We start from the raw sequence: 54,329 nt of genomic DNA on the forward strand, positions 1-54,329 counted from the left end.
TTTGGCCTGTTCTCAGGACTGGGGTGGTGTACCGCGCAGATTGTTTCGTTGCTGCCCAACGAACTTGGTTCGCTGGGAGGGGCTTTGGCGTTGCCGCTGTGGTTCGTCCACTGGCGGTTGGTGAGGCGGGTAAACAGGGTGATGGCGCTATCAGCCTCGACGCGATGAAAAATAAATCTGTCCCCTCTTCATTACTAATCCGCTCAAGTACTTGCTGGCTTGCGATGCGGTATCCTAGCCAACTCGTTAAACAAGGAAGAATAATGCGCTCGTCGTCATTTCTGTCGTATCTCAAACTCCCGGCCGTTCTGCTGATTGCCGGTCTCACAACTGCTTGTTCCAACTACCACTACAAGGATTACCAAGGCGATTGGGCGCCGGACTTGATGACGCCATATGACCTGTCCAATAACGAGGCCGATGCACCGGTGGTGTATTTCGCCACCACCCGCTTTCGTGGGTTGGGAGTGCAATTCCATCGACTGTTGCTGGCCACGCATGTGGACGACCAACTGCTAGAGGGTGCCGGGCGGCACTCGATCCTCGACGTTTCCGGCAAGCAGGCACTGCGCTTGACACCGGGCAAGCACTCGCTGAGCTGGTGCTGGGCATCGATGAATGCCTTGGGTACCGGTGGCGCCAAGTGCGGCTTCGGTGCTCGCGATGTGGAGTTCCGCACAGGCCAGCGCTATGTCGTGGATTTCTCCACTCGCGACGACATCAGTGGACCTCCGGGGCGTGAAGTCTCGACCATTACTATCGAGTCCGAGATTCGAAATCTGGATACCCATGAAGTGATCTATCCGCTGAGAGATGTTGCGAAGGTGGAGAAGGAATAACGATTGCGACGATCACCGTCACGAACTGAGTTGGGCGGTGATCGAAAGCTGCGTGACGAAGGACAGCTTCCGATTGCTGCCTTCCACAAATGCCCGCAATTGACCGAGGCTGTGTAAAAACATTTTTGAGAGCGGCCATTCAGGCGAGCACTGGCGCCGCCGCTGCACTCGGGGCCTTACCTAGAGGCGCATGATGCATCGCCTTCATCGGCCCTTGCGCCGGAAGGAGAACACGGTACCGCTGCAGCCGTTGTCGTCCCGCAGGTGGACGTCGAAGGTCTTGCCGACGACGGCGTAGCTGACCGTCACGACGCCCACGTCGTTGGACAGATAATTGCCCGACATCGCCGGCGCGAAATCGATCGCGTCGCGGGCGAGCAGGTAGAGATGCTCGTTATAGACGGTGGTGGCGGGCGACAGCGTCTTCAGGTGATCCTCCATTACACTGTTGAGGGGCTGGCTGATCTCGTACTCTATGCCAGCGTTGTGGGGCTGGCTGATCTCGTACTGCATGCCAGCGTCGCGGTACGGGATCGACAGCAGCACCTTGCCATCGACGCTCAGGCGCGTGGCGAGCGAGGTGTCCAAAGTGACCGTCATGCTGTTGAGCCGGTGCAGGTCCCCGCGTGTCAGGCTCACGTCTGAGACCTCGCCGTGCCCATCCTCGACGACCGAGAAGTTCGATTTCCATCGGCCTTTGTCTCGCCACGACTCCCACACGCCGCTGGGGCAGCCAACGCCGCTGACGCTATCGAGCGCATAAGTGCCGATCGCCTGCGTGAGAATCTCGCGCTTCGAGCCAATGATGATTTCCGAGATCTGATGCGCGTCAACGGGCAAGCGCCGGTCGCCACGGGCCGATGCCCAGTTGCCGTCGAGCGTGTCGCTGGCCACCTTGCCGGTGAAGGTGCCGGTGCGTTGGCCCGCACTCCCGAACTCGTTCATCGTAAAGGTCCCTGATGGGTCGATCTCGCCGCTCAGGTAGATATCATTGCGCTTGCCGGCATGGCGATAGCTTCCCGTCAGCCTGCCGTCGACATTCTTGAGATTCATCGTAAACGCATAGCGATCGCCGATGCGGCCCGCGAAGGTCTTGTGGAAGTACTGAGGGGCGGCCAGCGCCGTGGTGGCGGTCATCCAGGACAGAAGCACGGCGACGATCTGCAGGGCTGGGCGAAACATGGAGAGCGCTCGGGATTGAAGGTGGCGCAATTGTGACATTCCGTGCCGATCGGTGACACGCGACCACGCGCGGAAATCGCTTGGCTGGAAGAGTTCTCAGCCTAGTGATCGTCAGCAATTTCGAACCAGGCTTCGACGGACCGCTCCTGGCGGTTAACTGCCTGCCAGGAACTGCCATAAGCGCCCCATTCATGGCTTGAAGGTCGCCTATTGCTCACGTCCCCAGGGCCTGATCCGCGCTTTTTCGCCCCACCTGCCACTTTCGCCACAATCGGCGTGGATCTAAAGTCAGGGGCGCACCTTCAGGGGACTTCCAGTCATGTACAGCTCGCTTGCCATACCGAGCACCGCTCGCCAATTGCATGACCGGATCTATGCGGGCGAGATCATTCGCTTCACTGACCTGCAGCCCATGACGGCGCTGGTGGAATATACGCGTGCGTTCCTCGAAGACGCGCTGCATCCCTGGTCGCCGCAACAGATCCATCGCCATTTGAGCCACCCTGAGCAGACTGAGCGTTTTGCGAAAATTCAGAACGACTTCGCAGGCTCGGCTGAGGTCCAGCAGCGCTGGCAGGACGTCGTGCAAAGCCTTGGCATCGCCCCCGAGACTTTGGCGTGCGATCGCCTGCATTTGCGTTTTCAGCCGCATCGCGAGCCAGGGCAGTCGACGCCGCGTGCCCGCACGACGGCCACCATCGCGTTTCACCGCGATACCTGGGGGTCGAATATCTATGCACAAACCAACTGGTGGGCGCCCATCTATCCCATCGCGGCAGGGCGTACCGTCGCCTTGTATCCAGGCCTCTGGCAGCGACCGCTGGGTAATTCGAGCGCAGATTTCGATATGCGCGACATTTTGCAGCGATCCCATCGAGACGGCCGCAATGCTGTGGATGCCGACGAAGCCATTCCGCATCTGCTGGAAGCGATCGACCCGCAGGAGGGGATTGCCGTCGATATCGCTCCGGGGAGCCTGATCGCCTTTTCCGGGGCTCATGCCCATGCCGGCGTCGGCAATAGCACTGGGCTGACACGCATCTCTTTCGAGACCCGATCAATACTGATCGCCGACCTGCTGGCCGGATTGGGAGCGCCCAATGTCGATGGTCACGCGCCGTGGAAGACGATTGGACTGTTTCGCCGAATGAACGATGCGCAACGCCTGAACGAGATCCTTGGCTGCGGCTTTATCGAGCCCTATCTGCGGCCAGCAGAGCGCTGACGCTGGCGTCGGTGTCTCTTCGAAAAGGGGACACCCATTTTTCCTTTAAATGTCCCGTCCTGAATAAGGTTTACACCTGTTTCAGGACTAGACAAAAACTGATCCTGGCTTGGTCACTTTGTGGGCGATGCGTTTCAACGTAGGGGCTGGCGAAGCTTGCGATCTTTTGGTCCTAACCATGAGCAATCGGCAATGTTTTCAAACCAGTGGGGGTTTGAATGTGCGCCACCAAATAGGGCTTTGAATTTGCTCCCAACCCATGAAGACGAACCGGCCCGGAAAAGTTGATTGCGCTGAGCAGCGCCTGGACTTTCTCAGGGTCAGGATCAAACACATCCAGCGCCACCAGCGAACACCCCTGATCCAGCATCGCGCTGGCGGGATGTTGCGCTTGTTCCCATTGAATCAATGTCGGCGCTGATCCATTCAGCGGCAGGTGGCCATCGGCAGGAATGGTGATCTGCCAGGACAACGTACCTCGGGTCATGGGTTCGGGCTCCCCGATAATGGCGCGGCAGGCTTCGTTCATTGCGTGGATGTCGTCGGTGCGTGCGACCCAGGTTGCCAGGCATTGCGGCGTATCAGCGGCCAATTGGTCCATGCCGAACCAGCGTGGCCGGTCCGGGCGATTGGCGGACGGGTCCACGGCAATCACTTCCAGATACGTCTCCGGGCCAAGGCGCAGCAACCGATTATGAGTGCCCATGCGCGGATGCACCCCGCCCGGTTGAAGCTCCACGCCGAGTGCGTTGGTGACGAAGGCACAGCCGGTGTCGAGGTCGGGGGCGACGATGGCGAGGTGGTCAAGGGTGGTTTGCATGCGCCGAACCTCCGGATACCTTTTATTAACGAGGTGGAAATAGTAACAACAGATTCACCATGACGTTACGTTGACTGGTTGAGCGCGCCGTCCCCTTTTTCTCAAAATCATCGAGTTTTTGAAATCACACCACTCATGTATTGATTCAAATCGCGAAAATCCTTAACGCTCCAAGCGTGTGGCGGAATCTTTACACCATTCTCTTGCAACGTTTTTGGAATCAAGTCTCCATTTGGACGAAGTATTATCGATGACACAATAACGCCTGGATAATCGTTTAGTCGTTTTTTGAAAGCGGATGTTGTAAGGTCAGGTGTAGGAGGATTGCTTTTATTAGCCAATGGTCCTGTTGCTTTGATATCTACTCCGTGACACATGACGCATCTCTGTAAATAGAGATTTTCCCCATTGATATTGTCCGCGAAGGATAGTGGTGTTTGAATCAGCGATAAAATTACTAGCGAAGCGATGAATGATACTTTCATTAACATGTGGGTTTTGTCTCGTCCGTGAATGCTAGAGCGCGTCTCTACTGAGCTAGCTTTAGTTTATCCGAAACTGCTTTGCCATAGGCAAGTAGTTCTGGGCTCGGTAGCTCCTGGCCGATTCTTGCCCGTCACAACTGACCGAAATCCACCCCTCCAAAGCAGCCTCAGTGAAAAGGGGATGGGTTTATTTTTCATTGCAACAAGGCAGGTGACAGAGAAACAAGTCTGTCCCATTTTCATTGCTACGATGCGTGAATGCTCACGTTCAACCCTTTGCCGCCTCCTCTTGTGGGCCGCCTTTGTTTGAAGCATAGGCGCTAAGCCGTGTATTTAACGCCCGCACGAGCAGTGGTCCTCCAATTCCGCCCTGGCGAATTGGGACTTCCCAAACGTTCATGTTTTTCTTATAAAGAAAGAGTCCGTACCGGTCCCACTCAAATTTTTCTATTTGATCCCAAGAAACTCTCCAGCTTGAATTAAGGACTCCTCCACGGCCAGATATTCCGTCGGTGTCGACTATAAGGATTGGTCCTGCATAAATAGGCGACCACTTGACATTGCGCAAAATGGAAAACAAAACCGCAAAAGCCCAGCCTGCCGACAGCCATGGCCAGTGGAAAATTATTATTCAATTACTTGGGTAAAAGATAAAATAAAATGGCACGAAAAGAAAAGCGATACTGAGCAAAAGACCTCGACCATGAACGTAGAATTCAATATTTTCATGAGGGTCGGCTACTCGATCTAGAAATTTCATTGACTAATGTTCACTTGGTTTCCGGCAGGCGACACAGTGAGCGTTTGCGGTGTGGGATGCGATGCTCCGCAAGGGTAAGCCTGTTTAAATGCCATTGTTGCGCTCGGATCATTGATCTGGTCTTGTAGTTCCGGGTGCGCGTGGCTGTATTGTACAAGTAAGTTTGCCGCTTCCTGGACCGTCATTGTTGGGGGCAAGCAAAATGCTCGTCCATTGTTTATCTTCAAGAAATTGGCGAACCAAACAGCTTGATCGCTTGCTGGCGAAGCCATCGCGTTGGAGGATAAAAACAGAGCCGAAAGAAACAAAGAAAACATCGTGGCGCGAGTAAATCTGCTCCCAACCATCCGGGTGAGTCCCTGTTTCTGCAAATGCATTCTAGATCCTTTTTTCGGGGTAAAAGCATTCATGGCGGTGCAGACGTTCATAGGTGTCTACAAAGCGGTGTAAATTCATACTGGAAATTACACCTGGATCGGTATCAAACAGAGTTTTTTCTTTCAGCCTCGACGATTTTTCGACCGACTCTTGAATCCCATAGAAGCACTAAGGCTATAGGTAACGTAATTATTTCGAACAAGATTACCAATGACAGGTTATGCACGAAGGGTCGCGATGAAATGATAAAAGTGACAAGTGGACCGAACATCAGCGCATAGGCCAACCGCTTCTCAATTTTTGATTTTTTGAGCAGTTTGTCTGCACCTCCCGACCGCCTCAGTATTATTTCAGATCGTGACTCGCCTTTTTTTCTGGCTGATCGATATTGGGTATAGGACCTCGCGGCTCCAAGCAATCCAGTAAGAGCGAAAGCTACCTTAATGTAATCTTGTCCCTGCATTGATCGAGCTCCTGAGCCCTAGGCTTAAGCATAGGCCGATTTGACTAGGCTGCCACAGGCGATGGTAGCTAAGAGCCATTAAGTGGTCCAGCGAGTATTGCTCATTTGACGCAACCGGTGATTGAGTCGGACTTAGGTTTGTAAGCAAACCCGACCGACTGCATTTGGCCTATTCTTGCCCGTCACAACAGACGAAAATCCACACCCCAAAGCAGCCTCCCATGCATCCGCAAATCAAAGTGCACTAAACCAAGGAGGCGGGGCACCCTCAAGCCCTGACCCAAACCCCTTACATCCCCTGTCTCCCCACTGCCAGCTCGCTCAGCAACCACCCACTAAAACTCCGCGCCATCGGATTATTCTCACTATCACGATGAGTCAACAAGGCCCAGTTAGGGCCGCGAATCGTCTCCTCAACCAACGGTTGCAACAGCCCATTGGCGCGCGCTGGCTGACTCAATAACTGGCTGACCAAGGCGATGCCGAGCCCTGCGCACGCGGCGTCCAGTAGCAGGCCGGGGTCGGAGAAGTTCAGGCCTTGATCCTTCTGGCCAACATCGATGCCGGCCTCCACTGCCCAGTGACTCCAGTCCATTTCCCGTTCGCCATGGAGGGTGGTGCGCTGTGCGCTGGGCACTGCCAACAGGCTTGGGTGGCACGCCGGGTAAAGGCGGTCGGCGTGCAGCACCTTGAAGCTGCATTCGGCCTGGGAGCTGATGTCGTCTCGCACCGCGAGGTCGATGGTCTGGGTCGTCATGTCTGGGACTTCGTCGGTACTGAAGATCCACAGATCAACTTCCGGGTGCTGGCGGCGGAAATCTTCCAGGCGTGGCAGTAGCCAGTGACGGGCGAACGCCGGGGTGGTGTTGAGTACCAGTTGGTTGGGTTTTTGGTACTGCCCAAGGCGCCGAATTCCGACGGCCAGTTGCTGCAGCAGCGCCTGGGTGGTGCTGAGCAAGTCGTGGCCGGCATCGGTCAGGCTGACGCTGCGTCCACTGCGAAAGAACAAGGGTTGTTCAAGGTACGCCTCGAGGCTGCGAATCTGCTGGCTGATCGCCGATTGGGTGAGGTGCAGCTCTTCGGCGGCCTTGTGGAAACTGCCCAGCCGGGCAGCGGCTTCAAAGCCGCGAAGGGTGCCGAGCGGCGGCCAGTGTTTGAGCATGCTGATAAGTTCCTCTAATCATTTATCTACAAAATCCATCGTTTGTTTGCCCGTTTTTGCAGCCGTAGCATGCATGCCAAGACCGCATAGGCAGTTTTCATTGAACACAATGACTTAACTTAAAGGTGCTTGTCATGCAGCAGAATGAAATTCAAAACAGTGGTTGGTGGATGCCGGCGGAGTGGGTCAGGCATGCAGCGACGTGGATGGTTTGGCCGCATAACCAGGCGCTGTGGGAGTCGGGTTGGGGTGTCACGTTGGCGCGGGTGCAAGAGGATTTCGCTCGCGTGGCCAACGCCATTGCCCGTTTTGAACCGGTGAAGATGGTCGTCGACCCTTCTGCTGTCGCGAGTGCCAAAGCGTTGTGTGGGCCAAACATCGAACTGATAGAGCTGGCAGTGAACGACAGCTGGTGCCGGGACTCCGGCCCGAGCTTCGTCTGCCACCCGCAACAGGGTCTGGCCGGTGTGAGCTGGCGCTTCAACGCGTGGGGAGGGAAGTCGGCCCATGACCTGGACGAAAGCCTGGCTCGCCGCGCACTCAATCATCTCGGCGTGCAGTGCTTCGGTACTCCGTTGAGTAACGAAGGCGGGGCCATTCATGTGGACGGCGAGGGCACGCTGATCACCACTGAGTCGGTATTGCTCAACCCCAATCGTAATCCCGGCATGAGCAAGGCCGAGATGGAGGAGATCTTCACGCGTCTGCTCGGCGTGAAGAAGACCGTCTGGCTGCCGGGCGATCCAGACTACGTGACCGGCGACATGACCGACGGCCATGTCGATGGCGTGTGCGCTTTCGCCCGGCCTGGCGTGTTGTTGGTGGATGCCACTCACGACAAGCACTCGGTGTATGCCGAGGTGGTACGAGAAAACCGTCGCGCGTTGGAGCTGGCAACCGATGTCCACGGTCGACCGTTTGAGCTGATCGAACTGTATGAAGCCACCGATACCGTGGACACCGAGGCCGAAGTGTTTTGTGCCTCCTACACCAACTTCTACATCGCCAACAACGCCATCATCATGCCGGCCTATGGCATCGATGCCGACAACGCGGCTGCCGAAGTGTTGGCTCAGGCGTTCCCCGGGCGCGAGGTGGTGCCGGTGCGGATCAATCATCTGGCGCATGGCGGCGGCGGTGTGCATTGCATCACCCAGCAACAGCCAGCCTGGCCAGTGGAGGGTTAATGCCATGACCATTTTGACTGTTGCTACCACCCAAATGCCCTGCACCTGGGATCTGAAACACAACCTCGATCAGGCCGAGCAATTGGTGCGTGATGCGGCCGCGAAGGGCGCCCAGGTCATCCTGTTGCAGGAGCTGTTTGCCACACCGTATTTCTGCATCGAGCAACATCACAAACACCTGGCGCTGGCTGAGGAATATCAGCACAGCGCCGTGCTAAAACGCTTTGCCGCGCTGGCCAAGGAGTTGGGTGTGGTGCTGCCGCTGAGCTGGTTCGAGAAGGCCGGCAATGCCTACTTCAACTCGTTGAGCGTGGCCGATGCCGATGGGCAGTTGCTGGGGGTGTATCGCAAGACGCACATACCCAACGCCATCGGTTATCAGGAGAAGGAATACTTCAGCCCCGGCGATACCGGTTTCCGTGTCTGGGACACTGCGTTCGGGCGCATCGGTGTGGGAATCTGTTGGGATCAGTGGTTTCCCGAGACCGCTCGCTGCCTGGCGTTGATGGGCGCCGAAGTCTTGCTGTTTCCCACCGCCATTGGTTCTGAGCCCGGCTGCGCAGCACTGGATTCACGTGACCACTGGCAGATGACCATGCGCGGCCATGCCGCCGCCAACCTGCTGCCGGTGGTGGCCGCCAACCGCATCGGCCGAGAAGTGGCGACCACCGATCCGATTCTGCAGATGAACTTCTACGGCTCGTCCTTTATCTGCAACCACAAGGGCAAGCTCCTCGCCGAAGCGGACCGCGACAGCACTGGCGTGTTGGTACACAGCCTGGACTTGTCGGCCATGCGCGAAGAGCGCCTGACCTGGGGCATCTACCGCGACCGCCGTCCCGACATGTACGGGGCGCTGTTAAGTCTGGATGGTCGTCACATCAATGCTCGCTGGAACACTCAAGGGGTTTGACATGAACGTGACCAAAAAGCTGTTGCTCTGCTCCTTGGGATTGGCGCTCAGCGGCGCCTTGTCGTCGGTGCAGGCGGAGGAAAAGACCCTGAAGTTGTACAACTGGGCCGATTACTTCGCCGAGGACACCCTGTCCAAATTCACCGCCGAAACCGGGATCAAGGTGATCTACGACGTGATGGATGGCAGTGAGACGCTGGAAGCCAAGCTGATGGCCGGCGGCAGTGGTTATGACCTGATCTTTCCGGGCGACACCGTTGGCGAACGTCTGATGCGCGCCGGCACCCTGCAGCCGCTGGACAAGTCAAAGCTCACCGCCCTGGATGACATCGAGCCGGGTTTGCAGAAACTACGGACGCATTATCTCTACTCGAGCAAGGCCACCGTACCCTACACCTGGGGCACCATCGGCCTGACCTACAACGCCGAGCAAATCAAAAAGCGCATGCCGGATGCGCCGGTGAATAGCCTCGACATGCTGTTCAAGCCGGAGCTGGCTGCCAGGTTCGCGGACTGCGGCATCTCCCTGATCGATTCGCCGGACGAAGTGCTGGCGGTCGCACTCAATTACCTCGGCCGTGAGCCGCGCAGCGCCAAGCCGGAGGACTTGGCAGCGGCCAGTGAACTCTTACTGAAACTGCGGCCGTACATCCGCAAGTTCCAGTCGCAACCGGTGACCGATCTGGTGAACGGCAACTTGTGCCTGTCGCTCGGTTACAGCGGCGATATGACCCAGGCGCAACGGGCTGCAGATGCCGCCGGCAAGAAAACCACGTTCCAGTATCACATCCCGCGTGAAGGAACCACGATATGGATGGACACCATGGCGATCCCCGTCGACGCAAAACATCCAGAGTACGCCTATGCGTTCATCAACTTCGTCATGCGCCCGGAGAACATGGCCGCCATCAGCAACTTCACCGGTTACCCCACCTCCAATGCCAAGGCACGGCCGAGCGTCGATGCGATGATGCGTAACAACCCGGATATCTACCTCGATGACGCCACTTACCAACGACTGATCCCGGGCAAGGATATTCCCCAGGCGGATATGCGTGCACGCATGCGGGCGTGGACCAAGTTCAAGACAGCCTCCGTTAAATGAACAGAGAGATACGCATGTCGACACGTCGAGAGTTCATCAAGCAGGTATCGGTGGTTGCCGGTCTGGGCGCAGCCGCGTCCTTGGGGCTGGGCCTGAATGCTGCCCAGGTGCAAGCAGCCATCAAGGGCAGTTGGCATATGCCGGACGAGGGTGACAAACATCGGCGGGCCTTTATCGCCTTTGGTGCACAGGAGGCCATCCACGAGGACTTCACGCCTGACGTGCAAGATGCCTTGGGGCGGATCGCCCGCACCATCGCCAACCATGAGCCGGTGACCGTGTTCTGCCGTGAGAGCGAGCGCGATCTGGCTGAAGAAAAGTGTGGTACGAGCAACATCACCTTTGTTGTCACGGAGCTGGACGATATCTGGATGCGCGATATCGCGGCCAACTTCGTCATCGACGGCGAAGGTGGGCTCGGTGCGGTGGATTTCAACTTCAACGGCTGGGGCAACAAACAGCAGCATGCTGAGGATGCGCAGCTGGCCGCTTCGGTCGCCCGAACCGCTGACGCCAGCTACATCCGCAGCCGGCTGGTGGGCGAGGGCGGCGCCATCGAAGTGGATGGCCACGGCACGGGGATCATGACCGAAAGTAGCTGGATCAATACCAACCGCAATCCCGGCTGGAGCAAGGCCGACGTAGAGGAAGAGCTGAAAGCCAGACTGGGCTTGCGCAAAATCATCTGGCTGCCGGGAATCAAAGGCAAGGACATCACCGACGCCCATGTCGATTTCTACGCCCGCTTCGTCAAGCCGGGAGTGGTGATCGCCAACCTCGACAACGACCCTGAGTCCTATGACCACGCAGTGACGCTTGCCCATCTGGACATTCTCAGGAAGGCCACCGATGCCGATGGCCGCAAACTGCAAGTGCACACCGTGTCGCCTCCGCTCAATCCGCGAAAGAGTCGGTTCAGCAAAAACAATCCGGACTTCGCGCCAGGCTATATCAACTACTTCGTGATCAACGGTGCGGTCATTGCACCCGAGTTCGGTGACAAGGCGGCAGATACCAAAGCCTTTGACCTGTTGTCCACGCTCTACCCGGACCGAAAGGTGGTGCAGCTCAATATCGACGCCATCGCCGCCGGTGGTGGGGGTATTCACTGTGTGACCAGTCACCAGCCTTATGGATAGTTGCTGATATTTCTAAGCAGACCCCGTCTAAGTTGTCTGCTTTCTTTCTTAAGGTGTCTGCCCTGTTCAGGCTGCCCAGCGTAGCCCCGCGACACTCAGCAGGATCAAGCCGATCCAGACGAGCCGCCAGAAGGAAACCCCGTCACCTAACCAATACATGCCGACGATGGCTGTGCCGGCAGCGCCGATGCCGGTCCAGATCGCATAGGCGGTTCCTACGGGCAGGACACGCAACGCCATCGTCAACAAACACAAACTGCCGGCCAATACGACGACGGTGCCGGCCAGTAGCCAGGGCCGTTCAAGACCGTTTGCAGATTTCAACCCCACCGCAAAGGCGATCTCCAGAAGACCGGCAACGATCAGCAGTAACCACGAAGTGTTGTAAGTCATTCGATGAAACCTGTATGGGAAAAAAAGCGAGCCGATGAAGGCTCGCCAAAGGGAGGTAAACGGTCAGTTGGCCAACAGTTTGCCGCTGAACAGGCTAATCAGGGTTTTCACCATCAGCACGCTCAGTGCCACAGTAAGGAACAGCAGAATCACAGCAGCAATGAGCATCAGCAGGGTGTTGTCCTGAACATGTGCATATTTCAGCGCCGCATTGCTCAAGGCCGCGATGGGAAAGCTGATTGCCCACCACGAAGGCGCAAAGGGCACATCGCGACGGAACACTTTGAAGCTCAACACCACGAACAGGAACAGGCCGAAGTAGAACAACACACTGGCAAACCGGTCGATCTCGCCGAACACATTGGTGTATGCCAGGAAACCTACTTCAAACGGTGCAATCAGGACCATCAGCGAAGGCACCATACCTTTGGCCATAGCTGCCTGATGCACCAGCCGCGAAAAGATCCGGGTGAAGAAAACCAGCGCCAGCACCGCACCCACGGCGAGGGCAAAAAGGTTGAATTCCGCGGCCCAAGCCATGGGCATGTGCGCACCGGTTACCGCTACATCGAGGGTGGCGACACCTGGTATCAGCCAGGCAGGTACGGCATTCAATGAATCCTGATTGCCCGACAACAGACGGGAAACCACGAGGCCAGCAAGCAACACGGTCAATACGCTGCCCAGTATCCAGAGAGCCAGTCCAAGCAACTGGCTGTGTGGCGCCGCGACTGCCGAAAGCAGCAACAGTGCGATGGTGACGGTGCCAAAAAAGTTGCTGGCGATTGGATGGTTGAACTCGGCCCTTACCGCTTCAGGGTGTTTCACCCATTTGGTCAAGTAACTCAGGGTCAGCAACACGAATACCAGGCCGGCCAGCGCGCCAATCGCTTCACCCAACACGCCGCCGATGCCGTAATACTGACCGCTCAAGCGCCATGCCAGTCCCAGGCCGGCCAAGCCCATGACTGAACCGAACAGATTGATGGGCAGGTTTTTGATGGACGTCGTGCCGCTTGGTATCGATTGCTCAACTGCGATGGAGGGGGTGTATGCAGTGTTCATGGCAGTCTCCCGTTTGACTGAATTTGCCGTTGGAGATATTTTCAGCCAAACGACCTTTGGCTGAAATGCTCTTGAAGCGACGTATTCAGCCAATGATTCGACGAGGACAGACATCATGCGCATAACCCTTCTGGCATTCCCCCGCGTGCAACTGCTGGACGTCATCGGCCCGGCAGACGTCTTTGCCGAAGCGGCCAGGCAGCTCGGCAATCCGCGCGCCTACCGGGTCGAAGTCATCGGTACTGACAAGGGGATGATCAAAGGCTCAAGCGGTTTGAAACTCGGTATCGACGAAACCTTCGAAACCTACAAAGGCAAGATTGACACGTTGCTTGTGGCCGGCAGTCCACACATCGACGAAATTGCCCTTGACCCCGCGCTGCAAGATTGGCTGCGCAGGCAGGCGAAATCCGTGCGCCGTATCGGTTCGGTCTGTAGCGGCGCTTTCTTGCTCGCCGCCGCTGGCCTGCTCGATGGGCGCCGTGTCACCACTCACTGGAATTCCAGCGCAAAACTCGCCAGGGAACATCCGCAAACTCACGTCGAGCCCGATAGCATCTTTATCAAGGACGGAAATATCTACACCTCGGCAGGGGTCACGGCGGGTATGGACCTGGCTTTGGCGCTGGTCGAAGAGGATCACGGCAGGGAACTGGCGCTCAGTGTCGCTCGCGAAATGGTGATGTTCTTCAAGCGACCTGGCGGGCAATCGCAGTTCAGCGCCCAATTGGCAGCGCAAACGGCCGAACGCAGCGTGATCAGAGACGTGCAGGACTATGTGGTGGAACATTTGAAGGCAGACTTGAGTGTACCCACTCTGGCCGCCCGGGCCGGCATGAGCGAGCGCAACTTCGCTCGTACCTTCAAGGCGGAGGCCGGCTCTACCCCGGCAGAGTTTGTCGAACTTGCCCGCATAGATGCAGCAAGGCGGCTAATCGAAGACTCGGACGTATCACTCAAGCGCTTGGCCGATACAGTCGGTTATGCCAATACGGACGGATTCAGAAGGGCGTTCATGCGGCGTCTCGGGGTTGCTCCGAGTGATTATCGAAAGCGGTTTTCATCCGTGTGAGGTCGTAGGGGCCCTGAATCGCCAAGGGCAGCAATCGACCCAATACAGTGTCTAGTCCTGAAATAGGTTTACACCTGTTTCACTTCAACGCCCGATGCACCGCATCAGCCCTTTGGCCAACGGGATAACCAAACCGCTGACGTTAGTCGTCTTCGTATCATCACATGCACAGACGACGGGTCAGATCATTCAGAAGCCATCGGCCTGCTTTCCCTAAAGAGCGATTTTGCATGTGCGCTGCGTAGATCGTAAGTGTGTCTGGTGTGCGCTGAAGTTCGGCGGTTAACTCAAGCGGCAGGAGGCGTCCTGAAGCCAGATGATCGGCAATCAGATGCTCTGGCATTCGGCACCAACCGAACCCGGCGAGCAAAAAATCCAGCCGCCGTGCCAAATCTACAAACCGCCACTGGTGACTGCCCGTCACCCCATAGCTAGGGCCGTCGGGAGAAACCGGATCGGAAAGTACCAGTTGCACGTAAGGCTTGAGGTCTGCACTTGTTGCCCGACGGCCTAACATAGCCAGGGGATGCCCGCTGGCTACTACTGGCCTCAAGTCGACGCTGAGTAGCGGCAGTGCGACGACATCGTCGGGCACTGTCGGAATCAATGTGCAAAGCGCCAGTGCCGCATCGCCGTTGCGCAATCGGCGCTCTGCGCCGCCTAAGCCTTCTGTAGAAAAACTCACTGCCAGATGCGGAAAAGCCTCACGGATAGCGCGCAGGCTTTCGATGAGCGGTGCGCTAGGGACTAAAGGGTCTATGGCGAGAGTCAACTCCGGCTCAACCCCTGCTGCCGTACTTGAGGCCATGGCTTCAAACTGGGCAGCGCTTGCCAGCACTGCGCGGGCTTGAACCACCAGCACTCTACCGACCTCAGTGAGCGTTGGACGATGGCCGCTCCGATCAAACAGCGTCACGCCTTGAACTGACTCAAGTGTGGCAATCGACTGGCTAATGGCAGATTGAGCACGCCGCAGGTGACGTCCCGTTGCCGAGAAACTGCCTGTATCAGCAATGGTTACAAGGATTCGCAACTGATCCAGGCTAAGACTTCCGATCATGACCCATCACTTAAGCAGATGGACTCAATCATATTTACATCACTCCTGCGTATAGATCGCATTCGGTAGAGTGTGTCGCACATCGCCTAAAGCGACAACGCAAAACATACCGCCGCGTCACCGCGCAGGAGTTACTTACATGTCCAGGCTTCTCAGCATTGAAACCAGCCCACGTGGGGATGCTTCAATCTCCCGGCAGCTCACTCGCCGATTTGTGGCCGCGTGGGAAGCTGCACACCCAAGGGGCGCCATCAAAATACGGGATCTAACGGACACTTCGCTTACGTTCGTGACGGCCCCCTGGTTACAGGCTTACTTCACCCCGCAAACCCAACATTCGCCTGAAATGAAAGCCGTGCTGCAGCTATCCGATGAGCTTGCGGCCGAGTTGCTGGAAACCGATCATCTGGTTATTTCAACGCCGGTCTACAACTACAACGTCCCTGCGGCGCTCAAGGCGTGGGTGGATCACGTAGTACGTAAAGGCCTGACCTTGGGCTTTGATGGTAAAGGACTGGTGACCGGTAAAAAGGCAACCGTGCTGCTCGCCTCGGGAGGTGTATACACCAGCGATTCCCCGATTAGAGACCGTGACATTGCGACCCAATATTTGAAACTGATCCTGAACGTCCTGGGTATCACCGATATCACCTTTATTGCGGCTGGCGGCGCTAAAGCTGTAGATCTCGGAGGCATCAGCATGCGCGATTTTCTGGATACATTTGACCATCAAATTCAAAAGTCGCTGGTTTAGACAGCATCTTTCCTAGCCTATACGATTCTGCTCTATCGACTTCGCGTGGTTAAACGGGCATCCAGTTATGCGGTGTCTAATGTCTAGGTTTACACCTGTTTCAGGACTAGACATGCGTCGAGGCTGGTGACAGAGAAATAAATCTGTTCCCTTTTCATTCATCAATCAACCAAAGCAGTCATTTGACAAGGTGACGGCCATTTACTAGCGTTACTTTGGCTGGTGCTGAACTGGTTTGAGCATGCCGAGGTTTGCTGTCCATAGCTTGAGCAGACGAGTAGCTCTCTATGAAGGCTTGGTATAAAAATCACCAGCACCTGGTTCAGTCGCTTGCTCCTCAGGAGCCGAGAATGATTTTTGTAGTGCTCACTCTATGAACTGTCCAATAAGTGAAAATGTGAACTCTCGTTTTACGTGGGCGATAAATTAATGGACGGGGAAAGCGAGTTTAAATTTCGTGGGCAGGTATGGGTGGTTATTTGGCTTTTATTTATGTTGGGCTTGCATGTTGTCGTGGGCGGAATATGGATAGCTAGATCACCTCATACTGGAGGGGTGATTTATTTGCTGATATCAATACCTTTGACGATATTCTGCGCGGGATTGGTGTTGCGCGGACGCTCAGATATTGTGATTAATGAGCATTTTATCTCTCGACGTATTTTTGGCAGGGTCTGGCAAAGATTCGAATGGAGTAATATAGAGCTTGTTACAGCATTTCCGATACCCAATCAGTACGGCAAGGCTGCTATAAGAGGGGTTAATATATTCCCTAAGGTGAAGCCAAAATGCCGAATGACCCCGTCAGGGAAAATGGACTTTACGGATCAGCTTGAAAATAATTCGGAGCTAATAAGGCTGATTAATATGTACGCTCATAAAAATAATATACTAATCAAGACGCGCAATTCCATGTTCGATAAGTTGATGTCTGCGAGCAATATATAAAATACTATCTTGTGTAGTGAAGTTTCTTTTGTAAGCGCCAGAACGAATTTAATCTGACATTTTCCCCAATGCAGCCCTTGAGGTACGGAGCTTTCCCGGTTGGAATAGTGTGTGGTTTTTATCCAGGTACTTAATCTATCCACCGACTGCTTACGGCTGTCGATAAATACCTGGCAGATAGCGACCAGAAAGTACCAGTGGGTGGCCTTTCTAACCTGCCAAGATCCCAAGATAAAATCGATAGGCACCATCACGTTGAGTACTTCTGCGCGCTTTCTCGTGCGTCACTGGTTTAGATCACCGAAGCCAACCTGGACGAACAAACTATGCTCGCTTTTTTCCAGCAAAATCGAAAACAACGCTGAGCAGAAATAGCACCACGCCAGCGAGCATCAAACCGTACAAAAAGCAGTGCTCATGGTATGTTAGATATACAATCGATCCGTGTGTATCCAGCGGGTATACTTTTCCACTTTGAGGATCCGGTGTTCTCAGTCCGTGAGCATCAAAGTACTTCCAGACAAAAAATGAAGAAAACCAAAAGCCTAAGGCCAGTACTCCCGCGATGATTTTAAGTGAATTCATTTTTTAGACTCTCTGATTTTTGGTCGTCCATTGTGAGCAATGGTTTTATCAAAGTGCATGTTGCGCCGGCAGTTTCTGCGGATCTGTATTGCTTACTGGATTTTCAGTGGCATAACATTCGTGAGTGCCTCTCTACTGGCTTTGGTTTTTAATTGTAATATAGAAGATAAGAAAGATAGATATAATATGTTCGATGGAGAATACAATAAAGAAAAAGTTGTCAGCCACTGGGTGTGGTATGGAAGTGATTGTTGTGTAAATTTCCATTTGTCCAAATATCACTACGAAAACGGTCGCGATAGATACTGCACCTCCTATAAGTCTTTTCGGAAAATTGTCACGAAATCGCCGTAATGAACTCAGGTACCAAAGCACAACGCCCCACTCAACAAAGGTAAGTGGTAGGATTGCCAGCCTTCCGATAAATAAGTGTTCGCTTCCATTGGTCATTTTTAACACCCATCACTTTGATGACTCACCTTCGCCAGCTAGCACTGCACCAATTGCAGGCAAACCCAAACAATTACCTAGTGACCACGACTCAGAAACGCCTCCCCGCAAGACCAATCGTACCTCCCTCCGTTCTGCACCACCTGTACGACCAGGCTTGTGGTTGCTTCGACTATTGCACCGATTTCAGTTCCTACAAGACCAGCCAGAAACGTACCCTGCGGATCTGTATTACGTACTGGAGTTCCAGTGATGTACGAATATACTTTTATAGGCCACAATAAATTTGGTCGGATGCTTTGGCAAACACCTTTAATGTTTCTACCAAACTGGCGAACCCTTCGGTTTTTGCATTTATTCGCAGCATTCTGCCATTGTGAAGCTCAATATTGATACCGGGCTTGTTTCGGTCAAATAGGTTGACTTGTCGAATTTTCCACGTCATCGGATAATAAGATATTGACTTAATGTCAGGCGCCTTAATCTCTACGTATCTACCGAAATACAACCTCCCTAAAATACGATCGTCATCCAGCGAGATTTCTTGCAGTGCTGTTCGGACTTGGTAAGTGTAGAATATTCCCCAAGCAGCAGGCAGGCCTAATAAAACCCCACCTCCTATAAGATCCTGTAGGTAAAAGTATGGAGAAGCAAGAAAAATAAAAACTCCCAAAAGAACAATAGGGCTTATTCCAGGAAGCCAAATCCATATGCCGGTCCTGCCAAACGTTTTATCATGCCAAGTATTCATGGTGAAATTATTTTCCAAGCTGATTACCGAGCCGGCACCTGCAGCGCCACCCATAAAGCCTAGTTGAAAAAGGGAAAAGGGGACTGTGAATTCAACCGGTCGATGCAACACAACTAAATTCTGTGTAAGCAGAAGGAGTGTTGCAGATGAAGCAGAGACCTCGGATCTATTACACCGAAAGCCAGAAAAAACTGATGTGGGATCACTGGGACTGTGGCCAATGATCCTGAATTTCATACCATGGCGCCTTGGATGCCACCTCTATATGTTTCTGCTTGTCGGAAGTGAACGTGGAGTCCAGAGTGCCCATCGCTATCGAGATCCACTCGGCGTACTCACCTTGGCTTCTTGACCAGAACAGCGACGAACCGCACTCGGCGCAGAACTGGCGAAGTACTGATTCAGAGGATTGATACGACTTGATGCCGTTGGTGCCTTGTACGAGATGCAGGTCGCTACGCAACACGCTGCCATAGCTGGCAAACGCTGCGCCATGGCTTTTGCGGCATTGGCTGCAATGGCAGTGAGAAAGGGCTTTTGGTCGTGACCGAATTTCGTATTTTACGGCGCCGCAAAGGCAGCGGCCCTGAAAGATCTCGGTCATATTGGACGTCGTTTGATAATGAAGACGGCAATTTAACCTGTGAGCAGTTTCGGTGTCGACCGACTGCTCTTGGCCCGATTGCTACCTATCGAGAAAGGCCGCAATCAGCCTGGAGGCTAATCACGACCTCGCCATCAGCGCTTGCTAAAGGCCAGCCCAGCTGCAAACAGAACAAAGACCATGCCTGTGGTGTGATCCATCCACTTGATCACTTTCTCACGTCGCAGAACGCCGGCAAGGGATTGAGTCGCGCCAATCAACGTCGAAGACCACATCAAACCCAGCACCACGTGAATGCTGACCAAACCAAATGTCCAGGCAACCAGGCTGTGCCCTTGGGGGATAAATTGGGGGAGAAAAGAGACGTAGAAAATGCCGATCTTGGGATTGAGGACGTTCCCCATCATGCCCTTCAGGAACCAGTTTGCATTTGGCTTGCCGTCATCTTCGACGGGCGACAGTGAGCTACGCGGGCGCAGCAACATGTTCAGTCCGAGCCATGCCAGATAAACGGCGCCGCAGTATTTCAACAGGCTGTACGCCAGCTCCGATACCGCAATTAGAGCACCCAGGCCAAAGGCGACAGCGGCGCCCCACAGTAAGCAGCCAGCATTGATACCCAGCGCAGCGCGAAACGCCTGTTGCTTGCCTTCCACCGTTGCGGTTCTCAAAACCAGAGCGGTATCGAGGCCGGGCGTCAGCGTTAGCAGAGTGGCCGCGAAGGTAAAGGCGAGGAGATTATCTGCAATAGACATCGACGTATGACTTCAAAGTGATGACGCGCGAACGTTAGCACATGGCGGGTTGGCTTCTGCGACTACACGATCTTCCAGTCTTTTTACGAACGCTTCGTCTTCTGCCAGACAGCTTGGTCTGGTGCCTGTTCATTGAAAATAGAAAGTGGGTGTCATCTTGGCGTCATCGAACCGATGGCAAAATCCTCGCAAACCGTCTTGAGCGCTCAGCAGTGCTCCGCCTGATGGCTGATGAATGTGCGAGGAATACCCGTATGAAAGGAGACGCCTCCCTGTTTGCGGCCATTGACCTGGGTTCCAATGCGTTTCGCATGATGATTGGTCAGTCGGTCAAACGGAACCAGCAGTTCGTTATCCAGGAAGTGAAGACCCTGCGTGAGCCTGTCCGCCTGGCGGAGGGATTTCAGGGCGGGTCGCTGAACGAATTGGCGCTGGATCGGGGATGGCAGGCACTTGCGCGATTTGGCAAAAAGTTACGCGGCTTTGAGGCCGGTCGTGTACGTGCGGTGGCAACCAGTGCCGTGCGCGAAGCTGATAATGCTCAATTGTTTCTGGGCAGTGCGGAGCGGCATTTAGGTTTTCGTATTGATGTCATCTCCGGGCATGAAGAGGCCCAACTGGTGTACGCCGGTGTTGCCCACACGATACCGGGTGCAGAGAGTATGCGACTGGTCGTGGACATCGGCGGTGGCTCCACTGAATTGATTCTGGGGCAGGGTGCTCACCCCCTGTTGACCGAGAGCATTGCCATCGGCAGCGGCACCTTTGGTGCACGTTACTTTCAGGGCGGCGGTATCACGGCTCAGGCGCTCCTCGAGGCTGAGCGGGTGGCCACTCTACAGTTTGAGAAAGTTGCACGTCGTTATCGCGCACTCGGTTGGCAGCAGACTATCGGCTCTTCAGGTACCGCAAGGATGCTGGCCAAAGTGCTCAAGGCCAACGGATTGAACGACTATGGCCAAAGCGGTATCACCTACGGCGGTCTGTTGCGTCTGTCATTGCGTCTGCTGGAAGTGGGGCATGTGAAACGACTCAAATTAGCGGGCTTGCCAACCCATCGCCTGAGCGCCTTGCCCGGCGGCCTGGTGCTGATGCTGGCGGCGTTCAAGGTATTTGGTATCCCGCATATGACTCCGTCCGAGCCAGGTTTAAGGTTCGGCGTTCTTCATGGCCTGATGTGTAAGTACTAATCCCCCCGAAGCGATTACACACCTATGAATAGCCAATGCCTTACACCCTGCATGGTTAAACGCGGACATACTTTCCACTTAGGTTTGATAGCTTAAAGCCATCCAGCGGTATGCCCAATAAGCAAAGCCGCGCAGACAAGACTCGGAGGTCTGGCAGTTGTCATTCATTGATGACCGTTTCTGTCAGGGACAAGGATCTGAAGCTGGCGACCACTATCCATGCCCTCCATGACCATACGTTCGAGCCCGCCTGCCACTTGACGGCCCRCATTGCTCGACGCGTGCGGCGCCTACCGGTGTTTTTCCAGATGCCCAGTTTCACGACACACAGGGCGGCGCGGAAAACCACTCAGCACAATGGATTCCGGAAACCATTAAATAAACGGGGCGAACTCCGAAAAGCCAGACGAGTAGGAACTTATATATGGAGATATATCGTATGTCGGCTCAAGAAAATCTCGTTGGCGGATGGACTCCTTATCACGAACTGACTCCAAAGGATCAGGAAGTATTCGATGTAGCTCTGGCCGGGCTCGTGGGTGTGCACTACACCGCTGAGCTGGTTTCGACCCAGGTCGTTAACGGTACCAACTATCGTTATCAGGCGAAAGCAACGCAGCCTGGTTCACCAAACAGCTGGCAAGCGGTCGTGGAAATTTACGCGCCTATCAACGGCAAGCCGTATGTCACCCAGATCATCCGGATCTAAGTAAGTATCAACCCCGTCGGGTCGCGCACGGATTGCGCGACCCGACGTCTACCGGGAGGATTACGGCCTCCTCAGCAAAAGTCCAAGTTTGCATCTTGAAATTTGCGCCACCACAGCAATCCGTCAGGAAGTCGAATGCTCTGCGAAGTCGGCCGGACATCAGGATCAGGTTTCGGATGGGTGAGCTGCCCAGTGTTTCATCTCTTCGGCAATGAAGTGGTTCACCAAGTCGCTGTACATCTTCTCGATTGCATCCGGGCTCAGGCCCTCGGCCTCAGCCCACTCACGACGTGTCGCCAGCATGGCATTGAATCGCTCCGGCGCACGCACCGAGGTCGCCGAGGTTTTGAACTTTGAGGCCGCCAGCACGTAGTGAAAACGCTTGCCCAACAGCTTGATAACGGCCTGATCAAGGAGATCAATCTCGCGCCGGATGTCCTCCATGCCGGCACATTCTACGGGTTGCAACTGATTGATGACTTCCATGCAGGTAACTCTCCGTTTGCTGAAAAAGATCGTGAGCCTGCGGATGAGGTCTCGACGCCCTACCTTCCGTGAGAGGGAGGCAGGGGTACAGTCTGATTACCATACCAAGCGCACCTTGAGCAAACACGGCTAGGCGCGTCCGCGCCGGTATAGTCGATCCTATGCCTACCGTACTTCCCGGAGCCTTTACCCAGTGTCCGACATGCCGACCAACGCCGCCTACGCGAAACGCTTCAACGTCGTACTCGCCTATATCGACGCCAACCTCGAAGGCGTCCTTTCGGTGAAGGCGTTGAGCCGTGTGGCGAACTTTTCGGAGTTTCACTTCCATCGACAATTCACCGCGTTCGTCGGCGTGCCGGTCTCACGTTATGTGCAACTGATGCGGCTACGACGTGCGGCGCATCGCCTGGCGTCCCTTGCGGATCATTCGGTGCTGGAGGCCGCACTCGGTGCCGGCTTCGAAAGTCCCGAAGCATTTTCCAGGGCGTTCAGGCGGGCGTTCGGTATGACGCCGAGTGCGTTCAGGAAGCAACCGAATTGGCAGGTTTGGGGTGCGGTGTTCTCAATCCCTCATTTTTCCAGGAGCATCATCATGCAGGTACGAATCGTGGAGTTTCCCGAAGTCAGGGTTGCAGCGCTTGAGCACTGCGGGTCACCCGGGCTCATCGATGGGAGTGTGCGCAAGTTCATCGAGTGGCGTACGCAGAGCGGACAGTCGCCGGTGGCATCGAGTCGCACCTTTGGCATTCCCTACAGCAACCCCGATACGACACCGCCGGAAGAATTCCGCTTCGCCATCTGCGGCGAGATTCACGAGGCAGTAGCGCCGAATGAGTTCGGCGTGCGCGAGCTCGTCATTCCTGGCGGCCGCTGCGTGGTGGTGCGGCACGTGGGCTCGACGGATCATATCGGCGAAACGATCTATCCGATCTACCGCGACTGGCTTCCTGCCAGCGGTGAGGAGCTTCGTGACCATCCGCTGTACTTCGATTACCTGAGTGTCTATCCCGAGACACCGCACGATCAATGGCAGACGGATATTTATATTCCGTTGCAATAGCGGTCCTGTTCTCGGGCGAGGGGATGATTTACCGCCACTGCTACTCGACGCCGGACATCGAGAAGGCCTATGACGAATTGATAGCCGCCGGTGTTCAGCCAGAAGACGAAAACGCAAATCCCTTACTGTTCCCGTATCGGGAAAAACAGATCGAAACAGGTCACGCCATTCTCGCTGGTGACGCTGTAGCGGCCACTGTGCAGCTGCATGATCGTGGCGACGATCGAAAGCCCAAGGCCATTGGACTGGGCCGAGCGCTCGCGTGATGGATCAACACGGTAGAAACGCTCGAATAATCTTGGAAGGTGTTCCGCCGGGATGGTGGTTCCGTAGTTGCGCACGCGCAGATTGATGCCGTCCTGGGACGGTGTTGCCTGGATCAACAGTTCGGAATGCGGGGCGCCATATTTGATCGCATTGGCGCACAGGTTTGCCAAGGCGCGGCGTAGCAGCATGGGCTCGGCCCAGATAAGGCCGTCGCCCTCCGCGCGGATGGTCATATCGACGTCTGCGGCCAGGCCTTCAAAGTAATCGGCTACGCGTTCCAGCTCGTCGGCGGCGCCCAGCTCCTGGCGCTGATCACGAGCGCTTCCGGGATCCGTACGCGCGAGGAACAGGATGTTGTCGAGCATGCGTGCCAGGCGTTCGAGTTCTTCGACGTTGGAGGCGAGCAACTGCTGGTAATGTTCCACGCTGCGGTTCTGCTGCATGGCGACCTGGGTTTCACCCAGCAAGTTGTTGATGGGCGTGCGCAGTTCGTGGGCCATGTCGGTCGAGACCTGGCTCAGTTGCGCAAAACCCTTGGAGAGTCGCTCAAGCATGGTGTTGAACGAGTCGATCATCGGCAGCAACTCTTTCGGGGCGCCTTCGCTGTCGAGTCGCTCTGTCAGGTTGCCAATGCCGATACCGTGGGCTTGCTGCGCCAGGCGTCTGACGGGCAACAACCCGCGGTGAACCAGGGCATATCCCGCCAGCGCCAGGACAATCGCCGCGAGGCTGGCGAGGATGTAAACGCTGAGACGATAGCTGGCGAGTACGGCGGTTCGTTCGGTCATCAGGCAGCCAACGGTCAGTTTCAGCGTGCCCGAGTCGATACTCGCGGAGATGGCTGCGAAGGGGGTTCCGTTCACTGCGGGCAGATGCTGTACATCGGTCAGTGACAGGGATTGCTCCATGGCCACGGGCGTGAGGTCGGGAATATCGATATGACGGGGATTGACCTGCAGTAACGGGGCTTCCCCCGGAACACCAATCGTGAGGATGTACTCGCGATTGCCCAGCATGTTCTGAAACAGCACAGGTTTGGTCTTGATCAGATCCAGCGTATTGCTGCCATTGAGAAAATTACGCAGTTGATCGATGCGGTAGACCAGCGTGGACTCGTCGCGCCGGATCAGTTCGCGCTCAAGATCGCGGTACAGGGCGACGCCGGTGGTGGCCAGCAGGGCGAAAGCCAGCAAGGCGAACACCACGGCCAGGCGCAGGGTGAGGGAGTAATGGCGACGGTTCATGGTTGCGTATCGAAGCGGTAGCCAATGCCCCGCACACTGTGGATCAGCTTCAGCTGGAAAGGGTCGTCGATTTTCAGGCGCAGGCGTCGCACGGCCACGTCGACCACGTTGGTGTCGCTGTCGAAGTTCATGTCCCAGACCCGGGAGGCGATCAGTGAACGCGACAGCACCTGATCCTGATGCGTGGCGAACAGGTGCAACAAGGCAAACTCTTTGTTTGTCAGCGTCACTCGCACGCCGGCGCGGGTGACGCGGCGTTTGATGACATCAATTTGCAGGTCGGCGATCTGCAGTTGCTCTTCTTCCCGGGTCGGACCCCGACGGGTCAGGGTGCGCAGGCGTGCGACCAGCTCGGCGAAAGAAAAGGGTTTGATCAGGTAGTCGTCGGCCCCCAGCTCCAGGCCTTTGATTCGGTCGGCGATGTCATCGCGCGCGGTCAGGAACAGTACCGGCGTGTCGGCTTCCTTGCGTAGGCGGCGCAGAACTTCCCAGCCGTCCATTTTCGGCATCATCACATCCAGCACGATGACGTCGAAAGGCGTTTCCAGGGCCAGGTATAAACCCTCGACGCCATCGCGGGCCAGGCTGACGGAGTATCCCTGCTCCTGCAGACCATTGAGTAAGTAATTGCCCGCCTTGGGCTCGTCTTCCACGACAAGGATGTTCATGAGAATGACCTTGGTTCGGTGTCGGCCTTCAACCCAAAAAAACGGACCTGAACGCCGAGAGCAGGTCGCGCAATTTTAGCCCAATCATCAGGTTTTGTTGCGTATTGCCTGCTCCCGGACAGTCATGTGTATACCGCATTCCATCAGTTTCCGTTGGTGCAACGTCCTTGAACCGAATAGTCCAGCACATGTTCCTGACCCTGATGATCCAGGTAATCGAGACGGGCTGGAGTGACGTCACATTGGTCCGGAATTTCAGTCATGGACAGGACTTTCGCAACGTCCAGGTGGACGAAGAAACCGGTCCTGTCGTGGATCACCGCCGAGGTGTCGCTGGTACCGGCGAAGGCTGAGCCGGTGGCGAGGAGGGTGGCGAGTCCGAGCGTTAACAGTTTCATGGCAGTATCTCCTTGTCTGAAGTGGGCTGCCTGTTGTTTGGCAGTGAGTTCACGGTAACAAGGCAACTCCAACAGCCGACGAACAGGGCCATTACAAAGTTGTAATGCAAGGGTGGGTTACTTGAGGCGATTGAAGCGAGAAGTTGCATCGAGAACTATCCTTACCTCTCCAGAGGAGGATGGCGATGAAGTACATGATCAGTTGGTTCGAACGGCCACAAGGTTCGCCTGCAGAGTACGAGAGTGCGCAGAAGCGGATCCTGGAGGTGTTCGGTCAATGGAAAGCCCCGGACAATTTCAAGATCGAGGTGTTTGTCGTGCGCGTGGGCGAGTGGGGTGGACACATGTTGGTGGACTGCGACGATCCGCTGGCGGTTCACAAGGTGTGCTCGACGTTTCCTGCGTTTGAATTCCAGGCGCGCCCTGTGGTTGCCGTCGAGGACGCGGTCCGGGTCGAACTTGAAGCAATCGCCTGGCGCGATGGCCTGAAACCCCAGTGATGCAGATTATCCCGGTGCTATCAAAGAGCGGGCGCATCGTCCGCTGAGCTTTGTTGAACGAACCGATCAATCAACCATCTTGCGGCGGGTCCTGGCGGCAGGTCCGTGCGATAGATGGCGTCGAAGGTATACATCCCGCTTTTGTATTCCGGCATTTTCAGCTGGACGAGTCGGCCCGCATCCRGATCTTCCCGGACCATCGTGATCGGCATGTTCCCCCAGCCAATGCCTTCACGCAGCAACATGTGTTTAGCCCCCAGATCGGCCAGCCTCCACGTGCGGGTACTGAGGACTGCGAAGTCCTTGTCTTTTGTCAGGAGTGAACGGTCGGACAGCACAAGCTGGATGAACTCACGTCCAGCACCTGGAATATTCAACTCGCTTGAAGCCAGTGGATGATTGGGCGCTGCCACCGGAATCAGCTCAACACTGCCGACCGCAATTCTTTCGATACCATCAATCCCCTCATTCATCGGGCCACTGACGCCGACGGACGCGCCGCCGTTGATCACCAGTTGAGTGACTGCGCCGAGCGCCTCCATATGCAAGTGGAGTGCAACCGTAGGAAATTCCTCTCGAAATGATTTGAGTGCGTCCACCACGCGCTCAGCGGGAAGCATCACATCCAGTACCACATGAACTTCAGCTTCGAGCCCCTGAAGCAGGCCTTTTACTTTGGCGCGTAACCCATGAATGCCATTGGCGATGGTTCTGGCTTCGGCCAGCACGGTGCGGCCGGCGTCGGTGAGCTGGGGTTTACGTGTCGTATGGCGGTCAAACAGCTCCACGCCGAGTTGCATCTCAAGATTGGCGATCGAATAGCTGATGACTGAAGTGGCACGGTGCAGCTTTCGTGCGGCGGCCGCAAAACTGCCGACCTCGACAACCGTCAGGAACACACGCAGTTGATCGAGGGTAGGAGTGCCTGGGTCTGAGATCATTTCTATTTACTCGAACGTAATCGTCGAAATTAGTCGGCTATTACGATTGTAGAGTGGGTGGCAGACTTTCTTCAACGCGGTGCTCCAATGGTGGATGCGCCCAACTTGATGGAAGAACGACCATGTCCCAATCTGCTGCTACTACCTCCAAAGATACCCATGAACTGTCCAGCGCTGTCGCTACCAGCGCCACGGCGGCGTTAGTCGGCCGTGTGTTTCTCAGCGCCATCTTCATCCTCTCGGGCATCTCCAAACTGAGCGCCCCGGCGATGATGATCGGCTACATCGGTTCGGTTGGCTTGCCATTCCCGCAACTCGCTCTGGCGTTGGCCATCATCATCGAGATCGGTGGCGGTATTGCGCTGATCGCCGGCTACCGCACCCGTACAGTGGCACTGGTGCTTGCGCTGTTCAGCGTGATCACCGCGCTGGCATTCCATAACAGCCTGGGCGACCAGAACCAGTTCATCCACTTCTTCAAGAACATCGCCATGGCGGGCGGCCTGTTGCAGGTCGTCGCGTTTGGCGCCGGTCGCTTCAGCCTTGACGCCCGTCGTCGCTGAGCCAATAGCGCCGCAGTGGATGAACGCGTGCGGCGCCTCTCTGGTTTCATCTTTCGAAATACTCCGAGGATTCACCATGAAAGCCATACGTGTGAATGAATACGGCAACCCGGATGTGTTGCGCCTGGAAGACCTTGCCGACCCGCTTGCGGGCGAGGGTGAGGTGCTGATCGATGTGGAGGGTGCAGCGGTCAACCCGATCGATTGGAAGCTTCTTTCGGGCGCCATGAAGGCCTTCATCCCGTTGCCGTTGCCCTACACGCCGGGCGCCGAAGTGGCAGGAACGATTTCCGCAATCGGCAAGGGCGTGAGCGGTTTTACAGTCGGCGACAAGGTGTTTGGTTTTATCGGCCTTGTCGGTGGCTATGCCACAAAGGCCGTCGTCCCGGCAGATCGCCTGGCGCTGAAGCCGCGCAGTCTTTCCGCCCTGCAGGCCAGTGGTGTGGCAGTGGCAGCACTGACAGCCTGGCAAGCGTTGCATGAGCACGCGGGCATCAAGGCGGGTCAGCGAGTGCTGATTCAGGGTGCCGCCGGCGGAGTCGGCAGCATGGCCGTGCAAATGGCCAGGCATGCCGGCGCCACGGTGATTGCCACCGCGTCGATCGGCAACCATGACTATCTGAAAACAATCGGTGCGAATCAGGTGATCGACTACCGTAGCCAGGCCTTCGAGGAGGTGGTGACGGATGTGGACATCGTGCTTGACCTGATTGGTGGCGAAACCCAGCGACGTTCCTGGAAGGTATTGAAGCAGGGCGGGGTCCTGGTGTCGCCGGTCAGCGCGCCGGACGCGGAGTTGGCGAAGGCGCACGGCGTTTCTGCAAAAAACTTCGCCACTCGGGCAGATGGCAGGCAACTCACGACCATCGCCGAAATGTTCGATGCAGGCCAACTCTCCGTAGAGGTCGAAGTGTTTCCGATCTCGCAGGTGAAGCAGGCCGTCGAAAAAAGTATGGCCGGGCATACGCGTGGCAAGATCGTGCTTGATCTTGGCCAGTAAGAGTCAGGCAATAAAACACCGCAGCTAAGGCAACACATTCTGTAAAACGAAGCAAAACCAGTGTGGGAGCGAGCTTGCTCGCGATAGCGGTATTACATTAGGCATCAGCGTTTACTGTCACACCGCTATCGCGAGCAAGCTCGCTCCCACATTTTTCAGCCAATGAGATCGGCGCCTGTCGTCAGGACGATTTTTCCAAAGTGTGTGCCGGAATCGATCAGCTCGTGAGCGCTGCGAGCGTCGGTAAGCGCAAAGGTCTTGTAGATAACCGGCTTGATCTTGCCGCTTTCGATGTGCGGCCAGACCTGCTGCATGAGTTAAGCCAGTACGCAATTCGCAGCTGGCGAAGCCTGCGTTCGGCTGCGAAGCAGTCTTAAAATCACGTCATGCGGTCCTCCAGATCGACCGAGGCGGCAGGATTCACGACTGCTTCGCAGCCGAACGCAGGCTACGCCAGCTGCTACGGGTCATGTGTTGCCCCCGCGGTCTCTTGGCTGACTTGCATTAGCCCAGAAGGCGCCCGTTTTTACAGGTGTTGGCCAATCATTCACTGATCTAAATCGACAGGCCAAACCGATACTCGTGCTCTGTCACTTCTTGCCGAGCCCCTTCTTGTCGAGAGGCATGTTCGATCAGGAAACCACACCGCTTGAGTACTTTCGCCGAGCCAATATTGCCAGCGTATACGTTGGCAACCAGTTGTTTAAGGCTCCAATGCAGCTGCGCCTCCTGGATCAGATGCCTTACCGCCAGCGTTGCCAGTCCCTGCCCGCAAGCGCTTTGAGCAATCCGATAGCCGACCTCTGCCGATCGCTCGGCTATGTCGATGTCTTTCAGGTTCGCTCGACCCACTATTTTTCCGTCAGGATCTTCGATGACAAATGGGTGCCAGGTTCCGGTGGCAAAACCGGATAAATAAGCCGCGATGTGGTCGGTGACGCCCTGCACCGAGTAAAAAGCCGAATCGCGCGCGTCAATGTGGCGCTCAAACCATTCGCGATTGTCCAGTTCAAATGCCAGCAATGCTTCAGCATCAGTACTTTGCAGGGTACGAATAACAACGTGGCTTATGGCTGCGGCGTCCTCGCTTGTTGCGTTTCGAATCGGGCAATCCATTTGGGCAGCTCCTTGCGTGTGGTCGTCTGATCGTAAAGGGATGCGGTTTTACTGGCTACGTTGGAAGCAGGCTCTGGCATGGAAGAAAGATGGCCAATAGCTTTCATTTCAGGCGTTAGTACCGTTCGAAGGCGTTTATACTGCGCGGGTTTTTGATCAATGTGCGCTCTACCGCCCGGGTACTCACTTGAAACGCGACCTTCGACTTGCCACTTTGCTGACCTCCCTGGTGTGTGTATCCGTGGTGGTGCTGACTGCCTGGCAAATCTGGACCTCCCGTGAGAACACCCTGATTGATATTGAAACCGACACGTTGAACTTGACCAATGCGCTCAACACGTACACCGAGGGCACGTTCAAGCAAAGCGAAGTGGTACTGCTGGGGTTGACAGAAAGGATCGAAAAAGACGGGACCGGCCCGCAGCAGCTCGAACGCCTGAAAGTGCTGGTCGCTCAGGAGATGGGTGCACTGAAGCAATTGAACAGCGTGGCGCTGTATGACGCTCAGGGATACTGGATATTCTCGACCAACAAGCCTGTCTCACCCAACAGCAACCACGCTGATCGAGCGTTCTTCAAGCATCACCGTGACAATCCGGACCGCGGCATCTTCATCGGTCCGGCGATTCTCAGTCGTGCCACCGGCGTCTGGGTGATTTCGATCAGTCGACGAATTGATCATCCGGATGGAAGTTTCGCCGGGGTGATTGCCGCTACCTTGAGTCTCGAACACTTCCTCAAGCTCTATCGGACCATTCAAGTGGGGCAGTTCGGCGCGATCAGCCTGACCTCATCCGACGGGCGTCTTCTGGTGAGGTATCCCTTTCAGGAGCAGGACATCGGGCGTGATCTGTCTCGTGCGCCGATATTTTCCGAGTACCTGAGCAAGATGTCGTCAGGCACTGTGGATTTTGCTTCAAAAGTCGATGGCATCCATCGAATCTATGCGTTCACCAGAAGTGATCAATATCCCTTCGTAACGACGGTAGCGGTAGGCCAGGACGAGGCCATGCAAGCGTGGTGGAGCCAGACCCGGCAATCGGTTGCCGTGGTTATGGTGTTGTTGGGACTCCTGGTTGCGCTGGGGCGCAGATTGATTGCCCACATCAGTCATCGTATTCGGGCTGAGACAGCACTGCTGACGACTCAGGCCACACTGATCGAGCTTAACCAGACGCTGGAGATTCTTGCCAGCGAGGACAAGTTGACCGGTCTTGCCAACCGTCGGCATTTCGATCAGTTTCTGGACATCGAATTCAAGCGCGCCAAGCGCCTGCGAAGTCCTCTGTCGCTGATCCTGATCGATGTGGATTTTTTCAAACGTTACAACGATCACTATGGGCATCTTGCCGGAGACGAATGCCTGCGGATCATCAGTCAGTCGATCAAGCAGTGTGTACGCCGTCCAGGTGACATGGCCGCCCGCTACGGCGGTGAAGAGATCGCTGTGGTGATGCCCAATACGGACGAGGCGGGCGCCCACACGGTTGCCGAAGCGATTCTCCTCGGCATTGCTCAGGCGCGAATTGAACACCTGTCGAGCCCTTTCGGTAGCGTGACCGCCAGCCTGGGGCTGGCGACTTTTAGCACCTACGATAGCGAGCATGATGAAAAGGCCCTGATCGATCTGGCCGACCGCGCACTGTATTTGGCAAAGTCGCAGGGCAGAAATCGCCTGAGTGTCGCCGCCGTTGGCGTGCAAGGTGAATCTGCGTAATCCGCGATGGCGCGGGTGCAGTGCTAGCGCTTTTCAAACCAGCCATGATCGCGGTACCAGGCCAGCGTATCGGTAAGGGTCTGTTCGACGGGGCGAAACCGCAGCCCCAATTCTTGTTCGCTCTTGTGCGGGTTGAAGTGCGTGCGCCCGGCTTCGCGCACCATCAGGCGCACGGTCGCCATGCTCAGCAGAATCGGCTTGCCGGTCAGGCGTGCGTAGAGCTCTTGCGCGAAAGCCAAGGCGTAAAGCAGCGACAGCGGCATTTGCCGTCGCGGTGTCTTGACACCCGCGATCCGGCCCAGCAAGGGCACCAACTCTCCCATCGTCATATGCCGGCCCGCCGCCAGATAACGTTCGCCACGTCGCCCGCACGTTGCAGCGGTGATCTGCGCCAATGCAACATCGCGGGCATCGACGACAGAGAAGCTGCCGGGAACCAGGCCGGGCAGCTTATTGCGCACGACGTCGTTGAGTAACTGTCCCGAGGAAGTCGGCCCACTATCGGCAGGACCCCACATCCAGCCAGGCAGCACCATGCAGGCATGCAGGTCGGGGTGGTCTTCCAGGAACGACAACACGACACGGTCCGCGAGGATCTTGCTGCGATAGTAGTCATCCGCATCGGCTTCGTCGCGCAGGTACGTCTCATCGATTGATGTGCCAGGAGCGCCGTCGAGCACGGCAATCGAAGAGGTATGGATGAAACGGCGGACACCGGCGTCGTAGGCGTGCTCAAGCAGGCGCTGCGTGCCCGTCACGTTGATCTTTTCGAGTTCCTCCCAGTGGCTGCCGCCCTTGTAGTTGTCGCGAAAGAACGCCGCGGTGTGAAACACCGTATCGCAGCCTTGCATTGACGCGGCGAAGGCATCGACATCGGCCATGTCACCCACGACCAGTCTCACGCCTGGCAGGTTTTTGAACTGTTGTTCACCTTTGGCTCTGGAACGGACCAGGGCTTTGACCTCATAGCCATCGGCGACCAGTTCACGCACAAGGTTGTTGCCCAGCAAACCGGTTGCGCCGGTGACGAATGTACTGCGCATGTGTCATCCCTTACATTGACTAAAGCGGGTAGATATACCCTTGCCGCCATTCCCGAAAAACAGCGACTGCTGCATAATGGTTTTGCACATTTGCAAAGCAACGGGCATGTACATGAGTTCAGAAGCGAATTGGGACGATCTGCGTCTGTTGTTGGCAGTCTCGCGACGTGGCAGCTTTCTTCAGGCCGGCCAATTGCTGGGCATCGCGGCGTCTACGGTGTCCCGAAGGATCACTCAGCTTGAGGGTTCACTCGGCGAGCCACTCGTCGAGCGTGGCGTTGAAGGCTGCTGGCTGACCTCGCGGGGCCAATCCCTTGTTGAAGTTGCCCTGGCCGCGGAGGAGGGCTTGAGGCGTCAGGCCGCTGTCGGCGCATCACAATTGCCGACGGAGCTTTGCGGCAGTGTCCTGGTCAGCGTCGGTGAAGGATTTTCGTCCTGTGTGCTGGAGGCCTCGCATCGCTTTACGTCTGTGCATCCGCGCTGCTCGGTGGAATTGCTGGTCACCGCCGACTTTCACAAGATCGTCCGCGGCGTGGCGGATATCGCTATCCGCACGGCCCATTTGGGCGAGCCGTCGCTGGTTTATCGATCCATGGGCAAGCTCGCTTATGGAGTCTTCGCCGATGCGGCCTATCTGAAACGGTTTCCAGCGGCGGCTCCGGCCACTGCGGCGAATATTGCCTTGCTCCCTCCATTGGACATGTTGCCGCAAATGCGTGCGGCAAAGGCTGCGGGCCTGGAGCGTGCGCAGATCCGAGTGAATTCGTTCGCGGCACAGATCGAAGCGGTAAGGCGAGGGATGGGTGTTGCAGTACTGCCGCGTATTTTGGCAAAGGACCTGATCGCGGTGTTTCCGGATATTCAGCTGCCGGATATGGAGGTCTATCTGGTGACTCGGCCTCAAGCGTTGAAACAGGCCCACATCAAAGGCTTTTTTGTCATTTTGGAACAGGTGCTGCGCGAGGCCCTTTGTGCCGCAGCCGTTGAAGAATGAGAAATTTTTGCGTCTTCGTCGATTCGGCACACTGAGGTAGAATGTCGCGCTCTGGACGCATGTCTGTTCATTTCTGCGTCCGATATTTTAAAAACAGAATTAGTGTCACCCAAGTAGCTGAAGCCAATGACTAATAAAAAGTCAGCGCGGGAGGGGCCTAAACGTGAGACCGATAGTGTCTGTCGGTCTTATATGTCCACCCATCAGTCTTTCTGAGAGCGGGGTTCGACGGCATGCGGCATTGCATGCGGTGAGCCCGGGCAGCTCATGATCAAGAGTGGTGAGTGGATGGCGTTCTATCCTAGGTATTACTGAATGTTAAAAAAAGTGAACACGGGGCTACTCGGCCTGGCCATGTCGATGGTCCTCATGCCTTTGCACGCAGCTGAAACAAAGAAAGTCGATGTGCTCCTCATTGGCGGCGGCATCATGAGTTCGACCTTGGGCGTTTATCTCAATGAACTCGAGCCTGGCATGTCGATGGAGATGGTTGAACGTCTCGATGGCGTCGCCGAGGAAAGTTCGAACGGCTGGAACAACGCCGGGACCGGTCACTCTGCCTTGGCTGAGTTGAACTACACGCCAGAAGACAAGAATGGCAAGGTCGAGATCCCCAAGGCCGTTGAAATCAATGAAGGCTTCCAGATCACGCGTCAATTCTGGGCCTGGCAGGTCAAGAATGGCGTATTGAAGAATCCCCATTCGTTCATCAACTCCACTCCGCACATGAGCTTTGTGTGGGGCGATGACAACATCCAGTTCTTGAAGAAGCGCTACGAAGCCCTGCAAGCGAGCCCGCTGTTTGCCGGCATGCAGTACTCGGAAGACCCGGAGCAGATCAAGAAATGGGTTCCGCTGATGATGGAAGGCCGTGACCCGAATCAAAAGGTCGCAGCAACCTGGACTCCGATTGGTACCGACGTGAACTTCGGCGAGATTACCCGCCAGTTCGTCGGCTATCTGCAAACCAAGCCGAACTTCTCGCTGAAGCTTTCGAGCGAAGTGGAAGACATCAAGCGCAATGAAGATGGCAGCTGGCGCGTTTCCTACAAGAACCTGAAAGACGGTTCCGAAACCCAGACTGACGCCAAATTTGTGTTCATCGGCGCGGGCGGCGGTGCACTGCATCTGCTGCAGAAGTCGGGCATCCCTGAAGCACAAGAGTATGCAGGCTTCCCGGTCGGCGGCTCGTTCCTGGTGACCGATAACCCGGCTATCGCTGAACAGCACATGGCGAAGGCCTACGGCAAGGCGTCGGTTGGCGCACCGCCGATGTCGGTTCCGCACCTGGATACCCGCGTGCTCGATGGCAAGCGCGTGATCCTGTTTGGCCCATTCGCGACCTTCTCCACGAAGTTCCTGAAAGAAGGCTCTTACTTCGACCTGCTGACCAGCACGACCACGCACAACTTCTGGCCAATGACCAAGGTGGGCATCGAGCAGTACCCACTGGTTGAATACCTGGCCGGCCAACTGATGCTGTCGGACGACGACCGCATGAATGCCCTGAAGGAATACTTCCCGAACGCCAAGAAGGAAGACTGGCGCCTGTGGCAAGCCGGTCAGCGCGTTCAGATCATCAAGCGTGATGAAGAGAAGGGCGGCATCCTGAAACTGGGCACCGAGATCGTCAGCTCCCAGGACGGCAGCATTGCCGGTCTGCTGGGCGCATCGCCAGGCGCGTCCACCGCGGCTCCGATCATGCTGGGCGTGCTTGAGAAGGTCTTCAAGGACAAGGTCGCGACCCCGGCCTGGCAGGAAAAGCTGCACCAGATCATTCCGAGTTACGGCACCAAGCTGAACGACAGTCCTGAGCGTGTTTACCAGGAATGGACGTACACCAGTCAAATTCTGCAACTTGCCACACCGCCTGTGATTGGCACGGCAGCGGCTGCTCAAACAACCGCTCCAGCTCCAGCGCAACCACAGAAAGAAAGCAATCCAGCGACTGATATGGCCCTGTAAGACGAGGCCCCGCCACGCACTGTGTGGCGGGGCTTGCGCGCTGGACCGATCAGAAACGATAAAGCCCGGACTTGTGCCGGGCTTTATCGTTTCTGGCGTTTGTTCGCGCCATCAGTACTTGAGGAGGACTTGCCCCGATGCCGGCAAATGAATGGATTTCACACTCGGCACATTCCTTGTAGCAGCTGGCGAAGCCTGCGTTCGGCTGCGTAGCGGCCGTAAAATCAGACACCATGTTTTTTCAGGTTAACCGCGAACGCTGGATTTACGACTGCTGCGCAGCCGAACGCAGGCTTCGCCAGCTGCTACAAATCGCGTAATGGCTTCTGGGTTTTTTCAGACAAAAAAAGAGCCTCAAAGCTCTTTGATGGGGAGGAAGTAGAGCCCAGAGGCTCAAGATGCACGTGAAGCAAGTGGTGAGCTTGGTAGGGGTTCAGATCACTCACCACCTACGCAACTGCTGGAGCATTTAACAGTTGCGTAAAATTATCCTAGGAAGGTGGGGACGTGTGCTCAAGTACCGTTAGTCGTGTGTCGTCGGGGCTTGTACCGGGTCGTCAAGTGATGTCCGGCGCCTGGCGAAACCGCTTGGGAATGGCGTCCGCAAACGGGTAGAGCGAAAAGTACGGCCGGGCTTCGTCGATGACTCGCTGGATGGACGGTCTGCGCGTCAACCGGTCGAAATAAGCACTCAAGTGCTTGAATTCGCTCGGGAACGGCACGAGCGTGCTGGCATAGAAAAGCGCCGGGGTTGCGGCGCAATCGGCCAGGCTGAAGTCCTGGCCGGCCACCCAGATTCGCGACGCCATCCGATGGTCGAGCATGGCGTAGGCCGTTTCCAGCGTGGACCGTTGTTTGCTCAAATCAGCGTTGGCGTTGTGCAGGCGGTCACCGACAATCTGTTGCATCGGCTCATGCACATAATTGTCGAAAAAGCGGTCCCACAGACGCACCTCCAGCGCGGCCTCCCAATCGTTCGGAATCAACGGTAGCTCACCCGGATAGTAGTGATCCAGGTACTCGATGATGATCGTGGTCTCCGGCAGAGCGCGCTGGCGCAGGTGGTCGCTGATAACCGGGAACTTGATCAGTGGCCAGAGGGATTGAAGCTCCGCGCGGTCTGCATCGTCTGTCAGGTCGATGATCCGCTTTTCGAATTCGGTAGCGTTTTCGTAAAGCGCGATCAGCACTTTGTGGCAGTACGACGACAGCGGATGGTAGTAAAGAGTCAGCGACATCGTTCAACTCCTCAGTGGTGTTGCCCCTCATCATAGACGCTGAAATGACGGCTCGAAGGGGATCGCCAGCCGCCACGACAGATGGCCTCCGATACCCCTTTCTACCCCTCTCGGGTTACCCCATCGACGTCATTACGCTGCTGTCATGCGCACTTCATACTCCGTTCCAGCCTGTGTATGGGCTGTTGAGTCTGGCGGCGTAGCGTCCGCTATTACCTCGAAGGAAAACGCATGAAGATTGAACTGGTACAGCTGGCCGGTCGCGATGGCGACACGGCGTATAACCTCAAGCGAACCCTGGAGGCCATCGAGACGTGCGCGCCCGATACCGATTTACTGGTATTCCCTGAAACTCAGCTGATGGGGTTTGCCAGCGCCGAGCAACTGCACCGCGTGGCCGAGCCCGTTGACGGGCCTGCCGTGCAGGCGGTTCTGCGTGCGGTGCGCGAGCGCGATGTAGCGGTGGTGGTGGGGTTGGCCGAGCGCGATGGCGAGCACTTCTTCAACACCTCGCTGCTGCTGACACCGCACGGCGTGGCATTGAGTTATCGCAAGACGCACTTGTGGCCATCGGAACGCGGCCTGTTCCAGCCTGGGGATCGCTTTGCCACGGCGCTGTGGAAAGGCGTGCGGGTGGGGCTGTTGATCTGCTACGACATCGAACTGCCGGAAACGGCGCGAGCCTTGGGTCAGTTGGGCGTGGAGCTGATCTTGGTCACCAACGGCAACATGGACCCCTACGGTCCCGTACATCGCACTGCGATCATGGCCCGGGCCCAGGAAAACCAGGCCTTTGCGGTCATGGTCAACCGCTGCGGTCCAGGGGATGAAGGGTTGACGTTTGCCGGTGCGAGCGCGGTGGTCGACCCGATGGGGCGTCTGTTGTTCGAAGCCGGACGCGAAGAATGCCGGCAGGTGATCGAGCTGGATCTCGAACTGCTGCAAGTGGCTCGCAAGGAGTATGACTACCTCAAGGATCGTCGCTTGCAACTCGTTGGTGAGCAGAGTGCGCATGCCGATGGCCGGCGTCAGTTGCTGATTCCCTGACAACGGCAATGCTTGAACCTTAAGTCGATTTTGGTGCTGCCATAACAATCAAATAACAGCAGACGCCGCGCTCATCGACCGATGATCGCGCGATCGCTTTGGAGTCTCCCGATGAAACCTCTGTGTAGCTTGCAACTGGTTGTAGCCTCTTTGCTCAGCCTGGGTATGACCTGCGCTGAAGCCGCTGAACCGAACGTCTCGATCTATAACTGGTATGACTACATTGCGCCGGATGCGACCAAGCATTTCCAGCAGGAAACCGGCGTCGCAACGGTCTACGACGTGTTCGATAACAGCGATGTGATGCAGAGCAAACTCATGGCCGGGCGCAGCGGCTATGACGTTGTGGTCGCCAGCAGCGATCTGCTGCCCAACCTGATCAAGTCGGGTGTGCTCAAGGAACTGGACCGCAGCCAGTTGCCGAACCTGCCGCACCTGGACCCGGAGATCCTTGCCAAGGTGCAACGCAATGATCCCGGCAACCGCTACGCAGCGCCCTATTTGTGGGGCACCACGGGCGTGGGGTATGACGTGGACAAGGTCAAGTCGCTATTGGGAACGGATGCCCCCGTCAATTCCTGGGACCTGATCTTCAAGGAAGAAAACGTCGCCAAGTTGAGTCAATGTGGTGTGGCGATGCTGGATGCGCCCAACGAAATCATTCCGATTGCGCTGCACTACCTCGGGCTGCCCTACAACAGCCAGAACCCCGAGGATTACCGCAAGGCCGAAGCACTGTTGCTGAAGGTCCGTCCGTATATCCGTTACTTCGACTCCTCCAAATTCATTTCCGACCTGGCCAACGGCAATGTCTGTGTCGTGCTCGGCTGGTCGGGAGGCGTATACGACGCTCAGTTGGCATCGGCGAAGGCCGGTAACGTGCGTAATCTGGTCTACAGCATTCCGCGTGAGGGCGCGCCGGTATGGGTGGAAAACATGGTGTTGCTCAACGACGCGCCACACCCGCAACAGGGCCTGAGCTTCATCAACTACATGCTGCGCCCTGACGTCATTGCAGAAACCTCCAACTACCTGGGCTACCCCAACGCCAACAAGGACGCCACCACACTGGTCGAGCAGAAAGTTCGCGACAACCCCGGGGTGTACCCCTCCAAGGAAACCATGGCCACCCTGTTCCCGCTTGAGCCGTTGCCGCTGAAGATGGAGCGCGTACGCACCCGGGTCTGGAGCAAAGTCAAAACCGGCAGTTGAGTGGATTGATCGGGGCGGGCGACAGGCTTCGATAGACACGTTAAAACTGCGGGGCTCATCAATATGAGCCCCGCAGACGATTCTGAATCCCCCGCCAAACCTTCTGCATCAAGCGCGTCGGGCTTCTAGCGGCGGTGTGCCATCGTGAAACATGGTCTTCAGTTGTGCGCGCAGCTCTGGCGAATCGACGTGCTTGTGAACACTGACCGCATGCTGTGCGGCGGCTTCCAGCAACTCTTTTTCAGAATCGGCGGACAATGCGACAGAACACTTGGTTTCGCTTGGGAATTCACGGCAATCGATGTATTTACGCGACATGATGTTCTCCTTCATACGAAGGCAGGCCTGCGCCTGCGTGAACGGACCGCTCGACACGTCACGCAGCCCATCGAACACGATTGCGTGTCGCATCGAGTGTGGTAATCCACACAGTATAGGTCCATCGCAGGGCCGCCAAAGACCCTTACGGCGTACCGAACATCGCCGTCCAGTAAATCCCCGCATCACTCTTCGGATCAACCGCATACGCCGCGCCCAACTCGCGGAACTGCGGGTTCATCAGGTTGGCGCAGTGACCAGGGCTGGCTAGCCAGCCATCGACCACCTTGCGCACCGTGTCTTGCCCGGCGGCAATGTTTTCACCGATCTGCTGGCCGGCGTAGCCTGCCAGTTCAGCCCGATCACCGGGTGTGCGGCCATCGCGGTCCTTGTGGTCGAAGAAGTTGTGATTGGCCATGGCCTGGGTGTGCGTCTGGGCGGCCGTCGCCAGCGTGGCGTTCCAGGCCAGCGGCTGGGTGGCGGCAAAGGACTGGGCGCCGCACTGGCGTGTTTGCTTGCGGGCGCTGTTGATCATCTCGAGCAGCTTCTGTCCCTCGGCCTGCCAGTCGCCCAGGCGACCGACCAACAGCGGGCGCGCGAGCACGATGCGCCACATGGTTCCTTCGTGGCTCACGCCGATATCGACGAATTGCGGGTCCAGCACGACCTGGCAGAAGCTCTCCCGTACGGCCTTCATGGCCGATGGCGCATCTCGCGGGCCGGACAAGGTGATCGCCTGTACGCTGACCATCGGATAAGCCGTACGCGCCAGCGCCTGCTGCAGGTCGCCGATATTGCTGCCGGGCAGGATCAGGCGCGGATCGGCCGCCAGTGGTGGCAACTCCTGAGACACCAGGCTGGCGCAGCGCTGCACCTGGCTGCGGTAGGTGTTGATCGACTCGACCAGCTGCGACTCTTCGGTTGCCACGGCAGTGGCGGCGAACACCAGCCCCAGCGACAACGTGGCCAGACGCATAACGGATGACAGGACGCGCATGAAACTCTCCTTGAGCTGACTGCGCTCATGATGCGCGAATTAGCCCCACCCAGCGCAATGCCTTTTTCGGCTGAAGCCGATTTTGTTTTCCGCGTCATGACCACGGACTACCTCATGACCACCGACTACCTCCTGACCACCGACTACCTCCTGACCATCGACTAACTCCGTAGCAGCTGCCGAGCCCGCGAGGCTGCGTTCGAGGACGAAGTCCTCGCCAATCCTGTGTACGTGGCTTGCTTGAAGGAACGCGTTGTCGGATTTTACGACCGCTGCGCGGCCGAACGCAGCCTCGCGGGCTCGGCAGCTGCTACGGGGGGAGCGTAAAGATGTGCAGTTTTTTGTCACGTCACGAGACGTCGGCGGGGAGAGAAGAGCGCGTTGCCAGAACGTGGCTTCCCTGCGTAATGACGAGCGCAGCGGCGATCAGCGCCAGGGCGACGGCGAACGTGATCCGCATAGCGCTGGCAACGGCCTCGGGACGCGCCGTGGTGATGTCGTTTGTTGCCGATGCGAGCACGAACACCGCACCCAATGCAGATGCACCAGTGATCAGCCCGAGGTTGCGCGACAGGTTGAGCATGCCGGAGATAACCCCGCGCTGGTCCGGGAGAATATCGCTCATGACTGCGGTGTTGTTGGCCGTCTGGAACAGCGCGTAGCCAATGGTGATGACGACCATCGGGGCGATGTAGCCGAAGATACCGAGTGTCTCCGGTATCAGCGAGAGCATGAGGCAACCGCTCGCCACTGCGATGAGCCCGAAGACGGTCATGCGCTGGGCGCCAAAACGGTCCGTAAGGCGACCGGCGGGCACCCCGGTCAGCGCCGCGAAAACCGGCCCGACCGACAAGGCAAGCCCGACAAACGCGGCGTCAAGCCCGAGGGCATGCGAGAGATAAAACGGCCCGACCACCAGCGTCGCCATCATCACCGTAGAGACGAGCGCGCTCATGGCGAGGCTCCCGCTCAGCACCGGATCGCGGAACATCGCCAATCGGATCAACGGCGAGGCAACTCGCGCTTCGACGAGCACGAAGAGGCCGACGCCGAAGGCTGCCGCCAGCAGCAGGGCCACATTGAGTGGACCGAAACTGCCGCGCCCAATCGTCATGGCCAGCGCATACGCCGCAAGCGTCAGGGCCAGCAGCAACGTACCCAAAGGGTCGAAGCCGGCGCGCTCAGGCTTCGGCGCTTGGCGATCGGCGGGCAGGTAACGATGGGCGAGCAGAAACGTCAGGACTCCCAACGGTACGCTAATCAGAAAGATCGCCTGCCAGCCGAGGCCGGCGATCAGCACGCCGCCGAGCGACGGCCCCAGCGCGGTGCCGATCGCGGACATCGTCCCGAGCAAGCCCATGGCCCTACCGGTTTTTTCCTTCGAAACCGTCTCGCCGACAAAGGCCATGGTCAGGGCCATCATGATGGCCGCGCCGAGGCCTTGCAGCGCCCGGGCGGCAATCAGCAGCCAGAGCGTGGGCGCGACGCTGCACAGGGCCGAGGCCAGCGTGAACAGGAAAATGCCGGCCAGTAGCAGCCGTCGACGCCCGGTGATGTCACCGAAACGTCCGACGCTGACGATCAGGGTGGTGATGGCGAGGAGGTAAGCGAGAACGATCCACTGGACTTCCTGGAAGGAGGCGTTGAACACCTGTGCCAACGTCGGCAAGCCGACATTGGCGATGCTGGTGCCGAGCGAGGACAGCAACATGGATAACGAAAGGCTGGCGAGCGCCCAGCGAACCGAGGGTACTCGTGGCGCGCTGCCGGCGACGGCTTCATCTCGTTCTGCACTGATTGGCTTCATCATGTTCCCTTTGTTTGGCGACTTCCGAAACGGAGCTGTCAGAAATCTACGCCGGCGCATAACATGGCGGAAGACGCACCGTTTGCACTTAATTCGTGCGTCTAGCGCCTTATCATCCTCACGCCGTTCCAAGGGGCGATCCATGTCGACACCTGATCTCAACTTGCTGGTCACCCTTGATGTGCTGCTCGCTGAAGGCAGCGTGGCACGCGCCGCGAAGCGCTTGCGGCTGAGCCCGTCGGCGATGAGCCGGGCACTGGCGCGACTGCGTGAAACAACCGGCGATCCGCTGTTGGTCAGGGCCGGGCGCGGTCTTGTACCCACCCCGAGAGCGCTCGAACTGCGCGAGCAGGTCAGTCAGCTGGTGCAGGACGCCGAGGCGGTTCTGCGCCCGGCCGAAATGCTCAATCTCCAACAGCTGGTCCGCACCTTCACGCTGCGCACCAGTGAAGGTTTTGTGGAGAGTTTCGGCGCGCAGCTGATTGCACGCGTCGGCGAGCAAGCCCCCGGCGTGCGGCTGCGGTTCGTACAGAAGCCCGATAAAGACAGCACGCCACTTCGCGACGGGAGCGTCGATCTGGAAACGGGTGTGGTGGGAAAAAGTGAAGGCCCCGAGGTGCGTACGCAGGCACTGTTCAGGGACCGTTTCATTGGCGTTGTACGAAAGGGGCATCCGCTGAGCCAGGGCGAGATCACGCCCGCCCGTTACGTGGCGGGCAGGCACATTTACGTTTCCCGGCGGGGGCTCGACAAGGGGCCTATCGATGAAGCCCTGAAGTCGCTGGAGCTTGCACGGGAAGTGGTGACCATCGTCGGCGGATTTTCAACCGCACTGGCGCTCGCCCGGGCCAGCGACCTGATCGCCAGCGTTCCGCAGCGGCACACCGAAAGCCTGCGCGCCGGCATGCACAGCTTTGCGCTTCCACTCAGCCTGCCGACGTTCACCGTCTCAATGCTCTGGCATCCACGGCTGGATGCCGACCTGGCGCATCGCTGGTTGCGCGGGTGCCTTCGGGAGGTGTGCGCGCAGCCGAGCAATGAGCGGGCTTTGGACGTGAGCGCGGTTGAAGAGGGGGCGTGTCTTACACCAGCAGATACGAAAAAGCCCGCACAAGGCGGGCTTTGAAAATCGAGTAGGTGGCCGGCGCTGGTCCCCGGCTTACAAGGTTTATCAGGCCTCTCACAGAATCGCATTGAAACACTCTGATTTGCTCATCTGCTTCACACGGCATAAGGGCTGGATCTCAGCGCGGAGATCTTTCTAACCGTGTACCCTTCGGAACGCGCCCCACGTTTCCTTGCTATCCTCTTGCGCATCAGTCTGCGTCTTCACCTACAGTTTCAGGATAGCAAAAAGTCCAAAGCGCTGGCCGGGCTTTTTTAGACCGATTGCCTTCAAGGAAGAGAGCGGCAGGATGGAAAAATGCTATCGCCAGCCGGAGATTTTTGGCGCCTTCGGCCCATGTGCATCGCTGATGGCTGGGCGGATGGAACGGTCAGCCCTTGGAGTTTTGCAGGCAACCTCCCGGACGAAACGTTACGAAGGTTGGTACCGGCAAATAATCTATCCGGGATATTGGAACCGTTCCACGGTCACTCGGGCAACCCGGCCAACCGAAGTCCATCGACGAGGCGCGCGAAATCCTCGCGCCGTTGGATGGGCAGCCAGTCTTTCAGGGTGGAGAGGCGCAAAGAGGAATCCAGCTCGCGAAGACGCTGCATCGCCACCTGTGCTTTATCCATTCGTCCGCTGAGGGCATGACTGGCCGCCACCAAGGCCACCGGGGGCAGGAAACTGGGCAGGTTGCCCAGCGCCTTTTCCGCCCAGTCCGTCGTGAGATCGAAGCGCCCGGCAAAGAAATGCGCGAGCGCCATTCCGACCTGCATCCTGAACATTTCCGGATCCAGCGGACTCAAGCGAACGGCATGGGTAAGCTGTTCGATGGCGGCGTCTGTTTCACCGCGCAGCGTGCGCAGGATACCGCCCAGGTACCAGGCAGGGGCGAGGTTGGGGTTGAGCAGACGTGCCCTGTCGAGCAATGCAATGCCGCCGTCAACATCGCCGGTGAGGTGGCTTAATGCATGTCCGCCTCGCGTCAACGCGACTGCATCATCCCGGCCAAGCGTCACCGCCAAACGCGCGAGCCGTACACCCTCAGCGATCTCTTGCGTACGATCGGTCATCCAGCCATTCAGCTTGCGCCAGAAGTGACACCAGGCTGCCATGCCATAGGCCGATGCAAATTCCGGATCGAGCTCGATGGCCTTGTAGAACAACGGCAGCGCCTGGTCGAGGGCTTCCCGGGTGCCGTTGTGCAGTTTTGCCATTCCGCGCAGGTAGTAGTCGTAGGCGTCCAGGCTTTCCGTCGGTTTGCGTTTGGCCCGTTCGATTTCTGCCCGTTCGAGCTGCGGTGCGATGGCTCCGACGACGCTTTCGGCAATTTGATCCTGCAGCTCGAAGATGTCGTTGAGCGTGCCTTCGAAGCGCTCCGCCCAGATATGCGTCCCGCTCGTCGCGTCGATGAGCTGCCCGGTGATGCGTACCTTGTTCCCGCACTTGCGCACGCTGCCTTCCAGCACGTAGCGAACGCCTAGCTCCTGGCTGATGCCCGTGGCGTCTATCGTCCGGCCCTTGTAGGTGAAGCTCGAATTGCGCGCGATGACGAACAGCCAGCGGATACGCGACAGGGCAGCGATGATGTCTTCGACGACGCCGTCAGCGAAATATTCCTGCTCCGGATCGCCGCTCAAGTTCTGGAAGGGCAAGACGGTAATCGAGGGTTTGTCCGGGAGGACGAGCGAGGAGGAGGGCGTTTCCTTCGGGTCTGTGTGCGCGTGTTCGTCGATGGCAGGCTGGTCCGGCTGTTGCGCTCCGCCGATCCCGCCGACCTTGACCTGGCCGACAAAGCGGTAGCCCTTGCGGGCGACGGTGCGCACCAGGCGCTGTTCCTCACCCGTATCACCGATGGCCTTGCGCACCGCATTGATGTGACTGGTGATCGTCGATTCCGAGACGATCCGGCCGCTCCACACTGCCTTGAGCAGGTCGTCTTTGCTGACGACACGATCGGGGTTGTTGACGAACAGCAGCAACAGATCGAAAACCTGCGGTCCGACGGCCACGGTTTGCCCGCGCAAGGTGAGTTCCCGGCGCTCCTCATCGAGCACGTAGTCTTCAAACACGAATGGCAAAGTGTGGTTCCCCTGGCGAAGCGCCCTCAACTCCGTGTCCCGGGCGACTGGCGATTAGTATTTGATTTGATGATACGGCAGCGCTAAACCCGCTGCACCGTCCGTGGCAGAGACGGCGGCGGACAGCGGCGTCTTTGGACGTAAAACCAAGCATTCGTGGAGGGAAAACCATAGTAGGCACAAGGACTAAGTTCACGCGCGCAGGCAATCTCCCCTTACACCGACGCAATGGTTGCAGTCGATACGTGGAGAAAGCCCATGAAGATCGTCGTCATCGGAGGCACCGGCCTCATCGGATCGAAACTTGTGAAGAACCTCCGCGAGCGCGGCCATGACGTGCTCGCTGCAAGCCCCAGCACGGGCGTAAACAGCATCACCCGCGAGGGCCTGGCCCAAGCGATGGATGGTACCGACATCGTCGTCGACGTGGCGAACGCGCCGTCGTGGGAGGACCAGGCCGTCCTCGAGTTTTTCGAAACGTCGAGCCGTAACCTGCTGGCCGCCGAAGCGGCTGCCGGGGTTCGCCATCACGTTGCCCTGTCGATTGTCGGGAGCGAACGGCTTCCCGATAACGGCTATTTCCGGGCCAAGGTCGCGCAGGAAAACCTCATCAAGGCATCCGGTATTCCTTACTCAATTTTGCGTGCCACGCAGTTCTTCGAATTTGTCGGCGGCATTGCCCAATCGTTTACCGTCGGCGAAGAACTTTGCGTTTCGCCGGCGCTGATCCAGCCGATGGCGTCCGACGACGTGGTGGCGGCACTGACCGACGTCGTGCTTGCAGCGCCGGTCAATGGCACGGTCGAAGTCGCGGGGCCCGAGGCCATGCCACTCGACGAGTTGATCAGGCGTTTTCTGCGGGCCACTCAGGATACTCGCCAGGTCGTACCGGACGTACACGCACGCTACTACGGCGCCGTGCTTGACGATCGATCGCTGACCCCCGGCAAGAACCCGCGCCTGGGCGCGATCCGTTTCGAAGACTGGCTCAGCCAGTCAACGGCCGAAGCGGGCCGCTGAGGCCTCCAGGGATAACTCAGGAAGGCGCCGCCCCGGTAGTGGGGCGCGCCGTCATAACCCCTGCACACGAAGGAGTATTGCCATGGTTGCCCGATTTCTCTTAGCCGCGGCTTTCGCAGCACTGTCGATCAGCGCAGCGTCGGCCGCTGAGCCGCCCGCCGCCAAGGTGACAGTCGTGTTTGACCGCCCCATTCCCAACATCCCTGGCAAGAGCATGAAGGGTGTGGTTGTCGAGTATGGGCCGGGCGCCGCGTCGCCGTCCCACACCCATCCGAAAACGGCCTTCATCTATGCAACGGTCCTGGAGGGCGCGTTTCGTATCAAAGTCAAAGGCCAGCCGGAAAAGATCTACCACGTCGGCGAAAACTTCGTAGAGGAGCCGGGGTCCGTGCACGAAGTCAGCGCCAACGCCAGCGACACCGAACCTGCACGCCTGTTGGCCGTGTTCGTCCTCGACACCAACGAAAAGACACTCGTCACACCTATCAAAAAGTGAGCCGATCAACGCGCTCATAAATGCTCGACAGCCGGGCGGCCAGCCGCTGCCGCCCTGGGCTGCTGTAGTGCATGGCATTGAACAGGAAATGAAAAAATGAACTCGCTCCAGGACAAGGCCGCCATTGCCACCGAGGCAATCGCCGGGCCCCCCGTCGTAGTGGCGCGGCGAAGCACGCGCAAGACAATCGGCATACTGCTGTGCGTCGGCGCGGTGGTGGTCGTGGCTGCCTGGGGGACCATGGCTGTTTCGAGCGGCACAACCTCGACCGATAACGCCTATGTTCGCGGTGACGTGACCTCACTCGCCGCCAAGGTGGCCGGCTATGTCACTGCGGTAGAGGTCGTGGACAACCAGACTGTCCGGGCGGGTGACGTCCTGTTTCGTATCGATGACCGGGATTATCGCGCAAAGCTTGCGCAAGCAGAGGCTAATGTCAGCGCGGCAAAGGCTCGCCTGACCCATGTCGATGCGCAGACCCAGCTTCAGCGTGCGTTGATTCGGCAGGCCGAAGCTCAAAGACGTTCAGCCAGTGCCGACATGGATCTGGCAACCAAGACCCACGATCGCAGTCGCAAACTGATCGGCAGCAACGCGGTGAGCCAGGCCTTGTTCGATGAAACCGGCACGGCGCGTTCCAGAGCCGAGGCATCGGTATCGGCCGCTTCGGCAACGGTGGAGGCACAACAGCAACACATCGCCGTCTATGTGGCCGAGCGAGAGGCTGCCGTGGCGGCCGTGTCGCAAGCACAGGCTGCGCGCGATCTCGCCCAGATCGATCTTGACTACACCGTGGTACGCGCCCCAGTGGATGGCGTCGTCGGTAACCGCCAGGTTCGTGTCGGCCGGCTCGTGACGCCGGGCGTTTCCTTGCTCGATATCGTTCCGGTCAATGATGTGTGGGTCGTGGCCAATTTCAAGGAAACCCAGCTCGAACATATCCGCTCTGGACAGCGCGTGCGCATCACGGTCGATGGCTACCCCAACACGGCACTTGAAGGCGTGGTCGACAGCTTTGCGCCGGGGAGTGGGGCGGCGTTCAGCTTGCTGCCGCCTGACAACGCAACCGGGAACTTTGTCCGTGTCGTGCAGCGGGTTCCGGTCAAGATCCGGCTGGCCGACAATCCGCTGCCGGGGCGCATCGTGCCAGGTCTGTCCGCGCGGGTGGAGGTGACGCAAGGGGGCGGCTCATGAACACCTTTGCCAGCGTACCGCCGAGCGGCGCCAAGGCTACGACGGGCGTCCTGCTCATCATGGGCATCGTGCTGGCCACACTGACGGAGGCGATCGCCGGCACCGTTCTATCGATCGGGCGCGGCGATATCATCGGCGACATCTATGCAACACCTGATGAATTCGCCTGGCTGGATGTCGGCTACACCACGCTCAAGCTGATCGGGTTCATCATGGCCTCATGGCTGATGCAGCGTTTTTCTGCGCGTAACCTGATCATCGGTTCAACCCTGGCCATGGGCCTGGCGTGCTGCATGGCCGCCATCATCGCTCGACTGGACCTGCTGATCGCGCTTCGGATCATTCAAGGCTTCGCCGGTGGCACCCTGCTGGTGACGGGTCAGGCGATGATTTTTCGTGCCTCGCCGCGAGCCTTTCAGCCGATTCTTCAAGCTCTGTTTGCCATGGGGTCGGTGGTTGCGCCAGCGACTATTGCCCCGGCTCTTCAGGGGTGGTTGATCGACAGTCAGTCCTGGACCTGGATTTTCTTCAGCGTGTTACCGCTGGCCCTGGCGGCGACGGGTCTTTTGCTCATTGCAGACGGTCCATCGCCTGCCAAGGTCCGGCAGCGTCGCTTTGACTGGCTCGGCTTCTCCCTGATCTCGGCCACCTTGTTCTGTTTCACCTACGTGCTCAGCCAAGGCAGCCGATGGGACTGGTTCGAGGAACCTCGGATCCTGATGCTGACAATGATCGGCACCGCCGCGCTGCTGGCATTTTTCGGCCAACAAGCGTTGGCCAAAGGCCCGGGGCTATTCGATTTCACGGTGTTCAAATCGGGTGATTTTACCTTTGCCTTTATCGTCAGCTTTGTCGCTGGCGCCGCTTTGTTCGGCAGCGCATTTCTGATTCCGGCATTCGCCCTGTCGGTGCTGGCGTTCACCCCGACCGACGCCGGCTTGCTCCTGCTGCCCAGTGGCGGTTTGTTTGTCGGCTCGCTGCTCATCGCTGCCTTTTTTATCAAAGTGCGCCGCGTTCCACCGGTTGCGACAGTGCCCTTTGGCATCCTGCTGATCATGGGGGCGATGTGGATGCTGTCCGGCTCCACCAGCGACAGCGGCGCCGGTGACATGATGGCGGCTATCCTGTTGCGCGGCCTGGGCCTTGGCTTCCTGTTTCTGTCAATTACGCTGATCGCCTTCAGCGACCTCAACAGCCGCAACCTCGCCTTCGGCATCGGGCTGTTCAATACCGGGCGTCAATTGGGTGGCTTAATGGGGGTCGCCGGGCTCCAGACCCTGATCGACCATCACATCGTCATCAATGTCGCGGCTCTCGGCGCCAACGTCACCCCAGGGGGAAACACGCTCATCGAACGGCTGACGACCACCACGGCGATGTTGGCGGGGAAGGGGATGGATCAAGCGGCCGCTGGCAGGGCAGCGACGAGCCTCTTGGGCAAGGTCGTATCAGGTCAGGCCACGGTGATTGCCTTCGACACCGCGTTCTACGCCGTGGCCCTGCTGTTTGTCGTTGCCGCGCCCCTACTGATCGGCATCAAGATCGGTTTGGTGCGATACGCGAAAGCGCGAGCTGTCGCGTGAGACAGCCCACACCAACCGAGCCCCTGAAACGTCAGCGACAAATACTGTCTGCCAATCTCCTGGCCTGCTGAGTCGCGGCCTCACGCGCGCTGCGATCAACGTCTTCGCCCAGGATGGTTTTCTCCACGATCACCGAATGCACATCCGTCACGCCGACAAATTTCAGCCAGGCTTCAACATAGGGCTTCTGAAAATCGAAGCGCGTTGCCGGCGTGCTCGACTGCGCCGAAAAATCCAGGCCACGGGCGTACATCACCACAGCGGTTTTGTTGAGCAGCATGCCCTCCAGGCCGCGCTCCGCATCAACGCTAAACAGGATGTCTTTCTGCGACACCAGGTCGATGAAGTGCTTGAGCTTGTACGGGATGCTGAAGTTCCACAGCGGTACGGACATCACCAGCACATCCGAGCGGTGCAGGTGACTTGCCAGCTCTTTCAAGGTGTTCCAGGCGTCTTGTTGTGCCGGGGTTAAAGGCGTGCCATTGAGCCCGGCGTACTTGGCCTCCATGGCCAGATCATCGAATTCCGGTAACGCCATGTTCCAAAGGTCGAGCGTGATGATTTCGGTGTCTGGGGCGTGTTCTTGGTAACGCGCAATGAAGCTGCGGGCGACTTCAAGGGAGGCCGAGCGCTGCTTGCGCGGAGAACATTCAATGTGCAGAAGAGTCGTCATGGTGCGCCTCGATTGGTGGGGGGGTAGGGCAGTGGGCGCATTGCAACATAGTTGGATTTGAAATATAAATCGTAAATTAATAAGCCATTGATCACGAATAAAACTATGTTCGATACACTGCTGCTCAAGACATTTGTCACTGTCGTCGATGAAGAAGGCTTCAGCCGTGCCGCCCAGAAGCTGCACCTCACTCAGTCTGCGGTCAGTGGCCACGTGCGGCGATTGGAAGAACAGGTTGGCAAACCGCTGTTGACGCGGACCACGCGCTCCCAGCAATTGACTCCCGATGGCGAACGCCTGGTCTCTTATGCGCGCACGATCCTTGTGCTGAACCGTGATGCCTGGGCAGAACTGACGCGCACGCCGTTTCACGGGCGGCTGCGGATCGGGGGGTCCGAGGATTTTGTCGAGTCGCGGTTACTGCGCACTTTTCAGGATTTCGCGGCGCAGTACCCGGGCATGGAAATCGACGTGCAGGTGGGCATTCCTGGCACGCTGCTGAACCTGATGAAGCAAGGCCATCTGGAGCTGGTCATCGGTTCTCTATGCGAAACCAGCGAAGCGGGGCTGCTGTTGTGGCAAGAGCCGCTGGTGTGGGCTTGGCCAGCGCAACCCGTCACCCAATTACCGACGCCGTTGCCGCTGGCCCTGTTCCCCGAGCCGTGCCCTTATCGAGAGGCAGCACTGACGCGGCTGGCCCAGGCGGGCATCGCCCAACGCACGGCGATGTTATGCAGCAGCGCTGCCGGGTTGCGGGCGGCAGCGCTTGCAGGCTTCGCAGTCGCACCCATGCCTCTCAGCCAGGTGGGGCAAGGGCTGGCGGTACTCGGGAGCGAACAAGGGTTACCGGATTTGCCGGATGTGCAGTTTCGGTTGTTCACCTCTCCTGAAGCGGATCAGGCGATTGTGGCAGCGGTCACTCAGTTGATTGTGGAGTATTGCTCTACGCGCAGGGCTTGAGCGTCTTTGCCTCTGCGGTCGACTCATCGATAGGTGGCGTAGTCATTTGATCGTAACAACGACCTTGCCCTTGGCTCGTCCCTGCTCGACGTACTCCAATGCCTCTGCCGTAGATTCAAAGGGGAAGGAGCGGTCAACCACAGGTTTGATGATTCCGGCCTCAATGAGCGTGGTGATTTGTTGCAGTTGGGCGCCATTTGCGCGCATGAACACGAACGCGTAGCTGACGTCCTGCTTGCGTGCCTTGCGCCGAATACCGAGGCTCAGCAGGCGCATGACTTGCTGCAATGGCCAGGACAACCCTTGCTCCTGCGCGAACTGCGCAGTGGGTGGCCCTGAGATGGAAATGAGTTGGCCACCGGGTTTGAGGACCTTGAGTGACTTCTCCAGTACGTCTGCGCCGAGGCTGTTCAACACCACGTCGTAGTCGTGCAAGACACTGTCGAAGTTCTGCTGTGTGTAGTCGATCACCAGGTCGGCCCCCAGCGCCTTCACCCATTCGACATTCGCGGTGCTGGTGGTGGTCGCAACAAAGCCGCCGAGGTGTTTGGCAAGTTGGATGGCGAGGGTTCCGACACCGCCGGAGCCGGCGTGGATCAGCACTTTCTGGCCCTTTTTCAGTTGGGCGGTTTCGACCAGCACTTGCCAGGCGGTCAGTGCGACCAAGGGGATGGAAGCGGCTTGTGCCATGTTGGTATTGGCAGGTTTCAGGGCGATCGCGTTTTCGTTCACGGCGATCAATTGAGCGAACGTCCCGATCCGCGCTTCGGGCGGGCGAGTGTAGACTTCATCTCCCGGTTTGAAGCGCTTCACGTGCGAGCCAACTTCAACCACGACGCCCGCCAGGTCATTGCCCAGTACCAGCGGAAATGAATAGGGCAGGATCAGTTTGAATTCGCCTTTGCGGATCTTCGAATCCAGCTGGTTGACGCTACTGGCGTGTATCTCAATCAAGACGTCGTGGGCGCCCACCGCGGGGGCGGGCGCTTCGCCAATGCGCCCGGTGTTCTTGCCATAGCGATCAATTAAAAATGCCTTCATCGTGGTGCGGCTCTTGTCGGTTGGAATGAGGGTGGGCGGAGCGTTTGCGGCGTTGCTGCGCCGCGTTATCAGGCATCAAGGAACGCCAGTACCTTGGTCACAAAGTCAGCGTAGTGCTGGAAAATGCCGCCGTGCCCGGCATCTTCATAAATGATCAGTTGTGCGTTGGGAATGCAGTTGGCAAGCGCAATCGAGTTAACGCTGGGCACCATGATGTCGTTGGCGCCGTTGACAATCAGCGTCGGCATCCACAAGCGCCCGAGGTTTTGGGGCGCCTGTTTGCCCCACGCGGTGATGGCTTTCAACTGCCGTAGGAAAGCGCTGGGCGTCGGGCCTTTGTCGCGATTTTTTTTGCGCTCTTTCAAGCGTTGCAAATACTGCGATGCAGTTCGACGGCCATTGGGCGTCGAAGTAAAGAACAGGTAGAACTTGGGATCTCGCAAGGTCAGCAAGCCCTTGATCATCAATGGCCACGTCACCGAACCGACCTTGTCGATACCGGTGCCGCCGGCCGGCCCGGTGCCGGTGAGAATCAATCGGCGTACCAACTCGGGCGCCTTCAGGGCAATGTCCTGAGCGACGAAGCCGCCGAGTGAAAAACCGAGCACGTCGACGGTCTCGAAACCCAGTGCACGTATCAGCTGGATGGCATCGTCAGCCATTTCGCCGACCGTCAGTGGCGCGGTTCCACCAGAGCCGCCGATGCCGCGATAGTCGGTGGCAATGACGCGCCGTGTTTGTGCCAGGCCATCGATTATCGCGGGGTCGAAGTTGTCCAGCACCGCGCCCCAATGGTTAAACAGTACGAGTGGCACACCGGTTGTGGGGCCGGTGTCGCGATAGGCAAAGGGAATGCCGTTGACCGTGATCGACTGGTTCGCCGCGTTGATGAACGACGTCTGCGAACCCGAGGGGGTATTTGTCTTCGTTGGATTCATTTCTACTCCGAACAGCGGGCCGGATTCGATGCAGCGTCTGGCGCGCCTGCATCGAATCCGGCGCGAATGTTCGCTACCGAAAGATCACTGTTGAGTGTGGTAGCGCTGGGCAACCGCAGACTGGCGGATTTGCCCCAGCAGGCCCTGACGTGCGATTTGCAGGTCATCCCAGCGTTCAGCTTCTTGCAGCGGTGGGATCGTTACCGGTTCGCGACGATCGAAGCCGACCAGTGCGGCATCCACCAGATCGTCCACTTCCATGATTTCGTTCAAGGTGTTGATGTCGACGCCGGAGCGATCCCAGATTTCCGTGCGGGTGGCCGCCGGCAGCACGGCCTGCACGTACACGCCCTGAGGTGAAAGTTCCAAACTCAGGCCTTGGGAAAGGAATAGCACAAACGCCTTGGTCGCACCGTAGACCGACATGCCGAACTCCGGCGCAAGGCCCACCACCGAACCGATATTGATGATCGCGCCGTCGCCTGCTTTGGCCAGGCGTGGGGCGATGGCGCTGGCCAGGCGCACCAGCGCTGTGGTGTTGAGGGCGACCAGTTGCGCAACGCTGTCGGTGCTTTGGTCGATGAAGTTGCCGGACAGCGCGGCGCCGGCGTTATTGACGAGGATACCGATACGGGCGTCGTCGCGCAGGCGGGA

56 protein-coding genes and 1 pseudogene (1 of these 57 running past the window's edge) are annotated in these 54,329 nt (G+C 57.5%); 28 read left to right on the forward strand and 29 right to left on the reverse strand.

Going from position 1 to position 54,329, the window contains the following annotated elements; genetic code table 11:
- Positions 1 to 263: 263 nt before the first annotated feature.
- Positions 264 to 839: a hypothetical protein gene (locus tag AC1DIG_RS20975; RefSeq protein ID WP_477768830.1), complete on the forward strand. Its 576-nt coding sequence runs from the start codon at positions 264 to 266 to the stop codon at positions 837 to 839.
- A 204-nt stretch (positions 840 to 1,043) separates the two neighbouring features.
- On the opposite strand, the gene AC1DIG_RS20980 is transcribed toward AC1DIG_RS20975, so the two are convergent.
- The gene (locus tag AC1DIG_RS20980) at positions 1,044 to 2,021 is read right to left on the reverse strand and encodes a hypothetical protein (protein ID WP_477768831.1); all 978 of its coding nucleotides are present in this window, start codon (positions 2,019 to 2,021) and stop codon (positions 1,044 to 1,046) included.
- Between the two features lie 319 nt (positions 2,022 to 2,340).
- On the opposite strand from AC1DIG_RS20980, the gene AC1DIG_RS20985 reads away from it, so the two are divergent.
- Complete coding sequence (locus tag AC1DIG_RS20985) at positions 2,341 to 3,246, forward strand: hypothetical protein (protein ID WP_477768832.1); 906 nt, start codon at positions 2,341 to 2,343, stop codon at positions 3,244 to 3,246.
- A 172-nt stretch (positions 3,247 to 3,418) separates the two neighbouring features.
- On the opposite strand, the gene AC1DIG_RS20990 is transcribed toward AC1DIG_RS20985, so the two are convergent.
- From AC1DIG_RS20990 to AC1DIG_RS21005, 4 genes are all read right to left on the reverse strand, one after another.
- Entirely contained in the window at positions 3,419 to 4,066 is a 648-nt protein-coding gene (locus tag AC1DIG_RS20990) for a VOC family protein (RefSeq protein WP_477768833.1), read from the reverse strand.
- A gap of 107 nt (positions 4,067 to 4,173) precedes the next feature.
- Positions 4,174 to 4,551, reverse strand: a complete 378-nt coding sequence (locus tag AC1DIG_RS20995; protein ID WP_477768954.1) for a c-type cytochrome — start codon at positions 4,549 to 4,551, stop codon at positions 4,174 to 4,176.
- A 756-nt stretch (positions 4,552 to 5,307) separates the two neighbouring features.
- Positions 5,308 to 5,688 (reverse strand): Rap1a/Tai family immunity protein, encoded by a 381-nt coding sequence (locus AC1DIG_RS21000; RefSeq protein ID WP_477768834.1) that lies wholly within the window; start codon positions 5,686 to 5,688, stop codon positions 5,308 to 5,310.
- Between the two features lie 753 nt (positions 5,689 to 6,441).
- The gene (locus tag AC1DIG_RS21005) at positions 6,442 to 7,314 is read right to left on the reverse strand and encodes a LysR substrate-binding domain-containing protein (protein ID WP_477768835.1); all 873 of its coding nucleotides are present in this window, start codon (positions 7,312 to 7,314) and stop codon (positions 6,442 to 6,444) included.
- A gap of 134 nt (positions 7,315 to 7,448) precedes the next feature.
- Here AC1DIG_RS21005 and AC1DIG_RS21010 point away from each other — a divergent pair, with 134 nt between their 5' ends.
- The 4 genes from AC1DIG_RS21010 to AC1DIG_RS21025 are packed head-to-tail and all read left to right on the forward strand — an operon-like array spanning position 7,449 to position 11,658.
- Positions 7,449 to 8,501, forward strand: a complete 1,053-nt coding sequence (locus AC1DIG_RS21010; RefSeq protein ID WP_477768836.1) for an agmatine deiminase family protein — start codon at positions 7,449 to 7,451, stop codon at positions 8,499 to 8,501.
- A gap of 4 nt (positions 8,502 to 8,505) precedes the next feature.
- Positions 8,506 to 9,414 carry an N-carbamoylputrescine amidase gene (gene aguB / locus AC1DIG_RS21015; protein WP_477768837.1) on the forward strand — a complete coding sequence of 303 codons (909 nt, stop codon included), beginning with the start codon at positions 8,506 to 8,508 and terminating at the stop codon, positions 9,412 to 9,414.
- 1 nt (position 9,415) lies between these two features.
- The gene (locus AC1DIG_RS21020; protein WP_477768838.1) at positions 9,416 to 10,519 is read left to right on the forward strand and encodes an extracellular solute-binding protein; all 1,104 of its coding nucleotides are present in this window, start codon (positions 9,416 to 9,418) and stop codon (positions 10,517 to 10,519) included.
- 14 nt (positions 10,520 to 10,533) lie between these two features.
- Positions 10,534 to 11,658, forward strand: coding sequence for an agmatine deiminase family protein (locus AC1DIG_RS21025; protein ID WP_477768839.1), 1,125 nt, complete (start codon positions 10,534 to 10,536; stop codon positions 11,656 to 11,658).
- A gap of 66 nt (positions 11,659 to 11,724) precedes the next feature.
- Here AC1DIG_RS21025 and AC1DIG_RS21030 read toward each other — a convergent pair whose 3' ends face one another.
- A complete protein-coding gene (locus AC1DIG_RS21030) occupies positions 11,725 to 12,051 on the reverse strand; it encodes a DMT family transporter (protein WP_477768840.1) in 327 nt (108 codons plus the stop codon).
- Between the two features lie 63 nt (positions 12,052 to 12,114).
- Complete coding sequence (locus AC1DIG_RS21035; RefSeq protein ID WP_477768841.1) at positions 12,115 to 13,116, reverse strand: SLAC1 anion channel family protein; 1,002 nt, start codon at positions 13,114 to 13,116, stop codon at positions 12,115 to 12,117.
- 115 nt (positions 13,117 to 13,231) lie between these two features.
- On the opposite strand from AC1DIG_RS21035, the gene AC1DIG_RS21040 reads away from it, so the two are divergent.
- Positions 13,232 to 14,188 (forward strand): GlxA family transcriptional regulator, encoded by a 957-nt coding sequence (locus tag AC1DIG_RS21040; RefSeq protein WP_427542767.1) that lies wholly within the window; start codon positions 13,232 to 13,234, stop codon positions 14,186 to 14,188.
- Positions 14,189 to 14,348: 160 nt separating this feature from the next.
- On the opposite strand, the gene AC1DIG_RS21045 is transcribed toward AC1DIG_RS21040, so the two are convergent.
- On the reverse strand, positions 14,349 to 15,248 hold the full coding sequence (locus tag AC1DIG_RS21045; RefSeq protein WP_477768842.1) for a LysR family transcriptional regulator: 900 nt from the start codon (positions 15,246 to 15,248) through the stop codon (positions 14,349 to 14,351).
- Positions 15,249 to 15,387: 139 nt separating this feature from the next.
- On the opposite strand from AC1DIG_RS21045, the gene AC1DIG_RS21050 reads away from it, so the two are divergent.
- Both AC1DIG_RS21050 and AC1DIG_RS21055 read left to right on the forward strand, forming a co-directional pair.
- On the forward strand, positions 15,388 to 16,002 hold the full coding sequence (locus AC1DIG_RS21050; RefSeq protein ID WP_477768843.1) for an FMN-dependent NADH-azoreductase: 615 nt from the start codon (positions 15,388 to 15,390) through the stop codon (positions 16,000 to 16,002).
- Positions 16,003 to 16,416: 414 nt separating this feature from the next.
- Positions 16,417 to 16,950 (forward strand): hypothetical protein, encoded by a 534-nt coding sequence (locus AC1DIG_RS21055; protein WP_477768844.1) that lies wholly within the window; start codon positions 16,417 to 16,419, stop codon positions 16,948 to 16,950.
- Positions 16,951 to 17,274: 324 nt separating this feature from the next.
- On the opposite strand, the gene AC1DIG_RS21060 is transcribed toward AC1DIG_RS21055, so the two are convergent.
- From AC1DIG_RS21060 to AC1DIG_RS21075, 4 genes are all read right to left on the reverse strand, one after another.
- Positions 17,275 to 17,535, reverse strand: a complete 261-nt coding sequence (locus tag AC1DIG_RS21060) for a hypothetical protein (protein ID WP_477768845.1) — start codon at positions 17,533 to 17,535, stop codon at positions 17,275 to 17,277.
- Between the two features lie 718 nt (positions 17,536 to 18,253).
- Entirely contained in the window at positions 18,254 to 18,973 is a 720-nt protein-coding gene (locus AC1DIG_RS21065; RefSeq protein ID WP_477768846.1) for a hypothetical protein, read from the reverse strand.
- Positions 18,939 to 19,340 carry a GFA family protein gene (locus tag AC1DIG_RS21070; protein ID WP_477768847.1) on the reverse strand — a complete coding sequence of 134 codons (402 nt, stop codon included), beginning with the start codon at positions 19,338 to 19,340 and terminating at the stop codon, positions 18,939 to 18,941. Before AC1DIG_RS21070 ends, AC1DIG_RS21065 begins: the two co-directional genes overlap by 35 nt.
- Before the next feature lie 134 nt (positions 19,341 to 19,474).
- Positions 19,475 to 20,095 carry a LysE family translocator gene (locus AC1DIG_RS21075; protein ID WP_477768848.1) on the reverse strand — a complete coding sequence of 207 codons (621 nt, stop codon included), beginning with the start codon at positions 20,093 to 20,095 and terminating at the stop codon, positions 19,475 to 19,477.
- A 254-nt stretch (positions 20,096 to 20,349) separates the two neighbouring features.
- On the opposite strand from AC1DIG_RS21075, the gene AC1DIG_RS21080 reads away from it, so the two are divergent.
- On the forward strand, positions 20,350 to 21,285 hold the full coding sequence (locus AC1DIG_RS21080; protein WP_477768955.1) for a Ppx/GppA phosphatase family protein: 936 nt from the start codon (positions 20,350 to 20,352) through the stop codon (positions 21,283 to 21,285).
- Positions 21,286 to 21,724: 439 nt separating this feature from the next.
- Positions 21,725 to 21,994, forward strand: coding sequence for a hypothetical protein (locus AC1DIG_RS21085; RefSeq protein WP_477768849.1), 270 nt, complete (start codon positions 21,725 to 21,727; stop codon positions 21,992 to 21,994).
- A gap of 165 nt (positions 21,995 to 22,159) precedes the next feature.
- Here AC1DIG_RS21085 and AC1DIG_RS21090 read toward each other — a convergent pair whose 3' ends face one another.
- Positions 22,160 to 22,480: an isochorismate lyase gene (locus AC1DIG_RS21090; RefSeq protein WP_477768850.1), complete on the reverse strand. Its 321-nt coding sequence runs from the start codon at positions 22,478 to 22,480 to the stop codon at positions 22,160 to 22,162.
- 193 nt (positions 22,481 to 22,673) lie between these two features.
- Here AC1DIG_RS21090 and AC1DIG_RS21095 point away from each other — a divergent pair, with 193 nt between their 5' ends.
- Together AC1DIG_RS21095 and AC1DIG_RS21100 are read left to right on the forward strand one after the other, a co-directional pair.
- Positions 22,674 to 23,543, forward strand: coding sequence for an AraC family transcriptional regulator (locus AC1DIG_RS21095; RefSeq protein WP_477768851.1), 870 nt, complete (start codon positions 22,674 to 22,676; stop codon positions 23,541 to 23,543).
- Between the two features lie 11 nt (positions 23,544 to 23,554).
- Positions 23,555 to 23,668 (forward strand): annotated as a pseudogene (locus tag AC1DIG_RS21100) (VOC family protein); the annotation flags it as partial.
- Here the strand turns inward: AC1DIG_RS21100 and AC1DIG_RS21105 are convergent.
- The 3 genes from AC1DIG_RS21105 to AC1DIG_RS21115 form a co-directional block, all read right to left on the reverse strand.
- Positions 23,666 to 25,054: a heavy metal sensor histidine kinase gene (locus AC1DIG_RS21105; protein WP_477768852.1), complete on the reverse strand. Its 1,389-nt coding sequence runs from the start codon at positions 25,052 to 25,054 to the stop codon at positions 23,666 to 23,668. The pseudogene AC1DIG_RS21100 and the gene AC1DIG_RS21105 overlap by 3 nt on opposite strands.
- Complete coding sequence (locus tag AC1DIG_RS21110) at positions 25,051 to 25,722, reverse strand: heavy metal response regulator transcription factor (RefSeq protein WP_019689699.1); 672 nt, start codon at positions 25,720 to 25,722, stop codon at positions 25,051 to 25,053. Before AC1DIG_RS21110 ends, AC1DIG_RS21105 begins: the two co-directional genes overlap by 4 nt.
- A gap of 143 nt (positions 25,723 to 25,865) precedes the next feature.
- Complete coding sequence (locus tag AC1DIG_RS21115) at positions 25,866 to 26,120, reverse strand: DUF2790 domain-containing protein (RefSeq protein ID WP_054597996.1); 255 nt, start codon at positions 26,118 to 26,120, stop codon at positions 25,866 to 25,868.
- A gap of 185 nt (positions 26,121 to 26,305) precedes the next feature.
- Between AC1DIG_RS21115 and AC1DIG_RS21120 the strand changes: the two genes are divergently transcribed.
- Positions 26,306 to 26,620 (forward strand): DUF3303 domain-containing protein, encoded by a 315-nt coding sequence (locus tag AC1DIG_RS21120; protein WP_103315934.1) that lies wholly within the window; start codon positions 26,306 to 26,308, stop codon positions 26,618 to 26,620.
- Between the two features lie 20 nt (positions 26,621 to 26,640).
- On the opposite strand, the gene AC1DIG_RS21125 is transcribed toward AC1DIG_RS21120, so the two are convergent.
- On the reverse strand, positions 26,641 to 27,561 hold the full coding sequence (locus AC1DIG_RS21125) for a LysR family transcriptional regulator (RefSeq protein ID WP_477768853.1): 921 nt from the start codon (positions 27,559 to 27,561) through the stop codon (positions 26,641 to 26,643).
- Positions 27,562 to 27,683: 122 nt separating this feature from the next.
- Here AC1DIG_RS21125 and AC1DIG_RS21130 point away from each other — a divergent pair, with 122 nt between their 5' ends.
- A complete protein-coding gene (locus AC1DIG_RS21130) occupies positions 27,684 to 28,124 on the forward strand; it encodes a DoxX family protein (RefSeq protein ID WP_477768854.1) in 441 nt (146 codons plus the stop codon).
- A 76-nt stretch (positions 28,125 to 28,200) separates the two neighbouring features.
- Positions 28,201 to 29,124, forward strand: coding sequence for an NADP-dependent oxidoreductase (locus tag AC1DIG_RS21135; protein ID WP_477768855.1), 924 nt, complete (start codon positions 28,201 to 28,203; stop codon positions 29,122 to 29,124).
- Between the two features lie 155 nt (positions 29,125 to 29,279).
- On the opposite strand, the gene AC1DIG_RS21140 is transcribed toward AC1DIG_RS21135, so the two are convergent.
- Both AC1DIG_RS21140 and AC1DIG_RS21145 read right to left on the reverse strand, forming a co-directional pair.
- Complete coding sequence (locus AC1DIG_RS21140) at positions 29,280 to 29,438, reverse strand: zinc-binding dehydrogenase (protein ID WP_477768856.1); 159 nt, start codon at positions 29,436 to 29,438, stop codon at positions 29,280 to 29,282.
- Between the two features lie 241 nt (positions 29,439 to 29,679).
- Complete coding sequence (locus tag AC1DIG_RS21145; RefSeq protein ID WP_477768956.1) at positions 29,680 to 30,195, reverse strand: GNAT family N-acetyltransferase; 516 nt, start codon at positions 30,193 to 30,195, stop codon at positions 29,680 to 29,682.
- A 232-nt stretch (positions 30,196 to 30,427) separates the two neighbouring features.
- Here AC1DIG_RS21145 and AC1DIG_RS21150 point away from each other — a divergent pair, with 232 nt between their 5' ends.
- Complete coding sequence (locus AC1DIG_RS21150) at positions 30,428 to 31,957, forward strand: sensor domain-containing diguanylate cyclase (RefSeq protein ID WP_477768857.1); 1,530 nt, start codon at positions 30,428 to 30,430, stop codon at positions 31,955 to 31,957.
- A gap of 23 nt (positions 31,958 to 31,980) precedes the next feature.
- Here the strand turns inward: AC1DIG_RS21150 and AC1DIG_RS21155 are convergent, their stop codons facing one another.
- Positions 31,981 to 33,000 (reverse strand): SDR family oxidoreductase, encoded by a 1,020-nt coding sequence (locus AC1DIG_RS21155; RefSeq protein ID WP_477768858.1) that lies wholly within the window; start codon positions 32,998 to 33,000, stop codon positions 31,981 to 31,983.
- A 112-nt stretch (positions 33,001 to 33,112) separates the two neighbouring features.
- Here AC1DIG_RS21155 and AC1DIG_RS21160 point away from each other — a divergent pair, with 112 nt between their 5' ends.
- Complete coding sequence (locus tag AC1DIG_RS21160) at positions 33,113 to 33,994, forward strand: LysR family transcriptional regulator (RefSeq protein WP_477768859.1); 882 nt, start codon at positions 33,113 to 33,115, stop codon at positions 33,992 to 33,994.
- A 315-nt stretch (positions 33,995 to 34,309) separates the two neighbouring features.
- On the forward strand, positions 34,310 to 35,959 hold the full coding sequence (gene mqo, locus AC1DIG_RS21165; protein WP_477768860.1) for a malate dehydrogenase (quinone): 1,650 nt from the start codon (positions 34,310 to 34,312) through the stop codon (positions 35,957 to 35,959).
- A 557-nt stretch (positions 35,960 to 36,516) separates the two neighbouring features.
- Here the strand turns inward: mqo and AC1DIG_RS21170 are convergent.
- Positions 36,517 to 37,197, reverse strand: a complete 681-nt coding sequence (locus AC1DIG_RS21170; protein WP_477768861.1) for a glutathione S-transferase family protein — start codon at positions 37,195 to 37,197, stop codon at positions 36,517 to 36,519.
- A 231-nt stretch (positions 37,198 to 37,428) separates the two neighbouring features.
- Here AC1DIG_RS21170 and AC1DIG_RS21175 point away from each other — a divergent pair, with 231 nt between their 5' ends.
- On the forward strand, positions 37,429 to 38,244 hold the full coding sequence (locus tag AC1DIG_RS21175; protein WP_477768862.1) for a carbon-nitrogen hydrolase family protein: 816 nt from the start codon (positions 37,429 to 37,431) through the stop codon (positions 38,242 to 38,244).
- 111 nt (positions 38,245 to 38,355) lie between these two features.
- The gene (locus tag AC1DIG_RS21180) at positions 38,356 to 39,456 is read left to right on the forward strand and encodes a polyamine ABC transporter substrate-binding protein (RefSeq protein ID WP_477768863.1); all 1,101 of its coding nucleotides are present in this window, start codon (positions 38,356 to 38,358) and stop codon (positions 39,454 to 39,456) included.
- 108 nt (positions 39,457 to 39,564) lie between these two features.
- On the opposite strand, the gene AC1DIG_RS21185 is transcribed toward AC1DIG_RS21180, so the two are convergent.
- Positions 39,565 to 39,774, reverse strand: a complete 210-nt coding sequence (locus tag AC1DIG_RS21185; protein WP_477768957.1) for a DUF1059 domain-containing protein — start codon at positions 39,772 to 39,774, stop codon at positions 39,565 to 39,567.
- Positions 39,775 to 39,919: 145 nt separating this feature from the next.
- Positions 39,920 to 40,771 carry a CAP domain-containing protein gene (locus AC1DIG_RS21190; RefSeq protein ID WP_477768864.1) on the reverse strand — a complete coding sequence of 284 codons (852 nt, stop codon included), beginning with the start codon at positions 40,769 to 40,771 and terminating at the stop codon, positions 39,920 to 39,922.
- 27 nt (positions 40,772 to 40,798) lie between these two features.
- Here AC1DIG_RS21190 and AC1DIG_RS21195 point away from each other — a divergent pair, with 27 nt between their 5' ends.
- On the forward strand, positions 40,799 to 40,936 hold the full coding sequence (locus AC1DIG_RS21195) for a hypothetical protein (RefSeq protein WP_477768865.1): 138 nt from the start codon (positions 40,799 to 40,801) through the stop codon (positions 40,934 to 40,936).
- Positions 40,937 to 41,120: 184 nt separating this feature from the next.
- Here AC1DIG_RS21195 and AC1DIG_RS21200 read toward each other — a convergent pair whose 3' ends face one another.
- Positions 41,121 to 42,578, reverse strand: a complete 1,458-nt coding sequence (locus AC1DIG_RS21200; RefSeq protein ID WP_477768866.1) for an MFS transporter — start codon at positions 42,576 to 42,578, stop codon at positions 41,121 to 41,123.
- 142 nt (positions 42,579 to 42,720) lie between these two features.
- Between AC1DIG_RS21200 and AC1DIG_RS21205 the strand changes: the two genes are divergently transcribed.
- Positions 42,721 to 43,704: a LysR family transcriptional regulator gene (locus tag AC1DIG_RS21205; protein ID WP_477768867.1), complete on the forward strand. Its 984-nt coding sequence runs from the start codon at positions 42,721 to 42,723 to the stop codon at positions 43,702 to 43,704.
- Positions 43,705 to 44,171: 467 nt separating this feature from the next.
- Here AC1DIG_RS21205 and AC1DIG_RS21210 read toward each other — a convergent pair whose 3' ends face one another.
- Complete coding sequence (locus tag AC1DIG_RS21210; protein ID WP_477768868.1) at positions 44,172 to 45,770, reverse strand: winged helix-turn-helix domain-containing tetratricopeptide repeat protein; 1,599 nt, start codon at positions 45,768 to 45,770, stop codon at positions 44,172 to 44,174.
- 258 nt (positions 45,771 to 46,028) lie between these two features.
- Here AC1DIG_RS21210 and AC1DIG_RS21215 point away from each other — a divergent pair, with 258 nt between their 5' ends.
- The 4 genes from AC1DIG_RS21215 to AC1DIG_RS21230 all read left to right on the forward strand — a co-directional run bounded on the left by AC1DIG_RS21215 (position 46,029) and on the right by AC1DIG_RS21230 (position 50,063).
- Entirely contained in the window at positions 46,029 to 46,790 is a 762-nt protein-coding gene (locus AC1DIG_RS21215) for an SDR family oxidoreductase (RefSeq protein WP_477768869.1), read from the forward strand.
- An 82-nt stretch (positions 46,791 to 46,872) separates the two neighbouring features.
- Positions 46,873 to 47,286: a cupin domain-containing protein gene (locus tag AC1DIG_RS21220; protein WP_477768870.1), complete on the forward strand. Its 414-nt coding sequence runs from the start codon at positions 46,873 to 46,875 to the stop codon at positions 47,284 to 47,286.
- Between the two features lie 96 nt (positions 47,287 to 47,382).
- Positions 47,383 to 48,480, forward strand: coding sequence for an HlyD family secretion protein (locus tag AC1DIG_RS21225; RefSeq protein ID WP_477768871.1), 1,098 nt, complete (start codon positions 47,383 to 47,385; stop codon positions 48,478 to 48,480).
- Positions 48,477 to 50,063, forward strand: a complete 1,587-nt coding sequence (locus AC1DIG_RS21230) for a DHA2 family efflux MFS transporter permease subunit (RefSeq protein WP_477768872.1) — start codon at positions 48,477 to 48,479, stop codon at positions 50,061 to 50,063. The genes AC1DIG_RS21225 and AC1DIG_RS21230 overlap by 4 nt, the downstream gene beginning before the upstream one ends.
- A gap of 31 nt (positions 50,064 to 50,094) precedes the next feature.
- On the opposite strand, the gene AC1DIG_RS21235 is transcribed toward AC1DIG_RS21230, so the two are convergent.
- A complete protein-coding gene (locus AC1DIG_RS21235; protein ID WP_477768873.1) occupies positions 50,095 to 50,736 on the reverse strand; it encodes an FMN-dependent NADH-azoreductase in 642 nt (213 codons plus the stop codon).
- Between the two features lie 105 nt (positions 50,737 to 50,841).
- Between AC1DIG_RS21235 and AC1DIG_RS21240 the strand changes: the two genes are divergently transcribed.
- On the forward strand, positions 50,842 to 51,696 hold the full coding sequence (locus AC1DIG_RS21240; RefSeq protein ID WP_477768874.1) for a LysR substrate-binding domain-containing protein: 855 nt from the start codon (positions 50,842 to 50,844) through the stop codon (positions 51,694 to 51,696).
- Positions 51,697 to 51,738: 42 nt separating this feature from the next.
- On the opposite strand, the gene AC1DIG_RS21245 is transcribed toward AC1DIG_RS21240, so the two are convergent.
- From AC1DIG_RS21245 to AC1DIG_RS21255, 3 genes are all read right to left on the reverse strand, one after another.
- Positions 51,739 to 52,737 carry an NADP-dependent oxidoreductase gene (locus tag AC1DIG_RS21245; protein WP_477768875.1) on the reverse strand — a complete coding sequence of 333 codons (999 nt, stop codon included), beginning with the start codon at positions 52,735 to 52,737 and terminating at the stop codon, positions 51,739 to 51,741.
- Positions 52,738 to 52,805: 68 nt separating this feature from the next.
- Positions 52,806 to 53,675 carry an alpha/beta fold hydrolase gene (locus tag AC1DIG_RS21250; RefSeq protein ID WP_477768876.1) on the reverse strand — a complete coding sequence of 290 codons (870 nt, stop codon included), beginning with the start codon at positions 53,673 to 53,675 and terminating at the stop codon, positions 52,806 to 52,808.
- 84 nt (positions 53,676 to 53,759) lie between these two features.
- A protein-coding gene (locus AC1DIG_RS21255) for an SDR family NAD(P)-dependent oxidoreductase (protein WP_054597971.1) crosses the window boundary here: on the reverse strand, positions 53,760 to 54,329 show its 3' portion. It continues 219 nt past the right edge of the window; the window shows 570 of its 789 coding nt (coding positions 220-789); its start codon lies off the right edge, out of view; it ends in the stop codon at positions 53,760 to 53,762.

This window comes from Pseudomonas sp. 05N431 (assembly GCF_056397005.1).

Excerpts from the sequence above, each read along its gene's own strand:
- AC1DIG_RS20975 (WP_477768830.1), top strand. The coding sequence starts at position 264 with ATGCGCTCGTCGTCATTTCTGTCGTATCTCAAACTCCCGGCCGTTCTG.
- AC1DIG_RS20980 (WP_477768831.1), bottom strand. The coding sequence starts at position 2,021 with ATGTTTCGCCCAGCCCTGCAGATCGTCGCCGTGCTTCTGTCCTGGATG.
- AC1DIG_RS20985 (WP_477768832.1), top strand. The coding sequence starts at position 2,341 with ATGTACAGCTCGCTTGCCATACCGAGCACCGCTCGCCAATTGCATGAC.
- AC1DIG_RS20990 (WP_477768833.1), bottom strand. The coding sequence starts at position 4,066 with ATGCAAACCACCCTTGACCACCTCGCCATCGTCGCCCCCGACCTCGAC.
- AC1DIG_RS20995 (WP_477768954.1), bottom strand. The coding sequence starts at position 4,551 with ATGAAAGTATCATTCATCGCTTCGCTAGTAATTTTATCGCTGATTCAA.
- AC1DIG_RS21000 (WP_477768834.1), bottom strand. The coding sequence starts at position 5,688 with ATGCATTTGCAGAAACAGGGACTCACCCGGATGGTTGGGAGCAGATTT.
- AC1DIG_RS21005 (WP_477768835.1), bottom strand. The coding sequence starts at position 7,314 with ATGCTCAAACACTGGCCGCCGCTCGGCACCCTTCGCGGCTTTGAAGCC.
- AC1DIG_RS21010 (WP_477768836.1), top strand. The coding sequence starts at position 7,449 with ATGCAGCAGAATGAAATTCAAAACAGTGGTTGGTGGATGCCGGCGGAG.
- aguB (WP_477768837.1), top strand. The coding sequence starts at position 8,506 with ATGACCATTTTGACTGTTGCTACCACCCAAATGCCCTGCACCTGGGAT.
- AC1DIG_RS21020 (WP_477768838.1), top strand. The coding sequence starts at position 9,416 with ATGAACGTGACCAAAAAGCTGTTGCTCTGCTCCTTGGGATTGGCGCTC.
- AC1DIG_RS21025 (WP_477768839.1), top strand. The coding sequence starts at position 10,534 with ATGTCGACACGTCGAGAGTTCATCAAGCAGGTATCGGTGGTTGCCGGT.
- AC1DIG_RS21030 (WP_477768840.1), bottom strand. The coding sequence starts at position 12,051 with ATGACTTACAACACTTCGTGGTTACTGCTGATCGTTGCCGGTCTTCTG.
- AC1DIG_RS21035 (WP_477768841.1), bottom strand. The coding sequence starts at position 13,116 with ATGAACACTGCATACACCCCCTCCATCGCAGTTGAGCAATCGATACCA.
- AC1DIG_RS21040 (WP_427542767.1), top strand. The coding sequence starts at position 13,232 with ATGCGCATAACCCTTCTGGCATTCCCCCGCGTGCAACTGCTGGACGTC.
- AC1DIG_RS21045 (WP_477768842.1), bottom strand. The coding sequence starts at position 15,248 with ATGATCGGAAGTCTTAGCCTGGATCAGTTGCGAATCCTTGTAACCATT.
- AC1DIG_RS21050 (WP_477768843.1), top strand. The coding sequence starts at position 15,388 with ATGTCCAGGCTTCTCAGCATTGAAACCAGCCCACGTGGGGATGCTTCA.
- AC1DIG_RS21060 (WP_477768845.1), bottom strand. The coding sequence starts at position 17,535 with ATGAATTCACTTAAAATCATCGCGGGAGTACTGGCCTTAGGCTTTTGG.
- AC1DIG_RS21065 (WP_477768846.1), bottom strand. The coding sequence starts at position 18,973 with ATGAAATTCAGGATCATTGGCCACAGTCCCAGTGATCCCACATCAGTT.
- AC1DIG_RS21070 (WP_477768847.1), bottom strand. The coding sequence starts at position 19,340 with ATGACCGAGATCTTTCAGGGCCGCTGCCTTTGCGGCGCCGTAAAATAC.
- AC1DIG_RS21075 (WP_477768848.1), bottom strand. The coding sequence starts at position 20,095 with ATGTCTATTGCAGATAATCTCCTCGCCTTTACCTTCGCGGCCACTCTG.
- AC1DIG_RS21080 (WP_477768955.1), top strand. The coding sequence starts at position 20,350 with ATGAAAGGAGACGCCTCCCTGTTTGCGGCCATTGACCTGGGTTCCAAT.
- AC1DIG_RS21085 (WP_477768849.1), top strand. The coding sequence starts at position 21,725 with ATGTCGGCTCAAGAAAATCTCGTTGGCGGATGGACTCCTTATCACGAA.
- AC1DIG_RS21090 (WP_477768850.1), bottom strand. The coding sequence starts at position 22,480 with ATGGAAGTCATCAATCAGTTGCAACCCGTAGAATGTGCCGGCATGGAG.
- AC1DIG_RS21105 (WP_477768852.1), bottom strand. The coding sequence starts at position 25,054 with ATGAACCGTCGCCATTACTCCCTCACCCTGCGCCTGGCCGTGGTGTTC.
- AC1DIG_RS21110 (WP_019689699.1), bottom strand. The coding sequence starts at position 25,722 with ATGAACATCCTTGTCGTGGAAGACGAGCCCAAGGCGGGCAATTACTTA.
- AC1DIG_RS21115 (WP_054597996.1), bottom strand. The coding sequence starts at position 26,120 with ATGAAACTGTTAACGCTCGGACTCGCCACCCTCCTCGCCACCGGCTCA.
- AC1DIG_RS21120 (WP_103315934.1), top strand. The coding sequence starts at position 26,306 with ATGAAGTACATGATCAGTTGGTTCGAACGGCCACAAGGTTCGCCTGCA.
- AC1DIG_RS21130 (WP_477768854.1), top strand. The coding sequence starts at position 27,684 with ATGTCCCAATCTGCTGCTACTACCTCCAAAGATACCCATGAACTGTCC.
- AC1DIG_RS21135 (WP_477768855.1), top strand. The coding sequence starts at position 28,201 with ATGAAAGCCATACGTGTGAATGAATACGGCAACCCGGATGTGTTGCGC.
- AC1DIG_RS21140 (WP_477768856.1), bottom strand. The coding sequence starts at position 29,438 with ATGCAGCAGGTCTGGCCGCACATCGAAAGCGGCAAGATCAAGCCGGTT.
- AC1DIG_RS21155 (WP_477768858.1), bottom strand. The coding sequence starts at position 33,000 with ATGCGCAGTACATTCGTCACCGGCGCAACCGGTTTGCTGGGCAACAAC.
- AC1DIG_RS21160 (WP_477768859.1), top strand. The coding sequence starts at position 33,113 with ATGAGTTCAGAAGCGAATTGGGACGATCTGCGTCTGTTGTTGGCAGTC.
- mqo (WP_477768860.1), top strand. The coding sequence starts at position 34,310 with ATGTTAAAAAAAGTGAACACGGGGCTACTCGGCCTGGCCATGTCGATG.
- AC1DIG_RS21170 (WP_477768861.1), bottom strand. The coding sequence starts at position 37,197 with ATGTCGCTGACTCTTTACTACCATCCGCTGTCGTCGTACTGCCACAAA.
- AC1DIG_RS21175 (WP_477768862.1), top strand. The coding sequence starts at position 37,429 with ATGAAGATTGAACTGGTACAGCTGGCCGGTCGCGATGGCGACACGGCG.
- AC1DIG_RS21180 (WP_477768863.1), top strand. The coding sequence starts at position 38,356 with ATGAAACCTCTGTGTAGCTTGCAACTGGTTGTAGCCTCTTTGCTCAGC.
- AC1DIG_RS21185 (WP_477768957.1), bottom strand. The coding sequence starts at position 39,774 with ATGTCGCGTAAATACATCGATTGCCGTGAATTCCCAAGCGAAACCAAG.
- AC1DIG_RS21190 (WP_477768864.1), bottom strand. The coding sequence starts at position 40,771 with ATGCGCGTCCTGTCATCCGTTATGCGTCTGGCCACGTTGTCGCTGGGG.
- AC1DIG_RS21195 (WP_477768865.1), top strand. The coding sequence starts at position 40,799 with ATGATGCGCGAATTAGCCCCACCCAGCGCAATGCCTTTTTCGGCTGAA.
- AC1DIG_RS21200 (WP_477768866.1), bottom strand. The coding sequence starts at position 42,578 with ATGAAGCCAATCAGTGCAGAACGAGATGAAGCCGTCGCCGGCAGCGCG.
- AC1DIG_RS21205 (WP_477768867.1), top strand. The coding sequence starts at position 42,721 with ATGTCGACACCTGATCTCAACTTGCTGGTCACCCTTGATGTGCTGCTC.
- AC1DIG_RS21215 (WP_477768869.1), top strand. The coding sequence starts at position 46,029 with ATGAAGATCGTCGTCATCGGAGGCACCGGCCTCATCGGATCGAAACTT.
- AC1DIG_RS21220 (WP_477768870.1), top strand. The coding sequence starts at position 46,873 with ATGGTTGCCCGATTTCTCTTAGCCGCGGCTTTCGCAGCACTGTCGATC.
- AC1DIG_RS21225 (WP_477768871.1), top strand. The coding sequence starts at position 47,383 with ATGAACTCGCTCCAGGACAAGGCCGCCATTGCCACCGAGGCAATCGCC.
- AC1DIG_RS21230 (WP_477768872.1), top strand. The coding sequence starts at position 48,477 with ATGAACACCTTTGCCAGCGTACCGCCGAGCGGCGCCAAGGCTACGACG.
- AC1DIG_RS21235 (WP_477768873.1), bottom strand. The coding sequence starts at position 50,736 with ATGACGACTCTTCTGCACATTGAATGTTCTCCGCGCAAGCAGCGCTCG.
- AC1DIG_RS21240 (WP_477768874.1), top strand. The coding sequence starts at position 50,842 with ATGTTCGATACACTGCTGCTCAAGACATTTGTCACTGTCGTCGATGAA.
- AC1DIG_RS21245 (WP_477768875.1), bottom strand. The coding sequence starts at position 52,737 with ATGAAGGCATTTTTAATTGATCGCTATGGCAAGAACACCGGGCGCATT.
- AC1DIG_RS21250 (WP_477768876.1), bottom strand. The coding sequence starts at position 53,675 with ATGAATCCAACGAAGACAAATACCCCCTCGGGTTCGCAGACGTCGTTC.